The sequence below is a fragment of the Parahaemophilus parainfluenzae genome (genome assembly GCF_001055095.1).
GTDB classification, from domain to species: domain Bacteria; phylum Pseudomonadota; class Gammaproteobacteria; order Enterobacterales; family Pasteurellaceae; genus Haemophilus_D; species Haemophilus_D parainfluenzae_Z.
Genome location: NZ_JVHG01000025.1, coordinates 1 through 54651 on the forward strand (window position 1 = coordinate 1; position 54651 = coordinate 54651).

At 37.7% G+C, this 54651-nt stretch carries 68 protein-coding genes and 3 tRNA genes (1 of these 71 only partly in view); 21 read left to right on the forward strand and 50 right to left on the reverse strand.

The window, feature by feature from the left end:
- Window positions 1-294: 294 nt before the first annotated feature.
- From ADA56_RS07715 to ADA56_RS07725, 3 genes are all read right to left on the reverse strand, one after another.
- Window positions 295-1137, reverse strand: a complete 843-nt coding sequence (locus ADA56_RS07715) for a tyrosine-type recombinase/integrase (protein ID WP_011271867.1) — start codon at window positions 1135-1137, stop codon at window positions 295-297.
- A gap of 60 nt (window positions 1138-1197) precedes the next feature.
- On the reverse strand, window positions 1198-3099 hold the full coding sequence (gene mobH, locus ADA56_RS07720) for a MobH family relaxase (RefSeq protein ID WP_049370050.1): 1902 nt from the start codon (window positions 3097-3099) through the stop codon (window positions 1198-1200).
- Window positions 3100-3292: 193 nt separating this feature from the next.
- Window positions 3293-3592: a hypothetical protein gene (locus tag ADA56_RS07725; protein ID WP_049370051.1), complete on the reverse strand. Its 300-nt coding sequence runs from the start codon at window positions 3590-3592 to the stop codon at window positions 3293-3295.
- A 391-nt stretch (window positions 3593-3983) separates the two neighbouring features.
- Between ADA56_RS07725 and ADA56_RS07730 the strand changes: the two genes are divergently transcribed.
- From ADA56_RS07730 to ADA56_RS07755, 5 genes are all read left to right on the forward strand, one after another.
- Window positions 3984-4220: a hypothetical protein gene (locus ADA56_RS07730; protein ID WP_015701376.1), complete on the forward strand. Its 237-nt coding sequence runs from the start codon at window positions 3984-3986 to the stop codon at window positions 4218-4220.
- A 27-nt stretch (window positions 4221-4247) separates the two neighbouring features.
- Window positions 4248-4706, forward strand: coding sequence for a hypothetical protein (locus tag ADA56_RS07735; protein ID WP_049370052.1), 459 nt, complete (start codon window positions 4248-4250; stop codon window positions 4704-4706).
- 296 nt (window positions 4707-5002) lie between these two features.
- Window positions 5003-5206 carry a hypothetical protein gene (locus ADA56_RS07745; RefSeq protein WP_152671328.1) on the forward strand — a complete coding sequence of 68 codons (204 nt, stop codon included), beginning with the start codon at window positions 5003-5005 and terminating at the stop codon, window positions 5204-5206.
- 29 nt (window positions 5207-5235) lie between these two features.
- Complete coding sequence (locus tag ADA56_RS07750) at window positions 5236-5427, forward strand: hypothetical protein (RefSeq protein ID WP_005653495.1); 192 nt, start codon at window positions 5236-5238, stop codon at window positions 5425-5427.
- 14 nt (window positions 5428-5441) lie between these two features.
- On the forward strand, window positions 5442-6047 hold the full coding sequence (locus tag ADA56_RS07755) for a recombinase family protein (RefSeq protein ID WP_049370054.1): 606 nt from the start codon (window positions 5442-5444) through the stop codon (window positions 6045-6047).
- 30 nt (window positions 6048-6077) lie between these two features.
- On the opposite strand, the gene ADA56_RS07760 is transcribed toward ADA56_RS07755, so the two are convergent.
- Window positions 6078-6302 (reverse strand): hypothetical protein, encoded by a 225-nt coding sequence (locus tag ADA56_RS07760; RefSeq protein ID WP_049370055.1) that lies wholly within the window; start codon window positions 6300-6302, stop codon window positions 6078-6080.
- A gap of 199 nt (window positions 6303-6501) precedes the next feature.
- Between ADA56_RS07760 and ADA56_RS07765 the strand changes: the two genes are divergently transcribed.
- Together ADA56_RS07765 and ADA56_RS07770 are read left to right on the forward strand one after the other, a co-directional pair.
- Window positions 6502-6936, forward strand: a complete 435-nt coding sequence (locus ADA56_RS07765; RefSeq protein WP_049370056.1) for a hypothetical protein — start codon at window positions 6502-6504, stop codon at window positions 6934-6936.
- Window positions 6937-6971: 35 nt separating this feature from the next.
- A complete protein-coding gene (locus tag ADA56_RS07770; RefSeq protein ID WP_049370057.1) occupies window positions 6972-7409 on the forward strand; it encodes a hypothetical protein in 438 nt (145 codons plus the stop codon).
- A gap of 55 nt (window positions 7410-7464) precedes the next feature.
- On the opposite strand, the gene ADA56_RS07775 is transcribed toward ADA56_RS07770, so the two are convergent.
- From ADA56_RS07775 to ADA56_RS07795, 6 genes are all read right to left on the reverse strand, one after another.
- On the reverse strand, window positions 7465-8226 hold the full coding sequence (locus ADA56_RS07775) for an N-6 DNA methylase (protein ID WP_049370058.1): 762 nt from the start codon (window positions 8224-8226) through the stop codon (window positions 7465-7467).
- Window positions 8227-8329: 103 nt separating this feature from the next.
- Window positions 8330-9283 carry an ArdC family protein gene (locus tag ADA56_RS07780; protein ID WP_049370059.1) on the reverse strand — a complete coding sequence of 318 codons (954 nt, stop codon included), beginning with the start codon at window positions 9281-9283 and terminating at the stop codon, window positions 8330-8332.
- A 131-nt stretch (window positions 9284-9414) separates the two neighbouring features.
- Window positions 9415-9573 carry a hypothetical protein gene (locus tag ADA56_RS09870; protein ID WP_005667862.1) on the reverse strand — a complete coding sequence of 53 codons (159 nt, stop codon included), beginning with the start codon at window positions 9571-9573 and terminating at the stop codon, window positions 9415-9417.
- Between the two features lie 3 nt (window positions 9574-9576).
- Window positions 9577-9825, reverse strand: coding sequence for a hypothetical protein (locus ADA56_RS07785; RefSeq protein WP_005687602.1), 249 nt, complete (start codon window positions 9823-9825; stop codon window positions 9577-9579).
- 2 nt (window positions 9826-9827) lie between these two features.
- Complete coding sequence (locus ADA56_RS07790; protein ID WP_005653503.1) at window positions 9828-10061, reverse strand: hypothetical protein; 234 nt, start codon at window positions 10059-10061, stop codon at window positions 9828-9830.
- Between the two features lie 84 nt (window positions 10062-10145).
- Entirely contained in the window at window positions 10146-10502 is a 357-nt protein-coding gene (locus ADA56_RS07795) for a hypothetical protein (protein ID WP_005653504.1), read from the reverse strand.
- 380 nt (window positions 10503-10882) lie between these two features.
- Here ADA56_RS07795 and ADA56_RS07800 point away from each other — a divergent pair, with 380 nt between their 5' ends.
- From ADA56_RS07800 to ADA56_RS07815, 4 genes are read left to right on the forward strand one after another with little or no spacing between them, the layout of a single operon-like run.
- Window positions 10883-11320, forward strand: a complete 438-nt coding sequence (locus tag ADA56_RS07800; RefSeq protein WP_005687600.1) for a TIGR03757 family integrating conjugative element protein — start codon at window positions 10883-10885, stop codon at window positions 11318-11320.
- Entirely contained in the window at window positions 11317-12258 is a 942-nt protein-coding gene (locus ADA56_RS07805; RefSeq protein ID WP_049370060.1) for a TIGR03756 family integrating conjugative element protein, read from the forward strand. Before ADA56_RS07800 ends, ADA56_RS07805 begins: the two co-directional genes overlap by 4 nt.
- A 14-nt stretch (window positions 12259-12272) precedes the next feature.
- Window positions 12273-14273 (forward strand): integrating conjugative element protein, encoded by a 2001-nt coding sequence (locus ADA56_RS07810; RefSeq protein ID WP_005687597.1) that lies wholly within the window; start codon window positions 12273-12275, stop codon window positions 14271-14273.
- Between the two features lie 15 nt (window positions 14274-14288).
- Entirely contained in the window at window positions 14289-14696 is a 408-nt protein-coding gene (locus tag ADA56_RS07815) for a hypothetical protein (protein WP_005667853.1), read from the forward strand.
- A 53-nt stretch (window positions 14697-14749) separates the two neighbouring features.
- Here ADA56_RS07815 and ADA56_RS09875 read toward each other — a convergent pair whose 3' ends face one another.
- The gene (locus tag ADA56_RS09875) at window positions 14750-14920 is read right to left on the reverse strand and encodes a hypothetical protein (protein ID WP_176747774.1); all 171 of its coding nucleotides are present in this window, start codon (window positions 14918-14920) and stop codon (window positions 14750-14752) included.
- A 197-nt stretch (window positions 14921-15117) separates the two neighbouring features.
- Here ADA56_RS09875 and ADA56_RS07820 point away from each other — a divergent pair, with 197 nt between their 5' ends.
- Window positions 15118-15474, forward strand: coding sequence for a hypothetical protein (locus tag ADA56_RS07820; RefSeq protein ID WP_049370061.1), 357 nt, complete (start codon window positions 15118-15120; stop codon window positions 15472-15474).
- Window positions 15475-15499: 25 nt separating this feature from the next.
- Here ADA56_RS07820 and ADA56_RS07825 read toward each other — a convergent pair whose 3' ends face one another.
- The 26 genes from ADA56_RS07825 to ADA56_RS07950 form a co-directional block, all read right to left on the reverse strand.
- Entirely contained in the window at window positions 15500-16996 is a 1497-nt protein-coding gene (locus ADA56_RS07825; protein ID WP_005653512.1) for a conjugal transfer protein TraG N-terminal domain-containing protein, read from the reverse strand.
- 8 nt (window positions 16997-17004) lie between these two features.
- On the reverse strand, window positions 17005-17328 hold the full coding sequence (locus ADA56_RS07830) for a hypothetical protein (protein ID WP_049370062.1): 324 nt from the start codon (window positions 17326-17328) through the stop codon (window positions 17005-17007).
- 9 nt (window positions 17329-17337) lie between these two features.
- Window positions 17338-17781: a hypothetical protein gene (locus tag ADA56_RS07835; RefSeq protein ID WP_005687593.1), complete on the reverse strand. Its 444-nt coding sequence runs from the start codon at window positions 17779-17781 to the stop codon at window positions 17338-17340.
- On the reverse strand, window positions 17753-20623 hold the full coding sequence (locus tag ADA56_RS07840; protein ID WP_049370063.1) for a conjugative transfer ATPase: 2871 nt from the start codon (window positions 20621-20623) through the stop codon (window positions 17753-17755). The genes ADA56_RS07835 and ADA56_RS07840 overlap by 29 nt, the downstream gene beginning before the upstream one ends.
- Before the next feature lie 15 nt (window positions 20624-20638).
- The gene (locus ADA56_RS07845; RefSeq protein WP_005653518.1) at window positions 20639-21046 is read right to left on the reverse strand and encodes a TIGR03751 family conjugal transfer lipoprotein; all 408 of its coding nucleotides are present in this window, start codon (window positions 21044-21046) and stop codon (window positions 20639-20641) included.
- A gap of 9 nt (window positions 21047-21055) precedes the next feature.
- Window positions 21056-22456, reverse strand: coding sequence for a TIGR03752 family integrating conjugative element protein (locus tag ADA56_RS07850; protein ID WP_014064977.1), 1401 nt, complete (start codon window positions 22454-22456; stop codon window positions 21056-21058).
- A gap of 10 nt (window positions 22457-22466) precedes the next feature.
- Window positions 22467-23336 carry a TIGR03749 family integrating conjugative element protein gene (locus tag ADA56_RS07855; protein WP_049370064.1) on the reverse strand — a complete coding sequence of 290 codons (870 nt, stop codon included), beginning with the start codon at window positions 23334-23336 and terminating at the stop codon, window positions 22467-22469.
- Complete coding sequence (locus ADA56_RS07860; RefSeq protein WP_049370065.1) at window positions 23336-23980, reverse strand: PFL_4703 family integrating conjugative element protein; 645 nt, start codon at window positions 23978-23980, stop codon at window positions 23336-23338. The genes ADA56_RS07855 and ADA56_RS07860 overlap by 1 nt, the downstream gene beginning before the upstream one ends.
- Before the next feature lie 11 nt (window positions 23981-23991).
- A complete protein-coding gene (locus ADA56_RS07865) occupies window positions 23992-24363 on the reverse strand; it encodes a TIGR03750 family conjugal transfer protein (RefSeq protein WP_011271844.1) in 372 nt (123 codons plus the stop codon).
- Between the two features lie 19 nt (window positions 24364-24382).
- Window positions 24383-24784, reverse strand: coding sequence for a DUF2976 domain-containing protein (locus tag ADA56_RS07870; protein WP_005653541.1), 402 nt, complete (start codon window positions 24782-24784; stop codon window positions 24383-24385).
- Between the two features lie 19 nt (window positions 24785-24803).
- The gene (locus ADA56_RS07875; RefSeq protein WP_005750915.1) at window positions 24804-25049 is read right to left on the reverse strand and encodes a DUF3262 family protein; all 246 of its coding nucleotides are present in this window, start codon (window positions 25047-25049) and stop codon (window positions 24804-24806) included.
- 3 nt (window positions 25050-25052) lie between these two features.
- Window positions 25053-25373 carry an RAQPRD family integrative conjugative element protein gene (locus ADA56_RS07880; RefSeq protein ID WP_005687583.1) on the reverse strand — a complete coding sequence of 107 codons (321 nt, stop codon included), beginning with the start codon at window positions 25371-25373 and terminating at the stop codon, window positions 25053-25055.
- A gap of 160 nt (window positions 25374-25533) precedes the next feature.
- Complete coding sequence (locus ADA56_RS07885) at window positions 25534-26220, reverse strand: TIGR03747 family integrating conjugative element membrane protein (RefSeq protein ID WP_005687582.1); 687 nt, start codon at window positions 26218-26220, stop codon at window positions 25534-25536.
- On the reverse strand, window positions 26220-26555 hold the full coding sequence (locus ADA56_RS07890; RefSeq protein ID WP_049370066.1) for a hypothetical protein: 336 nt from the start codon (window positions 26553-26555) through the stop codon (window positions 26220-26222). Before ADA56_RS07890 ends, ADA56_RS07885 begins: the two co-directional genes overlap by 1 nt.
- Window positions 26539-28788, reverse strand: a complete 2250-nt coding sequence (traD, locus tag ADA56_RS07895; protein WP_047922048.1) for a type IV conjugative transfer system coupling protein TraD — start codon at window positions 28786-28788, stop codon at window positions 26539-26541. Before traD ends, ADA56_RS07890 begins: the two co-directional genes overlap by 17 nt.
- Window positions 28785-29291: an integrating conjugative element protein gene (locus ADA56_RS07900; protein ID WP_049370067.1), complete on the reverse strand. Its 507-nt coding sequence runs from the start codon at window positions 29289-29291 to the stop codon at window positions 28785-28787. The genes traD and ADA56_RS07900 overlap by 4 nt, the downstream gene beginning before the upstream one ends.
- A gap of 15 nt (window positions 29292-29306) precedes the next feature.
- Window positions 29307-30065 (reverse strand): transglycosylase SLT domain-containing protein, encoded by a 759-nt coding sequence (locus ADA56_RS07905; RefSeq protein WP_049370068.1) that lies wholly within the window; start codon window positions 30063-30065, stop codon window positions 29307-29309.
- Window positions 30044-30784, reverse strand: coding sequence for a TIGR03759 family integrating conjugative element protein (locus ADA56_RS07910; protein WP_049370069.1), 741 nt, complete (start codon window positions 30782-30784; stop codon window positions 30044-30046). Before ADA56_RS07910 ends, ADA56_RS07905 begins: the two co-directional genes overlap by 22 nt.
- 3 nt (window positions 30785-30787) lie before the next feature.
- A complete protein-coding gene (locus ADA56_RS07915) occupies window positions 30788-31414 on the reverse strand; it encodes a lipoprotein (protein ID WP_014064986.1) in 627 nt (208 codons plus the stop codon).
- Window positions 31415-31512: 98 nt separating this feature from the next.
- Window positions 31513-32277 (reverse strand): TraX family protein, encoded by a 765-nt coding sequence (locus ADA56_RS07920; RefSeq protein WP_275042122.1) that lies wholly within the window; start codon window positions 32275-32277, stop codon window positions 31513-31515.
- A gap of 57 nt (window positions 32278-32334) precedes the next feature.
- Window positions 32335-32931, reverse strand: a complete 597-nt coding sequence (locus ADA56_RS07925) for a hypothetical protein (RefSeq protein ID WP_049370071.1) — start codon at window positions 32929-32931, stop codon at window positions 32335-32337.
- A gap of 92 nt (window positions 32932-33023) precedes the next feature.
- Window positions 33024-33494 (reverse strand): RadC family protein, encoded by a 471-nt coding sequence (radC, locus tag ADA56_RS07930; RefSeq protein WP_049370072.1) that lies wholly within the window; start codon window positions 33492-33494, stop codon window positions 33024-33026.
- 84 nt (window positions 33495-33578) lie between these two features.
- Window positions 33579-33917 (reverse strand): hypothetical protein, encoded by a 339-nt coding sequence (locus tag ADA56_RS07935; RefSeq protein WP_049370073.1) that lies wholly within the window; start codon window positions 33915-33917, stop codon window positions 33579-33581.
- Window positions 33918-33919: 2 nt separating this feature from the next.
- Window positions 33920-34561 (reverse strand): DUF3560 domain-containing protein, encoded by a 642-nt coding sequence (locus ADA56_RS07940; protein ID WP_049370074.1) that lies wholly within the window; start codon window positions 34559-34561, stop codon window positions 33920-33922.
- 114 nt (window positions 34562-34675) lie between these two features.
- Window positions 34676-35104 carry an STY4534 family ICE replication protein gene (locus tag ADA56_RS07945; protein WP_011271832.1) on the reverse strand — a complete coding sequence of 143 codons (429 nt, stop codon included), beginning with the start codon at window positions 35102-35104 and terminating at the stop codon, window positions 34676-34678.
- Between the two features lie 884 nt (window positions 35105-35988).
- Window positions 35989-38034 carry a DNA topoisomerase III gene (locus ADA56_RS07950; protein ID WP_049370075.1) on the reverse strand — a complete coding sequence of 682 codons (2046 nt, stop codon included), beginning with the start codon at window positions 38032-38034 and terminating at the stop codon, window positions 35989-35991.
- Between the two features lie 90 nt (window positions 38035-38124).
- Between ADA56_RS07950 and ADA56_RS07955 the strand changes: the two genes are divergently transcribed.
- Window positions 38125-38682: a plasmid fertility inhibition factor family protein gene (locus tag ADA56_RS07955; protein ID WP_049370076.1), complete on the forward strand. Its 558-nt coding sequence runs from the start codon at window positions 38125-38127 to the stop codon at window positions 38680-38682.
- Window positions 38683-38897: 215 nt separating this feature from the next.
- On the opposite strand, the gene ADA56_RS07960 is transcribed toward ADA56_RS07955, so the two are convergent.
- The 12 genes from ADA56_RS07960 to ADA56_RS08015 form a co-directional block, all read right to left on the reverse strand.
- Window positions 38898-39416 (reverse strand): membrane lipoprotein lipid attachment site-containing protein, encoded by a 519-nt coding sequence (locus ADA56_RS07960; protein WP_005687559.1) that lies wholly within the window; start codon window positions 39414-39416, stop codon window positions 38898-38900.
- Between the two features lie 26 nt (window positions 39417-39442).
- Window positions 39443-39865 carry a single-stranded DNA-binding protein gene (locus ADA56_RS07965; RefSeq protein WP_005687556.1) on the reverse strand — a complete coding sequence of 141 codons (423 nt, stop codon included), beginning with the start codon at window positions 39863-39865 and terminating at the stop codon, window positions 39443-39445.
- Window positions 39866-40110: 245 nt separating this feature from the next.
- The gene (locus ADA56_RS07970) at window positions 40111-40584 is read right to left on the reverse strand and encodes a DUF3158 family protein (protein ID WP_049370199.1); all 474 of its coding nucleotides are present in this window, start codon (window positions 40582-40584) and stop codon (window positions 40111-40113) included.
- A gap of 14 nt (window positions 40585-40598) precedes the next feature.
- The gene (locus ADA56_RS07975) at window positions 40599-41354 is read right to left on the reverse strand and encodes a PFL_4669 family integrating conjugative element protein (protein ID WP_049370077.1); all 756 of its coding nucleotides are present in this window, start codon (window positions 41352-41354) and stop codon (window positions 40599-40601) included.
- A 260-nt stretch (window positions 41355-41614) separates the two neighbouring features.
- A complete protein-coding gene (locus ADA56_RS07980; protein ID WP_049370078.1) occupies window positions 41615-42838 on the reverse strand; it encodes an STY4528 family pathogenicity island replication protein in 1224 nt (407 codons plus the stop codon).
- Window positions 42839-42987: 149 nt separating this feature from the next.
- Entirely contained in the window at window positions 42988-43539 is a 552-nt protein-coding gene (locus ADA56_RS07985) for a DUF2857 domain-containing protein (protein ID WP_005653590.1), read from the reverse strand.
- Window positions 43539-45239 (reverse strand): ParB family protein, encoded by a 1701-nt coding sequence (locus ADA56_RS07990; protein WP_049370079.1) that lies wholly within the window; start codon window positions 45237-45239, stop codon window positions 43539-43541. The genes ADA56_RS07985 and ADA56_RS07990 overlap by 1 nt, the downstream gene beginning before the upstream one ends.
- Window positions 45232-46587: a replicative DNA helicase gene (gene dnaB, locus ADA56_RS07995; RefSeq protein ID WP_049370080.1), complete on the reverse strand. Its 1356-nt coding sequence runs from the start codon at window positions 46585-46587 to the stop codon at window positions 45232-45234. The genes ADA56_RS07990 and dnaB overlap by 8 nt, the downstream gene beginning before the upstream one ends.
- 1 nt (window position 46588) lies before the next feature.
- The gene (locus ADA56_RS08000) at window positions 46589-47425 is read right to left on the reverse strand and encodes a ParA family protein (RefSeq protein ID WP_005653598.1); all 837 of its coding nucleotides are present in this window, start codon (window positions 47423-47425) and stop codon (window positions 46589-46591) included.
- 75 nt (window positions 47426-47500) lie between these two features.
- Window positions 47501-47587: transfer RNA gene (locus ADA56_RS08005), tRNA-Leu, on the reverse strand.
- 28 nt (window positions 47588-47615) lie between these two features.
- A tRNA-Cys gene (locus ADA56_RS08010) sits at window positions 47616-47689 on the reverse strand.
- A gap of 7 nt (window positions 47690-47696) precedes the next feature.
- A tRNA-Gly gene (locus tag ADA56_RS08015) sits at window positions 47697-47772 on the reverse strand.
- Window positions 47773-48027: 255 nt separating this feature from the next.
- Between ADA56_RS08015 and ADA56_RS08020 the strand changes: the two genes are divergently transcribed.
- Together ADA56_RS08020 and trxA are read left to right on the forward strand one after the other, a co-directional pair.
- Window positions 48028-49137, forward strand: a complete 1110-nt coding sequence (locus tag ADA56_RS08020) for a methionine biosynthesis PLP-dependent protein (RefSeq protein WP_049370081.1) — start codon at window positions 48028-48030, stop codon at window positions 49135-49137.
- Between the two features lie 117 nt (window positions 49138-49254).
- On the forward strand, window positions 49255-49578 hold the full coding sequence (trxA, locus tag ADA56_RS08025) for a thioredoxin (protein ID WP_014065005.1): 324 nt from the start codon (window positions 49255-49257) through the stop codon (window positions 49576-49578).
- A gap of 53 nt (window positions 49579-49631) precedes the next feature.
- On the opposite strand, the gene ADA56_RS08030 is transcribed toward trxA, so the two are convergent.
- Window positions 49632-50441, reverse strand: a complete 810-nt coding sequence (locus tag ADA56_RS08030; RefSeq protein ID WP_049370082.1) for a DNA ligase — start codon at window positions 50439-50441, stop codon at window positions 49632-49634.
- 200 nt (window positions 50442-50641) lie between these two features.
- Between ADA56_RS08030 and lpcA the strand changes: the two genes are divergently transcribed.
- The 6 genes from lpcA to ADA56_RS08060 form a co-directional block, all read left to right on the forward strand.
- Window positions 50642-51226 (forward strand): D-sedoheptulose 7-phosphate isomerase, encoded by a 585-nt coding sequence (lpcA, locus tag ADA56_RS08035; RefSeq protein WP_014065007.1) that lies wholly within the window; start codon window positions 50642-50644, stop codon window positions 51224-51226.
- Window positions 51227-51375: 149 nt separating this feature from the next.
- Entirely contained in the window at window positions 51376-52113 is a 738-nt protein-coding gene (gene artP / locus ADA56_RS08040) for an arginine ABC transporter ATP-binding protein ArtP (protein ID WP_049370083.1), read from the forward strand.
- Between the two features lie 11 nt (window positions 52114-52124).
- Window positions 52125-52844 carry an arginine ABC transporter substrate-binding protein gene (locus ADA56_RS08045; protein WP_049370084.1) on the forward strand — a complete coding sequence of 240 codons (720 nt, stop codon included), beginning with the start codon at window positions 52125-52127 and terminating at the stop codon, window positions 52842-52844.
- A 3-nt stretch (window positions 52845-52847) separates the two neighbouring features.
- Entirely contained in the window at window positions 52848-53519 is a 672-nt protein-coding gene (gene artQ / locus ADA56_RS08050) for an arginine ABC transporter permease ArtQ (RefSeq protein WP_049370085.1), read from the forward strand.
- On the forward strand, window positions 53519-54202 hold the full coding sequence (gene artM, locus ADA56_RS08055) for an arginine ABC transporter permease ArtM (protein ID WP_049370086.1): 684 nt from the start codon (window positions 53519-53521) through the stop codon (window positions 54200-54202). Before artQ ends, artM begins: the two co-directional genes overlap by 1 nt.
- A gap of 89 nt (window positions 54203-54291) precedes the next feature.
- Window positions 54292-54651 carry the beginning of a helix-turn-helix transcriptional regulator gene (locus ADA56_RS08060; protein ID WP_192829123.1) on the forward strand. 597 nt of this gene lie beyond the right edge of the window, so the window shows 360 of its 957 coding nt (coding positions 1-360); the start codon lies at window positions 54292-54294; its stop codon lies off the right edge, out of view.

Here is a 54651-nt window from a genome sequence, read left to right on the forward strand (position 1 = left end):
CCCGAAGCCAGACTTGAACTGGCACGCCTCGAAAGGCGAGGGATTTTAAATCCCTTGTGTACATCATTTAAGTTTGAAAACTATTTGTTTAGACCAATTCCGTGTACCTAGCCAATACACCATGATCTACCCACTAACGCTCTGTGGATAGGTTAGATCTTACACAAAAATACTAGTTTGTAAAGCCTGAATGTACTAATTTTAAAAATATTTTTATAAGGATGAATAAGCTGAGAATGAGCGATTTAAACTTATTTTGCAAGGAACACCCTTAGATGCTCCTTGCATACCTATCTAAAGTAATTCTGTATATTCTCTTATTGAATCAATATTATCTTCAATATAACTCAATGTAACTTTGACATCTTTATGTCCTAGTAATTGTTTGGCTATATATAGGTTTTCAGGTTTTTTCATTAGATTTGTTGCTGCTGTATGCCTAAATCTGTGAGGGGAGCTAATAATTCCCGTATATTTTGAAATAACTTTGAAGATATAGCTCACCTGGTCATTGGTCATTTTTTCTCCCTTTCGTTTAACAGCATTTGAAAATAAATTAATGTTAAATAGTTGAGATTCTACAGGCTGATTCAATTTACTTAGTTCAGTTAATAATTTCTTTAGATAAGGATAAAGCGTAGTTGATATAGGAAGTATATGATACTCGTGATTTTTATTTATCTCAGATGGAATATGAATAACTTGATTCAGCAAATCTACATCTTTAATCCTTAATTTATTTAACTGAGAGCGTCGAATTGCCGTATAGCGGAAAGTCATAATTATGGTTTTAGTAAACCATAATGGGCGAAGAATAGAAGGAAGATGCTTTGATTCAGTGATTCCAAAGCTAAGTTTTTTTAAATCCGAAGAAGTATATACTTTCCTTTTCTTCTTTCCTTCTCTAATGAACAAACCATCGAAAGGGTTCTTTGTAAATGGGAGGAGTTGTTTTTCAATTCCAAATTTGAAAATAGTCTTTAGCTGACGAATATAGCTGTTCCAAGTCACTTCAATGATAGATTGTCCAACAACTCTCTTTCTCCATTGGAGTATTAATGAGTCTGATATTTCATCAGGATATTGAATACTACAATTTTTCTGTAATTGTCTAATTGCTTTTTCATAGCTTTTAATAGTATCTATACGTAAATGACGGTATAAAAAAAATTACTAAGTAACATATCAAATGTGGTTCTATTCACTTTCATTTTCCTCAATAAGTGATAAATGCAAATTATCAATTGGAATTCTATTACCGAAAAAATAATCGGTTTTATCAATCAAATACCCAATCAATTGAGAGGTTCTTCTTGGGCCAATAACCTTACAGCGCCAAAAATTAATACTATCATTGTTTGATTGACGGTATTTCTTGTGTAATTTAAGGTCTTGGAAACTATATTGCAAATTTTCGATATCTTTTTTAGTAAAGTTGGTAATGCCCTTACTATTGAAAAAGAGCTGAAAGATTCCAGGTGTTACAAGGAAAAGTTTGCCTTTGACTATATGTAATTTAGCATTTGAATTATTAATAGTTAGGGTATTCCCGATAATTCCGGATTTTAGCCATTCAACAAAAATCTCTCCTGAGACAGCCTCAGTTTCCTTTGTATCATCACCCACTGTTATAGATGGGGTAGAGGCGATTTTATTTATTTCGTTTTCTTGAGATGGTTTTTTATCAGTAGAGTCTTGAGATTCTTCTACAGGTGAAAATAAATTCATTACCAAATCAGTCATATCCGTCTCGGTTTCTGAGTTTTGGGTATTGATTTGAGTGTTTTGAGAGGATATATTTTCAGACAAATCCGGTTTATTCAGTGCGCCTGTTATTGCAGGAAGCAGCATTTCAGATTCCATAATCACTGAATTTTCTTCTTTAGTATCTTCAGCTGAATTTAATTGTTCTTCATTTTCAATATCGACTCGACCTAAAAATATACCTGGTCTGTCATTAAGATTTTCCCAAGCTACTTCCGGTTTAATTCTGAGTAAAGAAAATGCTTTAGGTGGGCACCAGCCTGAATCAGCTTTAATTCGACAATGCCAAATTGCTGTACCATCATTTGTACTTTCAATAATCCCCAGCGATTGCATTTCACTAAATAATTTAGGATTGTCAGCTGGAGCTGATATGCCTTGCTCCAATAAATAAGCTCGAATTTGGTCTGCAGTGGGTTTGCTCATTAACCATAGTGCATCCTCTGTAAGCCAGCCATCTGAAGGGCCTTTAGGTGTATTAATTTTAAATTTATGTTGCAGTAAATGACGTAAAGCCATTAGTAGTTGTTTTGCAAATGACGTTATAGGTTTCTGAGTCAGTTTTGATACGTCTCCACCTAGTGCAAGAGTTACACTATTTTGGTCTGCTTTTTGTACTATTTCAGATAATAAACCAGCTTTATCTTTATGATCAGCCATGGCATACATTAAAGCCGAAAAAGCTTCTGGGTATTCTGCTAACCATGCAAATGCTTCTTTAGGAATTAAATAGTTTGCAAGAAAACTACCCATAACCGGGTGAAGATCATAATCTCGTCCTTTAATATATTTGAATTTATAAGGTTGAGTTGGTATTCCTAACCAAGGAAACCAACGAGAACCATCTTTTAATTGTATATCTATATCAACAATAACTTTGCCAATGTCATGAACCAATGCAGCATAAATAACAGCTGCAGTCCAAGCATCACGTTGCTTAGATTGTTCTTCCGGAGCAGCATTTTGTGGCAATACATAACTTTGTCGTAATTTAGCTGAAAATGAAAGAACTTCTAGGCCATGATCAAGCATACCACCTAAATGTGAGTGATGATGTGATTCTGAGGCAGGTAATAATTGAACCATTTCAGCGTAGCGCTCGATAGGTTTTTTATAGAGCTCATTAAACATATCTTGCGTCATTGATACTTGTTGCCAAAGTAAATTTAAGTATTTTTGGCGTAATTCAGTTTCGAGTAATTCGGATGCTGGGAAGGGAGTAATCCAGCCATCATTATCTATTTTTGATACTGAAAAACTGAGATTTTGTAGGTTTGTTATATCAGGTTGGGAGTGTTTTTTCCCTCTGATTTTATGGAATATAGATGAAAGCATAACTTATAACCTTTTTTGTGAAAGAATATTTATTTATATATTGAACTCAATAAATAAATAATTCTAAATCGAAGATAGATATTAAAGCCATTTTGAAAGCCTTTTGGCCTTTTCAGGTAAGACCTTTCCTTTGGAAAGGTTACCTTTATTACATTACCCTTAATCCTTTTGAGACTCCTTTAACCTTTTTGATTTAGTTGCTATACATTTCATCCTGGCTATCATAATCGCTATATTCATCACCATATTCATTCTCTGATTCAGTTTCTCCCTCATTTAATTCTGATTCAAGTATTCTTCGTTCTTCATCACCTAAAAATTTCCAGTAGTTACAAATCAACTCCTTTTCGCCATATTTTTCCCATACTCCTGGATAAAAGTATTCTGCTTCAACGTGACAAATCCCTCCTTCGTGAGGGTCTCTTATATTAGCTATAGATTCAAGGCTTTGAGTTGCAATAATACACGTGATATAGAGTAGATGGCGTTTCATAGTTGGGTCAGTATTTTAAAAATGACTAATTCTAAACATCCTATCCAATACTAAGTAGCTTTATTTAGAAACTCTCCTGAAGATAAAAATAAATTATCAATGATGATACAGAGCTAAATCTATATTATTTGTCTAGAAACTTTGATTTTGGTTTTTAGACAGTCTAAAAACTAGAGAAGGGTAAGATTTTAGACTGGCAATATTAGGTAGTCTAAAAAGTATTAAGTTTTGATAAGGGAGGATACAAGTGTTTTATGTAATAACATTTTTAATCTTATGGTGCGGTTTTGGACTCTATTTACTAGATACCGAAAAGAACCCTAAGAGAGTGAATCTAGACGATGTAAAAGATAAATTAAGAAAGTTTTGAATTTTGAACAAAGGAGTATTTATGAAAGGCTATGAAATTGAACTTGAGGACAAAGGACAGGATTTCACAAAGTTAAGAACAGATGAACAAGGTATAGTGATAGCAGCCGAACCATATCAAACAGATGTATGGAAAGGGGCTTTAATTCCTATTTCTCAACAAAAAATAGGTGATTTATGTATGATTCATCATTTACCGCATATTGAATATGGTTATCTGAAATACAAAGTGTTAGCCATTAAAGAGATTAACTATTAAGTTTTGCACATATATAGGAGAAGATTTATGGATCAAGAAGAAGCTATCACAGGCATTAGAAAAATCAATATAAGTTTAGCTGAACGAGAGTTTAAAGCTAAACCAATCTATGCTTATGATGTATTTATAAGTGAAAAAGAATATGCGGAAATGTTGGCAAATGAGAAGAAAAGTTTGCGTAATTGGGCTTTGCAAATTTGGCACTATATTTTGTATTTTGCAAGACTTGCCTACAAATCAGTTAGTATTGCATTAAGCATTATTTTTGTAATGTTGTTTTTTTCATTTATAACAAATGACCCTGTAAAGGCAATAGATGTAGATCAGCTAATTCTTCTAATCAGAAACCTTACCCCTTTAATGTCTATATTTGCTTGCGTTATCTTGTTGTTATCCAATCCTAGCTTAAGACACCCTAAAAATATATTTATGATTGAGGTATTGAAGAAACTTTATGTAAAGGCTCAAGAAAACAATAATTTTTAACTTTTTGAATAGGAAAATCTAAAATGAGAAACCGAGTTTTTGTATGTTTTAATAGCTTCGATCTACTAACTGATTTTATAAATATTTCGGACGATATTATTTTTAGAGATGAAGAATCTCTAAGACGATACATTGAAAGTCGTACAAAAAATAATTATGTAATTCTGTCTGAAAATGATGTGGCTCACGAAATTTATGTTAAAAAAGAAATAGATAATAAGATTGGAACAAACTATATAGTTTATCCTGTCTATATTAGTTAAGTTTTAAGTTTTGACTATAAGGATAGAATGAAAATGATAGAACAACTAAAAAATGCAATCATAAATTTAGGAGCGATTATTACTTCTTGCTCTTTGGCGTATTCTTTAACATCAGAGAAATTAGGATATGCAATGATTCCAGTATTACTGATCCTATTTTTTGCATTCCTGCCTCTTTTATTGAGACTATTCACTTTTGGTTTTTATGGGACTTTTAAAGTAAACGATGATAAGTAAATTTTGAGTTTTTAATAAAGGAGTTAATTATGGACTATGATTATCAAAAAGGTTTTGAAGAAGGTTATAGAATGATTATGGGGGCATCCGCATTGCTACCTCTAGCCCCTATTCAACCATTGACACCGCTTGGAAGCACTCCATTTAGAGAGGGTTTAAAAGCTGGTATAAATTTAGCTAAAAGAAATAACCAACAGTCATTTAATAACATTTTTAAGTAATTTTTAGAGAAAAGATGGCATTAATAGGCTTCGCTAGAGTATCAACTCAACAGCAGGATTTGAGTGAACAGATTCAAGCATTAAAAGAATACGGCTGCAAAAAAATTTTCTCAGGGAAACATTCCGGTAAAGCTGAGAAAAATAAAGCACAATTGGATGAACTACTGGATTATATCCGAGAGGGTGATGTCGTTGCAGTAACTAAGCTTGATCGCTTAGGAAGGAGTCTTGCTCAGTGTTTGAATACGCTTGAACTATTTAAGAATAAAAATATTGGTTTTGTTGCAATACAACAAGGAATAGATACCCGAACCCAAAACAATCCCATGGGGATGGCACTAATTCAATTGTTAGGTATTTTTGCTGAATTGGAAAGGAGTTTTATTGTTGAGCGTACTCAGGAAGGGAAGCGAACAAAACTTGCTTCGGGTCATAAAAATGCTTTAGGCGGCCGTCCACCGAAAGTAACAGATAAAATACGCAAAAAGATTTATGCGGATTTTAAAGCTGGTGATTCTATTTCAACAGTAATGAAACGATATGATTTATCTAAATCAACGGTGGCAAGAATAAAAGGTATTTATAATAGGGAAATACTTAATTGTAGAGAAAAAGCCTAATAATTTTGAATTATTAGGCTTCTTATATAATTAATTCTTTATGTTATCGTAGTGTTCAATAGCTGCTTCAAGAACTCTAGCCAATCCTTGTCGTTCAGGGCCATTTCGGCCATCAATTCCTTCTCCACCTGGACGCTCAAATTTAGAGAAATCATAAAAAGTTCTTACAATTTCTTCTAATAAGTTAGCTCTATTAAGAGGGGTATCGTTTTCAGTATTTCTTAACCATTCTTCAATGATTTTCTTTATATCCATGATAATCTCCTTGCTAGTAATACTGCGCTAGGTATTTTACATGTATAAGTAGAATGGTCAATTTAAATAATTAGTTAAACTTAATTTAAGTGAGAATTTCATAAATATGTGTGAACTTCACTAATTGTTTTTTTGTCTAAGTATGTAATATGGTAATAAATACCATTTCTGATAATGTTAAATGCAATGTGAGGTTATCATGGCAAATTTTATAGAGCTTGAAGTTGTAAAGACTATTGAAAATGACTCAGGTGAGTTGGCAGGGATTAAGTGGGAATGTATTTATGTAAATATAGATAGTATATCTTATTATAAATCAGCTAATGAGGTACTGCGTCCATATAATAAAAGAGAATTACTATTTCATAACTATAAGAATACTGATGAAAGTGGGGCTATTAATTATTATTTATCTAGATCAAAACAACAAAATGCGTTTTTGAAAGGTGATTTTGAGGATTTCATGAAAAAACATGGATTACGTGCACCTTCAATCTTTGATGATGATGCTCATCTATCAGTTGATGCTGTTGAAATTTACTTCAAGCCAGGTACTAATCCGTTGGGTGTTAATGAAAGTGTCTTAGTTTCATCTTGTGGGCGTCAGGTTTTAACAAAACTCACCTTAAAGTAGGTATTTAGTTTACTGTCACTGGATGTATTTAGCGTATGAAAACTCTGTACCATAGAACAACAAAAAAAGCATTAAAACAAATAATAAGCAGTGGAGTAATTAAAGCTCAATATCCCCAACATATTGGACGTTGTAGTGTGAATAAGATCTCTAATAAAATTTTAAAAGCTTGCTGTAGTTGGTTATTAAAAAAAGTTGAAAGTAATAAAGAAGTTTTATGGCTACTAGATGAAAATGAAAAGTTTGCTGGCTCTCATGCTAATTGTGTTATAGAGATTCATATGGATGATTCTGATTATGAAGAATATGTTCATAAACCTCGTTCTCTCTCTGGGCTGATTTCTTGCATAAGAGGCAAATTATCTCAGACTGAGGTATTATGCATAAATAAAAATTTGATTATCAAGAGTCTCAAATACAAGGATAATAATCAAGAATACCTCATCGTTGAAGTTACTATACAAGATTCTTAAAATATAGGCTTTCTTAAATAAAATACACTTACTCTGAATGAGTAAGTGTATTTTTCTAATAAAACATAGGTTCATTTTCCCAATCAATGTCAAGCGGGGGATCTTCTACTGGTTCAGGTTCAATAACTTGATATTCTGCTTCAGTATAGGAATCTGCACTCTCCAATTTTTTGTTCCAATTTCCCATTATGTGAGCTGGTGTGTATAAATGGTAATTCACCTCATCTTTAAGGGTGTTACCGATAATGACTTCTCCCGGTATATGTAAGAGTGTCATTTGTATATAACACATTAATGCTGCAGTAAAATCCAAATCTCTTGCTTGAACCCACATTTGTTGCTGAGGGTTGAAGTCCTCTTCGCGCAAATAATTATAAGCCTCAATAATCATTACGCCGGAGCCACAAGTTGGCTCTTGCAATGTCAAAAACCCACGTTTTTTAATTAAACTATGACAATCTGATAGAGTTACGGCTGCCATAAAGTGGGCAATGTGACCAGGCGTGAAATATTGAGCTTTATATTGATCACCTAAATCCAACGACATGAACACTGATCCTAGGAAATCATAGGTTTTATGCTCCAAAGCCTCAACAATAATGTTGAAAAGGCGACTGAGAGCTTGTTTTTCATCTTCATTATAATGCCCGCCAGCTGTCTGATAACGTTGTCTCAACGATTCATCTGCTTGTGCACCATATATAATGAGATAGAATTCCAGGGCAAAGATTGTAATAAAGTCGTAAAACACTTCTGAGCGTCGATATTGTGGTGCTATCGATTTAAAAAGTGCGGTAAATTTTTTCTCGAAATCCATAGATTACTCCTAAAATAACGGGAGCAATCCCCTTTGAGGATTACTCCCCAAAGGGTGGTTTATGAGAACTCTAACAAAAAACGTTAGAATAGTTTAATAGAAGCTAAGCCGCTAATTTTGCTTCTTCATTCGATGTTAATTCGAGAGCATTTAACAAGAATTGTGTTGCTTCACGTGCTTGAGAAGATGCTCGGAAAATAGCTTTTTTATCGGCTTTTAATGCGTTAATCCAATGTTCAATATACGCTGCATTTTGTGAAATATTATTGCAAACATTCACGTGCGCACAGGTAAAGGCGCTTGTGAGTTCAGCTATTAATTCTTCAAATGCATATTGTTCAGAACCAAATTTATCAAATTTAGCTACACCGTCACGATTTAACCGGTCTTTATGCCCGGTGGCGTGACCGCATTCATGCAGTAGAGTTGCATAGTAGTCGTCAGCTGTATTGAATTTTTTGAAATCCGGCATCACAATGCAATCTTTTCTTGGCATATAACAAGCACGATCTTGTGCCTTGTTATACAGCTGCATACCCATTTTATTAGGTAATACATCTAAATCCGGACGAACTTGCATTTCTGAAGATTTTTCCGGTTCAGGAAATTCCTCATAGTATTTTTCTAAACCTTCACACTGTTCAATATTAAACACGTGATGGCCACGAATAAATACAGATGACTTCATTTTCGGATCACCGTTTTCATCAAGTACAACATTTCCGCTATCGTCTTTTTCTTCAAACATATTTTGTTTATAGAAAATAATAACCGTACTTTTTTCACCTGTGCGAACTTGACCACCTAGATGATTTGCCCCTTGAAAAGTTACCCACTTGCGTTGAGTAAAGTTTTTTCTAATGGCGCTCATCCAAAGCAGAAGTACATTGATCCCGGAGTATTGACGACCACTTTCACCGTTGCATGGAATAGCCATTTGTGGCCATCCACTATCCCAAGGTTTTTGCCATGGCATCACACCTTGTTCTAATGCTTCGAGAATTTGGTCTGTAATTTGTTGGTATAAATCTTTGGCAGGTTGAGTTCTTTTTTTCATGGTTGTTCTCCAATAAAAAAAGGGAACAACCCCCCCGAATGGGAAATTGCTCCCAGTCGGGTAAAAGAAAACCTTGAACACGCCAATGGCATGATCAAGGTTTGTTGTAAAGGTTGCAGGTATTAATTCAGTTATGAATTAACACCAAGGGAATGTGTTTTCTTGCTTTGTGCTTTTTGCTCTTGTTGGCGTTTTAATGATCGCACGCCAATAAAAGCAACTGTTCCCATAAAAAACAGTACAAAGACAATTGCAAAGAGGAACCCATTCCAGTTTAACGTAATATTCATACGTTACGCTCCGTCTGTCTCCATTAAGTTGTTGCAATATTTAGCTAACAACACTCCACAGAACCAAGCTATTCCGCCAAATATCATAATGATAATGGCAAGAAGTAGCGGAATATTGTCATTCTGAACAAACATTGCGACAAACGCAATACCTAAGATGTAAGTGCCGATTTTACGAAAATCTTCAGAAACCAGCAGCATTGTTTTTTTGTCCCAATTGGAACTAACAAGCTTGAGTAAACGCTTAATCATGTTTACCCCCTTACACTTAACAAATCTTTACGGTTTGCGTATGGCGAAACTGTAAAGAAGTGATATTTCTGTCCGTATTGACTAGGGATATTCACCATAATACGAGTAGAAGATACATCTTTTCCTCGATTTTCCCAGGCATTTAATGCTTGAGTGCGAACTTCCTCTATTAGAGATTCTGAGTCATTATGTTTGGCTAAATAAGCTAAACAACTGTTATGTAATGTCACTTTCATAAGTTTTCTCCTACAGCAAGGGAAACCTTTACCTCTAAGGGTAAAAATTCCCCTTAGGGTTGAAAATGAATAGCTTATGCAATGTTAATGCATAAGGTAGTAAAGAGTACCCACTGTACCAACAATACCGACAATCAAAAATAAAATGCTAAATAACGTTGTTCGTTTTAACCACGTTCTTTGCACATCATCAATAATTGCCTCATATTCTTCCGCTTGGCTATCTAGCATCATTTGTAATTCGCAAAGCCGACGAGCTTCTTCGTCTTCAATGCTTTGATTGATACCAGATGTCACTTGTTTGTATTTATCGGTTGCTTTGTTTTTAGCTGCAACGAAAAAACGGCCCAAGTGTTTTCCCACACGAAATGAAAATGTTGGAGTTTCAAGAGGGTTACTTGATGGAACATCATAGTGTTCCAATTGAGTGGATGAGGACATAGTCATTCTCCTAATGTGAAATAAAAAATTCCTTGGAAAAATGACATGCCCGAAGGGAATCATTTTCCCTCGGAAGGTCTTTAAGGTGGCATTCCTACGATTGCGTAGAGTATCCTTTCAGAATGCTGGATAACATTTTGGCTATGATTCTACTTGCACTAAGGCAAGGCGTTGCTTCTCAAGAATCGTGCAACTTATAAGAGCTGTTTGCACAGCGACTTATCAAGTCCAATCATACTTAATAAGGCTGTCGAATCTCTATTAAAAATTGTTTTTTGGAAATGGAGAATTTATCTCAAAATCAAAAAGAATTTTTTATATATTCCCCCCTGTCATTTCGTTAATGTTTCAACTATCCAATTTCATCGTAAGGGATGGTTATGTCTATAAAAAAATCACTGTTTCTTTTCGGTTTGTTACCACTATCAGTGTTCGCCCAGGGGCCTAATCCCATAATTACTGTTTATTCAACACAAGATTATCCAATTCTTCATGCAGAGCTTGCAAGCCAGGTGTATTTACTTGATCAAGTTGAGCAATGGGAAAATTTGATTAGTCAGCGATTGAGTGCGAATCCTAGTGTAGCAGCTCAGCAAGCATCTCAGATTTTTCAGTCTGCTGAATGGAAACAGTCTGAAGAGCAATTAAAGCGTTCTTATCAGGGCCTTATAAGTGGTTGGCAAAATGGAATCAAGAAGGTGCCTGCAGTTTTATTTCAATATCCGGGAAAAGAGGATAGTGTCATATATGGTGAAACCAATATTGCTCAGGCATTAAGTTTATGGCAACGAGAGATTACAAAAGAGGGGACAAGATGAAATTGAAAAAAATGACATTATCCGGGCTTTGTATTGCAATTGCGTTGACCAGTATTCCAGGGCAAGCTTCGGAGTCCGGTCAATCTTCTTTAAACACTGCATCGATTATGGCATCAAGCGCTTCCACAAGTTGTTTAGATTATAAGGTCGTTGGCACTTGTTTTTGGTTATTTTGTACAAAATTCGGCTGTAAAATCCGGACATCTACGAAAATAAAACACTATATTCCCGAGGTAGTGGTTTCAAGTTATAACCATCAGGCTCAAAATCCTTGGGTGGAAATGAATTTCCTTAGCAATGGGGTAAAAGGTGGAGATTATCAATCACCACACAAAGACTACACGCAAGCAACATTTAAAAATGTTGATGTAATCGGTCATCCGCAGGGGGCGATTAGTCAAATGCTTAATAGTACAGGGTATTACTGCAAAAGTCAGACAACGCCTTTTGTGCCTTATTACTTGAGTGGTTTGGACTTTTTAGCATGGCGATTTGGTGTTCCGGAAATGGTTTATCCTGAAGCGCTTATTCCAGGTATGAGAGAAATTAGAGCGAATGGCGATACTTGGGGGAATATTTATCCAAGAGCGGGTACGGTAACGCAGGTGCATGATTATAAAGCCTCAGCTGTAACAGCGCATCGAGTAGCAGATGTTGTGACAAATACTTTTCAACCACATGTATATATACCGATTGCGAAAAAAGATAATCAATCAAATGGTGAGTGGTTTCCTCCACCGGTGAAGGAAGGGGATGCTAAGACACATAAATGGCAACAGCTTCACCCGGTTACTTCACAGTCTTGTGCTATTTTCCCTGATAACCCGCCAAGCATGCTATCTGAAAATGGTAGTTATGCCTGGGCATTATGGCGTCCTTACAAGTGCTGTAAAAAACGCGGACAAACATTTTTGTATAGTATTGATTGGTCTAATTAATAAAGGAATTGAGTATGAAATTAAATCATGCACTGAAAGCATCTTATATTGCTATATCGTGCGCAATCTTATCCTCAACCATGCCAGTATCAGCTTCTAATAGTAATCCGTTTGGATTTAATAAAGCCGATTCTATTTTGTCTGATATGGTGTTTTATCAAATTGGGGGCGGTGTAGGTTATATGGCTCCCCCGAGTCGAGGTACGATTCCTGCAGCTGAATTTGGGATTGGTTGGAAAGCTAACTTGATGTGCGGTAATTTTGACATTAAGACGAGTATTAAAAATCAGTTAAATGGTTTAACTGAAGGATTTAAAGATCTTTATAGTAACGTTATCGAATCAGCCACAGGAGCTGTGGCGAGTTTACCTGCAATGGTTATTCAACGAGCAAATCCTCAGTTATACGATATTCTTACGAATGGTTTATATCAAGGTAAAATTGATTTTAATAGCTTAAAAACCAGCTGTGAAGAAATGTCTAAGAAGCTTGCAGACGCAACTTTAAATGGTCGTTGGTCTCAAAGTTCGGATATGGAATCCTTTAAAGACATTACTTCAACTGAACCAGATGCTACTCGAGCTAAAAAGAGACTTGAGGAATCTCAAGGTAAGGAAGGTAAAGAGTGGGTCGGGGGTAAAAAACGCGGTGGCCAAGGACAAGAACCAATCAAAATTGTTGAGGATGTTGCAAAAGCTGGCTACAACATGCAAAACAAGCGTAATGTATTAGAATCAGGTCGAATCTCCGGTAGTAGTTGTAGCGGATTACTTTGTCAAACTTGGGATAATCCTAAAGATATGACAGATTGGTTAACGAATGTGATCGGTGAGAAGCAATTAACTACTTGTAAAACAGATTGTGGTACTGCTAGTAGCTCTCGAGCTGGTGTTGGTTTAACACCTGAAATTGAAAAAGAAAATATTAAGACGGTAACTCAATTACAAAAAGCGCTTAACATGAGCACTCCTTCCGTTGAAGTACTTGCAGAATTAAGTTCTACAACAGTTCCTGTAACTCGTGGCTTAATTGAGTCTTTACGAGAAGATCCCGATGCTCAAGTATTAGGGCAGCGTTTAGCCAGTGAAATTGCTGTAGCTAAAACAATGGAGAAAATGCTTCTTGCACGTCGAGCTGTTTTAACGGGTATGCGTGAGCCAAATGTGGCCAACAATAAAGATGCTCAAGAAGAGTTAGAAAAGATCCTCACTTTAATTGACCGAGAAATAGGTCAAATTAGAATGGAGATTGATCTACAAAAATCACTTACCGGGAATTCCGCAGTTGCAATCCTACAAAATAAAGAGCTACGTGAATATAACACTGGAACCGGAAATGTTACACGTGACAGTGTAGATAAACGGATTAGCGATTTAGCTAATGGTACGAATAGCAATGCTGCTGAATTGGCAGATGCTGACAATATCAATATTCCTCGTAACAATGTCACTTTAGAAGTGCCTCAGATGTCAAACTCCCTGTCTTACACCGGGACTGGCGGTACATCCGGAAATAGTAGAGGTAACACTTCTTATTCATCAGTTCCAGCAATTAAAGGGACTGCACTTGATCAAGCTACAGGGTTGTTGAAAAAATTTGAAGGGTTTAGTGATAAAGCATATTGGGATGTCAATGCTTATCGCACCGGATATGGTTCAGATACTATCACAAAAGCGGATGGTACAATTGTCAAAGTAACGAAAGATACTGTAGTTAGTCGTGCTGACGCAGAGCGTGATTTAGCACGTCGCACACAAGAGTTTGCAAATAGAGCAAGAAATAACGTATCATCTTCAACATGGGATAAGTTACCACCAAATGCTCAAGCTGCATTAACATCTTATGCCTATAACTACGGGTCATTAACAAAAGATGTGATTGCCGCAGCCCAAGCTTCTGCGCAATCAGGCGATATGAACGCACTAGCAAATGCAGTAAGAAATCGTCAAAACAACAATAATGGTGTAAATGCTAAACGTCGTAATCAAGAAGCTGATTACATTTTAGGAAAATAAATAAAGGATATTTTTATGAAAAAATTACTCACTATTGGAGCGGTAGCTATGTTTGCAACGCCAGCTTTTGCAGCTAATAATATTTTTTCTTGTACAGCAGAGAACGGAAGCCCGGTATCTGTAACAAAAAATGGTTCAGATTATGAATTCACTTATGGTCAGGTTTCTTTTAAAAATCCGGTAAAACAAGTTTTTGCTAATCAGGATTCTTATGTAGCTACTGGTTCAGGATTTATTACTAGCTCATTAGAAATGAGAAATAATGGTACAAGTTATACGATTCAATTTGTGCAACCACACAATAGTAACAGTATTGAAGAGCCAATGCTTTATATCACCAATGGCAGTAAAATGGATACGGTGAGCTGTAAAGCGGGTAGTGCAACTCAAAACTTTGAACGTCGCAGTATGAAAGCTTCATAAGCGTAAATAGAGATAAAATAAGCGGGATTTTCCCGCTTATTTTTTTAGTTATATTAACTACTTTTAAAAACTTGTATTAAATCCTTTAAGATCTCCTGTTCACACGTATTTCCATTAATGATATTTAGTTCATCGTCCAGATGACTAAGCATTTCATCAATTCCTAATTCATTAATTGCTATTTCATTTAAACTAATAAGCCATTCTTTAAAACGAGCTTTCATATCCCCCCCTATTTGAGCTATTTATTTGCGTTGTGTTATCAAGATACATTGAGGAGATAGATAAATCAGTAAAATGAGTAAAATTTGCGACGTGGATCGCAAAAATTACATTTTTCCTGCTTAAAACGAGGTTTTAATAAAAGAATAATAAGAGTACAATGAGAGTAAGTCAGAGTATTTTTGATAGGAGAGAGAATATGGATGCTCAAAAATTTGGCCATTCTGTCGGACAATTTTTTAAGAAAATTGACCGCACTTTGTCATTTCTCCCAGGAAAGCCTCGTAAAGCTGTTGTGACAGCTGCGGCTCTTGCTGCGAGTCCAATTTTGGCTGGAGTTGTAATTTCTAAAGCTAAATCCTTTAAAGAGACTGATTATGACAGTGGTGCTGAGAATAAATCCATAATGAATACGCTGTTAGAATTTGAAGAACATGAGGATGGCTATCGAGATGGCCCTGAGGGGGTTGGTTTTTATTCTTTTGGAACAAGAATTGATGTTGAGGATGACGTAGATACATTTGAACACATGAATGAGTTTTATGAGATAAAATAAAGGGGGAATATAAATTCCCCTTTTATTATTTTAACTTGCTTTGAATTAACTCTCCGCCTTTTCCCCCTGCTGAACTAGCATGATTTGAACCTTGTTTTAACGCTTGAGACATCGCCCCGCCCATATTAATACCAGCCCAAGACATAGCGCCAAACCATAATGTTGGTAAGAATATAAACATACTTCCCATCACAAAATTAGAGATAATATCGTCTTGCGCATTCTCTAAAAAATTAATATTAAATGAGTTATGAGACGGTGAGCTGTACATAATCTCAATCATATATGAGTCTAACCATCGTGCCAATTCCCACCAAAATGTGGTTGTAATAAGTGCAAAATATACAAAGCTTAGTGTCACTACAGCTTTAATTGAAAAACCACTTAAAATCGTAATGACTGGAATTAAAACTATCAGAGCCATAATCATAAAGGATTGAACCATTGGTAAGGCTTGTCGCATTGCATCGAGACCAGGAAATATCGCTAAACTTCCTACTGCAGTTCCTACAGTTGAGGTGAGTCGAGTGATGGCATTCCAAAATCCAAATTCAACACTACCACCGTAACCTTGATACATTTTTCCTTTTGAAACATCTATGTTTTCAGAACGTAAAAGTGTTCTCAATAAAGCTTCATCTTGGTTGTCGATAGAATTAAAGAAATCACTCACCTGGGCAGATAAGTTTTGACGCATATCTGTAAGTAGGCGAGATTTTAATCCAGCTCCACCTTCATCCCACCATTGATCACAGCTTGGGAAACCGCCTTTCCCCGAATTAGGCAATGCCGCATCTCGATTTGCATCATAAGGGAACGTGCTAATAGGTTGTTGAGCTCTAAAACGAGGGTAGAGTTCGCTGTTATTAATAAGCAATTTACCACCTAACCAGGATGTTTCTCGGATTTGTGCCGGACTCAAGGCAATTTGGCTTGTTTGTAATTTTTGACGAGCCGGGATATAGCATTGTTGCACAAATTGCTGTACTTCAGTTAATAATGCTGGGTTAGTGATTTTTTGATGTTGCACTTCAAATCTAACTTGACGTAAATCACGCTGGCAAGGCAATACTGCAGTCATACCATAAGTTAGACCTTTATCCACTTTGTGCATCAACATCCACCAAATAGGAATTCGGGCTTGTCTGTCTCCAAATGTTGTCGTAAATGGCGCATAGCCTGATTTATCCGGGGAAGCAGGAACTTTATAGCCACATTGAATAGATGAACGTTCATTGTATTCAAGGTTATTCAATGATACCGGGATAAGAGGGGCTAATGTCAAAACAACGATAAGCATTGCTGGAAGGAGTTCGATTGTGAGCCAGCGGATTAATAAATCCCCTTTCTCACCTTCATCATCCCCTTGTTTAGCTACGTCACGCCAAATTTTAAAGATCATTCCGATAAGCGGAAGAAGCCATAACCCTGTTCCAACAAATAACGCAAAAACTCCGTTATTAAGCAACCAACCAAGTAGAGTCAGGAAATATTCAAGATAACTGTCAACTGAGAATGTCATATTTCCCCCTAAGCTAAAGTAATCTGTGTAATCGCTTCAGCAAAAATTAAAATCATCACAATTAACCATTTTGCTTTTGCTGGCATAGAAGATGGTTGGCGACGAGAAATGGAATAGACCATCAACATAATCGCACCATATAGTAATAATCGTATTGCAAACCATATCCACTGCGTTTTAATAAACCAAGCACGAATATCAACATTCTGAAGATATTGAGTTGCAAAGATGCCAATTGCAGTAAGGGCTAAAAATAAAAATAAAAGGATAGCAATAAAACGGAGTACATTTTTAAGCCATCCTCTTGATTGTGGCTTTTCACCTTGAGACATCAGCACTCCTTACTCATTACCCACAGTCTTATCCCCAAAAACTGGGGATAAGTCAGCAGGGGATTCCCAAATTGCAGCTAATTTCCAAAGCAAATATTGAATTAACCAATATGCATCAACGTGATCGGTTAATTCCACATTAAGTCTAGCTGGCCAGTTTTCGGAAGAAAACACAGGTAATTGGAAACGCCCGGAGATATTAAATAATAAATGCACTTCACCTTTATCTCCTTTAGCGTGTACTTTCCAACTTGATTGAGTAAATACACGCTGAGGAAATGCGCTTAATTGGCAGTTTGAACCAATTTTTGTCTTAATTTTTGCAATGAAATGCAGCACGTAGGCTTTCACCTCATCAGAGGTAAAAGCAAGTGATTGGATGCGAGGCCCAATGTCAAAAATACGATGAAAAGTCATATTAGGATTAGGCTGCGATTGAGTTAAGTTCGTCATTGACTGCAATCCCCCGTTTTTTGTCTAAGTCTTTAGCAACCATCAATGCCGCATCTAACTCAGTACAGTTATGTTCCATCATTAATTGTTTACGTTGTGCTTTCTCGTGTTTTTCAGTCATCCCTAGCGCTAAGTAAAGACTAGGTGGGACAACACGGAATAAGGCTTCCATATTGGTTGCGAGCACCACACCTTCAGTATATTTCTTATCTGCTTTTTTCGCAGATAACAACATCATTTTCTGAGCTTCGGATAAACGACGGAAACGGTTCACCTGTTCAACTTCATCATTAGAAAGGTTAAGCAATTCCCACCATTCAACCATACTGAGTAATTTATCAGACTCATCAGGGAAGTCAGCCATATTTTGTGTAGCCAACCATAACCAAATACCCAATTTACGCCACATTTTAGAACCTTTAACCAGGAACTTCGCTAGAAGTGGATTTACGGTAATGATATGCGACTCATCCGTAATGTTCACGATAGGGCGGAAACTGTGTTGATATTTTTCACCTAAGGAGTTGATATGGTTAATTAGGGAAATATACGAAATCGCTAATTCTGCTTCATAACCATCACGTGCAAACATCGCCAAATCGACAAGTGTAATATCAGCCTCTGGCCAAATTTCCCCTTCACGGTTAAAGAATCGACCATTTACCCCGGTACAGAAAATATCCATTGCTTCGGCCATATCAGCAAGGCGAGATGCGCGCTCAGGACGAATATCCGGGCGACGGCTTAATTCCTCAAGTGCGGCTTTTACATCCCCGGTTAAAACTTGACGAGGTGGGGTCTCTTGTGAAGTTTTCTCTGCAGCTAATAAAATAGCCTGGCGAATAGCCGAGCGGTCAGCACGGCTCATTTTCTCATCTTCCTTCGCTTCTCCCCCGGTGATCATTAAGCGAGCGGTTAATTCCATTTCCGCAAGTAAGTCTCGTTGTTCCTCGCCTTCATCTTCATTATCGTCATCATCTTGAACTTCAAGATCGATATCCATTTCCAATAAACGATGCGCTTCAGAGAAGAGCGGTAAAGCGATGTTACTACTTGGCTCAAGAGATACCCGGTTAACCGTTAAACCGTAACGCTCCGCATAATCTGAAAACAATCCAAAAGAGTTACCTGCTTCTACAATAAACAAGCGAGGACGGTGCACAGCCATCAGTTGCGCCATTTGTGCGGTTAATGTTGCCGATTTACCTGAACCTGTAGGGCCTAAAATGAGCTTATGCGCATTTTTAGTCCGGTCTTTAGGGTTTAGTGGGTCAAAATCTAATGGGCTTCCACCGCGGTTAAAATAGGTGATTCCTGGGTGTCCCGTTCCTGTCTCACGGCCAAATACAGGTAACATATTCGCAATGTGTTGCACCCAATAATATTTGGTATAAAAACGAGATTTTGCATCTAATTGAGGATTAAAATTCATCGGTAGCCAGCGTAAATAGCTATTAAGAGGCGCAACTTCGTTGCCTTCTTTTACCGGCACTAAATTATTACTGAGTAAAACCGTTCTTAATTCTCTTGAGCGAATGCGTAGCTCTTGATCGTCTTTCCCTCTTACATAGAAAACCATGCCAGCTTGATAAAGCTTGTGTCCGTCTTTTAAATATTCAGTTACTGTGAGGGCATCTTGTTTTAAATAGATAGACTCATAGTTATTACCGACAGCTCGACTACTTAATTTGTCTAAATGCGCCTGTAATTTATCTTGAGGATGAATGACTACAGTGATAGCCATAATGGTTGATTCCGGCAATAAATCAAATAGTGCATTAATATTACGACCTCGAGTGACTTCGCCTGTCATGTGGCCAACATCTGGCTGCTTACGAATATTATCAACTACAATGACTTCGTGAGGTTGCTCATTAAAATACCAATAGCCATTTTTACTTTCCGGTGGCGTAAAAAAGAGATTTTCACTAAAATCTTGGTCTTGTAATGGTAGAGCAGAGTCATCCTTAGAGAGTGATAAAAGATCATAGCAAGCTTTATCATCGAGTCCGTTAAAATAGCGTGATGGATTTGGATTAAACCATTCTAATAACCAACGATGAATTTGAGTTTCATTTTGGCGTTCCATGGTTAATCCTGCTGTGATAAAAGCACTTTGAACACGATCACAAGCTGTATTTAATTTCTCGATTGTATCTGTCTCATTATTTCCAGCATAACGATAAATAACCATGCGTGTTTTACGCACTTTTCCAGCCCATGCCGTATTTGTTACCCGGTCATCAACAAAAAGCCCACCTGGTTTACCTACTGCTTTTAAGTGACGCTCCATTTCACCAAGCCACTGTTCTGTAAACTCACTACCGCTCGCTTCAGGTGAAGTGGTTTTAATGTACTGTCTCAGATTCTCAACATAACCGCTTAAATCCTTGTCATCCTGGCAATAGAATTGTACAACGTAAGGATTGGTATCAAGTTCATCGAAACTATCCTGTAAGGCATCTTTAACCAATGTGCGAACGCGATTAAGATAGTCGCTGCTTCTTCCCTCAGTTCCTATAGGCTTAATATCAAATACCGCACCTGCACTTTTAGCATCATCAAAAAGCATTACGCCTTCTTCTTCCAAATATTCCGCATAAGGAAGATTGGAGATAAAAGAGGGATCGCGCCCATAAAGCATTTTAACATGTTGCTCTCTGGTCATTTTTCTATTACGCATAACAGGAGTGATTTCAATCGTCTCTTCTACGTTATTGGTATCATCCTGCTGTGCTTCTTCCGGTGCAATGGATGTTAGGATAGGTTCCTTTTTAGGTTGAGGCTTATCACCCTTTTTAGCAGGGAAGAAAGCCTCTAACACGTCTTGGAATAATGCCATCGTTTCTTACCTCATCTAGTACATTCTTGTACGCTCACCCGGTTGGGCATATTGCACACGTCCATAAAATGGAATTACTGAAGAATAACCTGGTACAGGCATTTGCTCTGAGGAATCAGTTAAGTGCGGATAAACATACATCACTAAATCAGGGTTTGGTAAACGAGGGAAAAGGTTTTTCACCTCGTTTTCTGCTGTACGGGTATAAGTTTGTTGTTCACGAGATGAAACGTAATTTGGTGCATCAATAAGACGGCCATTCGGTGTCCGATAAGATGTAATATTGCTATCATTACCACCTTTATTCCAAATATCTTTCATCGTTGCATCGCCTGTTGGCAATAAATCACCTTGAGAAGTTGAGCAGCCAGTCAAAACACTACTTGCGGCTAAAATCACGCCCATCATCATTAAAACTTTCATTATTGCTCCTTAATCCAAGTTAGATTGTCTTGAGGCTTGTCCGTATTTCACTTTTCTAGACATGCGGTCATAATCAATATCAATTTGTTTTTCGATGTGTACAGCCACTTCTTTACCCGGTGGAACATATACCGCATCAAACATTTGGCCATAACGCTGGCGGAACCAGTCTGCAGTTTCTCTCAAACCGCCACCTAACGCTTGACCAAGAATATACTTACCGTTATTACCCGTTACCGCACCAATTACTGCACCGCCATCAACCACTGTTGTTGATTGAGATGATGATAAGCCTTGTGCAGCTGCGGAAGCCCCCGTTAAGAAAAAGTTGGTTGTTAGATATTCCGGAGCATTCGTTCTGCGTTCTCCAGGAATGCAAGGCACACCGTGCGGATCAGATAACCAGCCAATTTTATTGTTAGAATCATCCGTTGAAACAATGCGCCCATCGCTAAACACAAAAGTTAAGCTTTTCACATCACCACGAACACAAGATAGCGTCCAGTCACCGCTTGCTGTTCCAGAGACAATTGCGCCTTCAATATCCGGCAGTTCAATACCATTTGCAATTAAGTTATCTCGACCAATAAGCAATTTAAACGGATAAGGCTCGGTCACATTATTATCAATCGGCACACGCCCAACAAGCGCAGTCATAGCAACAGAATTAGTTAAAGTAGAGTTAGCTGCAATTGTGAAAAATGGTGTAGCGGTATTAAATATTGCATTATTACCTGTACTAGATTGCAATCCATCATTAGATTTTCGGATGTCATTCACATTGTTATCGAAGGTTTTGGGAAAACCGATTCCTGCACCATTTACACCAATACCTTGTAGAGCATTCCCTTGGCTGTCTGTAGTTGGCATATCACTAGGGTTCACCCAATTAATTCCCCCTCGAGTTTCAACCTGAGGGCCAGTTGTTGCTCCGTTTATTGGTAGAGGAGCATTGGGATTTGCCTGGGCATTTCCATTCCCTACAACTTGATTACCAGCTTGTACAACCTGATCTTTTAACGCATTAATCTCATTAATTAACGCCCCTGTTTCTGCTTGTACCGCCTGTTGAATTTGATAATCCGTATTATTTGCTTGATTTTTTAACTGCTCATTCTCTTTTACCAAGCGGTCATTTTGTAAAATCACTTCATCAAAGCGTTTGTTATTTTCCTTCACTTTACCAATAAGTGTTCTCACCGTATCTTTAGATGTATCACCCTCAAGCCCCATTGAGCGTAGCTCTTCCGGTGATAAATCTTTGAGAGAGAGATCTAAAGCATCTTCTTTTTTGGTTTCTGCTGTAGTTGTTGAGCTACTACCGGAGAAAAGAAATCCAGCCATCAGCGTCACGACAAGCGCGGTAATCCCACCAATAACATAGAACGCTTTATTTGCTTTCATTTGCATTGTTCTCTCCTTATTTCGTTTGAGTTGTCACTGTTGTGGTGACTTTTTTCAATTTTTTCGGTTTATATGAATTTGACTGAGGGATAACAGAATGATTAGGTGAACCTTCTGTCACAAGATATAACGTTGTGGTATCTTCAGGTGTACCATGCCCCCCAAGCCAATTATGCTGAAATGTTGCTGCATAGAATCGACCTTGAAGCTCTCGAGGATCTAAATCAATGCGAGATTGCCCCTGGTTTTGCAAGCGAATCGCAGTGACAACATATCCATCAAGTTGCCAGCTGAGTAATGGAGTAGCTCGCACAGGCAATGCAGGTAAGAGCGTTTTAAGCGGTGTAGGAAGGCGATGTGAAACTTGGCGCACACCTTCCAAAGGCTCAACTGAACGTAAAGGCGCATAAAACATTTGTGCGGCATAACGTGTTAATGCAGCTGGAGCGGGGAGTGCCGGACGCGCATTTGGTATTGGTTCGTTATATGCATTTGCATCTTGGCCATAAGCAGTTGTTTGTTTTTCAACTTTATTTTCATAAACAAAACGAATTGGCTCACTTGCATTGGCAACAGAATGCTTCGCTTGCACATCAAGTAAGATTATTTCTCCGGTTGCAACATCCATAAGCTGTAAGCGTGTTTTTGGGAAATCTGCAGTTGCTTTTAAATAAACCGCACCGCCAGTTGATTGAATGCGAAGCTTGCTATCTAATTCAGGTGGATAACCTACTTTTACATTTTTATCTACGAATAGAATACGTTCTTTTTCGATTTGTAAGTCAATAGGTAACGGTTTGCGCGCCCATTTCATTAACACATCGGCAGATGCCGTCATTGGTGAAAAGATAAAAGCCGCGCTCAGTAACAAAGTGAGTTTTTTCATTATTGGTTATCCCCTTCTCTAAATTCTTTTGCTTCTAAACGTAATGGAATTGAGCTGTAGCAGTTAAATCCCAATCCCCAAGGATTGTTCTGTAAATCTGTTTCCATGCGCACGATATTGACCGGGAAGCGGGTTAAAACACGTTTTACTGGTTCATCTTTGAAATACTCATCTACACTTAAATCAAGATTAACCGTCCAGCTATCGGGGCTATGAACAATCACACTATTATCTTTAAATCCACGTCCCACAATTTCATAAACACCACGTGCACGTTCCCGTAATTCACCGTTAGATAAACGGTCATAGTAGTCTTTCTTCAAAAATTCTTGGCAACTTGGCGTAATAAAGGCTTTATTTCTTTCAATATTTAATTTGTATTCTTCCTCGCCATTCTCCATCCAGCGGTTTAACTGCTGGAAGGTTTGATAAGCAAAGGCATAAACAGTTGATTTTGGCACTTTCCACCAAGGGCGTTGACTTCCCGCACGTAAATCCGGTGGGTTATAAATCATTAACCGACTTGGCGCGGTAAAAATAATGGCACATAGCACCAAACAAATCACAAGCAATGCACCGATAGCAATTCGCCCGGTCATGATTTCGCGATTTTTTTGATGAACAATCCCTTTTAAGTTACTCATAATAAACTCTCTTATTTTTTAACTCGGCGAATAGACCAAGTGCCTTGACGGGAGATAAAGCGATTCCCCCCTAATATTCCATCTAATTTAACCTCAATCATTCGATTCAAGTAGGCTTCCGGCTTACCTCGTTTAAGGCGCGCAATAATCACTTTGCCAATCACCACAGAAAGAATGCAAAACAACATGGCGAGAGACGGAATTAACAACCAAAAATCAAAGCCTAAGGCAAAACAACAAAGGAGGCCAAGCACTGCACCTAAGATAAATCCCATTGCTGCAGCCAACATAAATTCACTTACAGATAACCCGCCATACACACTCGATTCACGATTTAATCGAGTAGGAAGAAAGGGGATCGTTTGCTCTTTATCACTTGACATCTTGACCTCACAGAGATAATTAAAACAGACCGATAGCCAATTTCACCAACCAGAGGCTGAAGAAAATTAAAATGAAACCAAGAATAAGAGCGATAATAAATGGGCCCCATCCTTTTTTGTCATTTTCGTCAGTCGCTGCGTTATAGGTTTTAATTAATGCTTTAACCACTGTCATGATTGACCATGCTGCAAATAAAATTGCAAACAGGGTTGCCAATGATTTAGCAACAAGATAGATAATTTCCATCGGGTCTTTGGTATTGCTATCTACGCCTGGGATTTTAAAATCAGGGATTTTAGAGGCATTGATACCATTACCACCGCCTGTAGCAAATGCATTTTCAACGGATAACCAAAGTAAAGTTACTACCGCAAGAAAACGACTTGAAACATTCTGAAAGAAGGATTTAATCAACTTCATGAGATGTCCTTATGGTTTATTAAATAAAAAAGCTGACAACACATATAATTAATGCTGCGCCCCATAGAATCAGTTTAAAGAATGACCAAATGTCACCATCATTCACCATGCCTTTGTAGCCATGATTAGTTGACCACATATACGCAAGTAGTAATACGGCAATCAAAATAATGGCCAACATGATTTTCAGTTTTAGCGGATCTAAACCACTTACAGCATAAAAGCTGTCTAACGGTGAAACAGAAGGGAAATTAGCGTTACTCATGTCCTATTGACTCCGAAGATTAAGATAATCTTCTTTTAAGTTACGAATAGCTTTAGGATTTCTAGGAATAGCCCGGGAAGGGTTAATATATTGTTTAATCCCTGCCTGTACCGTAGCAATATCTTGATGTGCTGAAGCGTAATCAAAATATTCTCGACTTTTCGCAGAAACCTTTGCACTTGCAGCTGCTCGCTGTAATGAGAGTTTTGCTGCATCCAACTGTTTAATTGCTTGCGCTAAATGCTCTTGCTCTGTTGCTTGAGCACTTATAGCGCCAAACAATAACCCTATTGCTAGAGATAAACTGAAAATATTTTTAGTCACGGAGAACTCCTTACTTGAAACAGATTCCAAGCAAAGAGTGCCAAAGAAGAGAGGGAAATTTAATGAGAAACTCTTTTTAAATTCAAAACAGTTTTTAGTGATAAAAAAGGGCGCTTATTCTTGGAAAAATAAGCACCCATAATGACAACATAGAGGAATATTAAAGGTATTTTTTAAAGCTCGCTGCCGTTACACAGATGGATAGTCCAAATAGAAATGCAGCTGGCACCAAAATTATATTCGGGTAAATAGAAATTGGGATAGAAAGATACAATACCCATGCCGACAACATAATCGGGCCAATTAATCGACGTGCATGATGATAAAGAAAACTAGATTCTCTGCCCGCACCAAATTTGCGACGGTCACGCATCATTAACCCTTCAGTAAAGCCCGCAAATGCGGCTAACAAAAAGAGTGGGGAAGTAAAAACAATCACTACAAGTCGAATAACAAAGGTGATAAAAACATAAATCACTGACTCAATATAAGCTCGCCCATAATGATACACCCACAAACCTACGCCACTATGCTCACGAGGGTTGGCTAACCAATCTTTTACACCTGTTTTCACAAAAAGCCATTCATGTAATGACAAAATAAGACCTTCAGCCAGCTCTTTTGGAGAATGATAGAAAAGACCTCTCGTTAGACTATCAGAAAGCCATCCAAGCTCAGTTAGCATCATTTTTTGACTGTGTAAATGACCTTCTTCAGGCCATAAAAATGCAATACCTAACCATTCAAGAATAATACTCAAAATCAGGGAACCCAATAAGGCGGCTAATACCGCATTAATGTAGTAAAAAAGACCCTTTTTCTTTTTTTTGACTTGTTGTTCTGCCATTACTGTAATGTTCCCGCTGGAGATAATTTACAGTGAAAGAAAAGATAACCTTTTACTTCACCGTCTAAAAAAATTTGAATTGCCTGGATGCCATTTTCAGATTTTTTTACATCATTAGCCGTCCAAAGTGAGATGCCTTTATTTGCATACTTTTTCGCAAATTCATGTGTGGTATAACGCTGATTATTCCAATCTTCCAAATAAGGTAAAAAGTAATCAAGTAATTCATCAGCGTTTTCCAGCCCACAAGAACAGCTAGTGACTGAATTGAAATCTACGCTCATATCCGGAATATCAAGCAAGTTCATATCCGGCTGATTAATTATCTGTGTCATCAAAATCATCCTCATCTGTATCATCATTCTGATCAATATCTTCATCTTCCATATCTTCAGCAACTGGAGCTTCAACATCCCCGAAAAGCATTTCTTCTCCTGCGTGTGAAGGCGCTCGATTTAATGACATTGACTGAAAAGCGGTTGCTATATCTTGACTTGGCGCATAATCAGAAAATGCAGATTGCCACCAATTTGGAGAAATATGGTAGTTTTTGCGCATATAAGCCGTCAATTCTTGAAGTGATTCCGGCATCACATCATCTTTATCAACCGCAGGTAAAGGCATTCTTAATTTATAAAGCGTACTTCCTTCAAGAAGAGCAAATGCCTGACCTTTTGGTAGATTTGTAATATGTGCTGGCGATAACATTGGCACCATTTTTTCAGAAATACGTTCACCAGTATTAGACGTAAACGCCTTGCCATCATCCGGATTGCTGTTATCTGTCGTACTTGATGTCACCATGCTTTGATAAATTGTGACATCGTTGAGCTGACGCGTTAAAAACTCTGCAGTGGCCGGCTCTTTTACCCGGAACATTAAAAGTGTATTGAAGTTACCTGTTGTTTGTCCCGTTTTCGCTTTACTTCCAATACGAGCTTCAATATCTGAAAGTGTTTGAGTATAGGCTGTTACCTGCATTCCCGCACCACGACCTTTATTGATCAGTGGAATGAATTCATCCCCCATTAATTCATTAAACTCATCGCAATGAAGGTTGATTTTAGGCGGTTTGCTTTTAGTTTTAAATGCATCCGGCAACCCCTCATCTACGCCAAATTTATAAATATGACCAGCCATTGATACCAAATCAGCAAACATACTATTACCCACAGCTGCAGCGACAGTCGCATCAGATAGCGCGTCTAAACCAACGTAAACAATCCCTCTTTTACGAATAATAGATTCCCAATCAAAGATAGGGCGCTCATCATGAATATCAGTGTAATCAGGCGAGAGAAGCTCTGCAGTTTTACCTGTAGTGAGTTTTTCAAGTAACGGTAAAAGCGATGCCACAATTTTATCAAAATAGGTTTTATCGTAACGTACCGCACTTGATAATCCTTCAAGCACTGGGTCAAAAATCTTATTTTCTAAAATGTATTGGTTAATAACAGCAATCAGCGGTCTATCTTTCATCGAGAACGGTAAATTTTTTACATCTAAGTTAGCCGCAACCGAAGCCAACGTTGGCCATATTTTCTTATCGACAGCATCGAAATGAAGTTTGGCGTAGTCTAAGAAAAGTGCATCAATATTTTGTACAAAACGCGAGATTTGCACATAGTCCGGGCGTTTTCCCATTTCAACCAATGCACGGGAGACAATATTCACAAAACGCCACGCAAACTCTTTAAATGCTGCACTATTTCCAGCTCCACTTAATTGCCCGGAAATACGTCCTGCCACCTCTGAAATTCGACCAAATCGACCAACCGGGTTATAACGAGCAGATATTTCAGGATGGCCTAGGTGAAATACATAAAATTCATTTTCACGCCCAGCACGTTTCGCTTCTGCATACATTCGCTTTAACATGTCTGGGTCGCCTTTCGGATCGAAAAAGACAACCACTTCACGCTCTTCAGGTGTTTTACCTCGATGTATATCTTGTGTGACAAGCACTTCAGCAAAACGCGTTTTCCCTACGCCAGTTGTACCAAATACTAAGGTATGACCGCCACGGTCGCCTAACGGAAGCATAATATCGCGTTCATTCGGCTCCACACCATGCATCACCGGAATGCCGCCAACTGGCGGTAGCGGTCTGACTGGATTTAATGGAGAGTCCATTGAAGTGAGTCTAGATAACCAATTATCATGCACTTTTTCATAATCACGAGCGGCTTTAAACCACTTCCCATTTTTCCAATAAATTTGCCCATTTGCAGAGAAACAGTCATAAAGACGTTGCGTATGCTTTGGCTCCCATTCAAAGCCTCGTCCTAAGAACAAGGCTTTTTTACTTACTGGAATTTGACGACTGGTCAAAGCATAGTGAGGGAGTCTGCGTAAATTTCGGTGATAGCGTACAATTTCCATGCCTTGACGAAAACGCATAACCCCCATACCTGCGAAAGCGGCCCCTAATCCATATCCAATAAGAGGATTTAATGCGAGCGACCAAGGCGCACCGCAACAAACAAAAGCACAAGTACCATGGACGGCAGCTGGAAAAAATTCAACAGGCGGTCTAAGTAAACCTTCTAATACATGTTTTTGACTCATTGCGACAATCCTTCTGAAGTCAATAAAGCAGGGTAGTGAGCAAGATTCAATCTTGAAGCTAAATCATCCCCTGGCGTTGGCATTAAGGTTAAATCCGGTGCTAATTGGCGTAACTCGCTTAATTCGTTTGTTGTTTTAACGCTTACTACAAGTCCCATTGCACCAATTTTTTTAAGGTAATTATAATTAGCGTGTAGCCAATTTTTAGATAAGTTATCTGCTCCAATAAGAAAAATAGGCAACATTCCAGGAAGATTCATTCTGACAGGTTGTATTTGGCCCGGTGTCATTCTATGTGAGATAACAGGCAAAATATCCGCTTCGGTTAATGTTGAAGGGACACTGTTAGGGTAGGCTTGAACCATTGATTCGTCCGGTTGTAATGCTTCATAAAAACGGACTGCGCTTTCCCCGCCAAAATCACCAATAACTTTTAATTCAGCTTGCGCCTGAGCTACTGCACCTAAGCAGACCAAAGAGAGGAAAAAGGATTTGTACTGCATAATTCTGTTCTCGTATTAATTGGTTGGATTTTGCCAACGAATAGCTTGTTGATTTGTTTGATTTGACGCTGGCTCAACCCAACGCATAGCGGTTTCTGTTGGAGAAACCCAATGTAAATTGGCTGGTAATGGTTTATTCTCAATTTGATAACGTGGTGATACTGAAGGGCGCTGGAAGTTAGCTATTTGTTTACTGACATTAAAACGCTCACTTTGATAAACAAGAAAGCCTTGTACCGACATTCCTTTTTTCATCCCGTTACGCTTCATATTTAGAATATCTTCACGTGTTGCTCTACCTTGTAGCGCTCGATGTAAACCATCTATACCGATATTATGAGCAAGATATAAATTTTCATGGGATGGTTTTATGCCTCGCTCAAAAAACTGATTAATATGCCATCTCGCATAAAGTGCGGTTGCTAAAGTGTTTATCCGATTATTTTTGCGCGGGTCAAAAGGCGTATCTCGATTATAACGGGTGATCAGCGTCATCCCTAAAGCACGTCCCTCATCTGTTGTGGCAAGCCAATTCCAGGTGCCCCGGGTAAATTGCCCCACACCGGTTGCCCCGGTTGGGGAAACATTTCCATACCACCCATCTTCAATTTTTACTAACCCACGTAGCATCGCTTCATCGACCTGGTAGCGATTAGATGCATCTTTAATATAGCCATCAATATCAGTTCCAAAGCCATTAAATGCAACGGAGTGAGTCGCAACGCCAAGACCGATTAAGCTAAATACGATTTTTAATAGACGATTTGTTGCCATTGCCCATCCTGTTGAATTTGGAATGCAGCAGGCATTTTGCCATCTGCATACTGTAACCAGGCTCCATTATCATGATTAAGGGTAATTAATTTTCTATTCACTTTATTTGGGTCGATGTTATGTTTTTTCGCCCAATTATAGATTTGCTCATTATTCTTCACGCCAACAAAATAAATATCTATAGGCGTTTTATCATTCACATATTGCAATACACGATCAGCATTCGCTTCACATTTGTCACAATTTTCTAGGCGAGTAAAATAAATCACCCGTCCAAACCGCTCTGAAATATGAGGTTCAACCTTAAATGGTTGCTCATTTGGATACATTTCAGCAAATACGCGATCATAAGTGCGTTGGAACTGCAGCTCTCGCTCCATGCGGTCGTGCATTTTTTTTGCCAGTAGTCGAGCATAACGCTCTCTTTCCTGCTCATTTCGAGACTCCACACCAAGCGAGGTTAAAGGGTCAAGACCTGGCGACCATATACCACGAGCACCTTGATTTAGCTCTTGGTAGCGTTGCCATTCTTGCTCAGTTAAACCCCACTCTTGAGACTTAGCTAATAACTCTTGTTGATTTAATTTATTTGTCACCAAGTTTTGTTGATTGAGGGATTGAGTAGCAAGTGTATTAGCCGCAGTGACTTCAGCAAATACAGCAGTAGAAAACATCCCTAATATCATCGCTACATAGGATATTTTTTTGACATGATTCATTGCTTATTCCTCGATGATTTCTGTTGTGGTTGTTGTCGTTGTTGTGGTTTCTACTTTCGGCTTTTCCCCTGTAGCACGTTCCGGTACAGCTGGGCGTAATTTAAAACAAACGGTACGAGAAACGTCATTGATAGTAATTTCATAAGCCGGCCCCGCTAACATTTGAAGGGCATCACGTAAAGCCATCGGGCCAAATTGATAATGTACTTTTGGTAATGGACGGGAATAAAGCGTAGAAAGTGTTGGTTCATTCTGACCAAAGCCATGACAAAGTGAAAGGCCTGTATCTTTTAATGTGGTACGTAATCCTTGTTCAACAGTTGCGGTCAAGGCACGTTTCTTTTTGCCTAACATATTGACGGAGACACTTTGGTCAAGAAGGTATTTTTGACCTTCTTCCGGAGAAAAATTAATTAAAGTATAACGACCTTCACGTAACACTTCTGTACGTTCAGGTTGATAGTCTGTGTAAATATCCGGACGGACTATGCGATCTTCCGGTTGTAAGACTTGATGTTGACCTTGTTGAATACTTGGATTTTCTAATGCTTGTTGTTCATCGGCTGTTTGTCTGTGCGCACAACCTGAAAGCACAACCAATGCAAACGTGGTTAATAGAATTTTTTTCATGATGAGGCTCCAATTAAGGTATTTAAATAATGTCTTAATATGGATAACTCTCAACTGAATTTGAATAATTTATTCTTCTTGAAGTAAAGATAGAAAAATTAGCTGATAAAAATATATTTTATTCCAACAATAATTGTTAAGTGCACTGGGTAAAAAAGATAAAAGAAAAGCTTAGGCATTCGAGAGATTGAGATATTACATTGACGAAGGCCTTTAGGGTGAAGAATAAATATCATTGTACCGACCACAACAGTTACAACACTGATTGTTTCAACAATAGTTTCCCCGAAATTATCAATAAAACTGTGATTGACGAAAAGTGCGAGCAATACACAGGTTAGCATCGTAATAAGACGAAATTGAGTATCTTTTGTTTGCAAAAATAGGTAACAACCAATGCAATATAAAAGCCCAGGTAAACCATAATCAGAGAGTGCGGAAAGAATAATAAAAAAGCCCAATCCAAAAAACATGACCCAGCTATTTAAGTCTTGACGGTTTTTATATACCCATATTACCCCGATTACAGACAAAAACTGAAATAGGACATTTAAACGGTCATAATTAGGCTCGAAAAGCGTAAAACTGATTTCAGATAAAAATGCGGTTGCTATCATCCAAGTGAAATAACTTTTAAAGTTCACGTTATCTCGAGATAAATTAAGCGCGATGATAAATCCAAACGCCACGTAGGAAAATCGACCAATCACCCGGCACCAGGATAGAGCAGGGTAAGCATTTGAAAAGGCTACACCAATATGATCGATAATCATTGTAATGAGTGCTAACCATTTTAGACATTCAGTTTGAGAAGAGGTTAAATAAGGCATCGTTATACTATTAAAAAGAGTTTTATTTATCATACCCTAAAAAGGAAAAGCCTATCTACTTTATGTAGATAGGCTTTCAAGGTAAATAGATTAATATTCATATCCGAGCATAATCGTTGTAGAACTACGATCTGCTTCAGTGATGATAAAAACACTTTCTCCATCAACAAAATGCTGGCTCACAATGCGTTTATCCTTCTCTACGGCATGATCGTTTTCAATCCAATCTTCAACGCTGGTAGCACCCCAATCATAACTTAATTGTTTTTCAATTAAGCGATGAATGGTTGGCATTCCCAATAACTGTTTAGCGCAGATAGTACACGAAACATCCCCTAACTTAAGTGGTGTTCTTTTTGATTGATATATATCCCAATCAAAGTGTCCTCTTTGCTCATCTTCACTTTCATCAGAAAAAGAAATCTTAGTTGTTCGATTCCCGTCATCATCTACTGAAGTAGAGAGTTGAATGGTGTCTTTACCATTATCTGCTTGATAGAAATTCATAACAATTTCTGCAAGCGGATGTGGCGGTTTTTCAATCCAATCTTTATTCCCCAGCATGATAATGCAGCCATTTTGATGCCACGAGATGACCTCATTGATCTTTTCGGTAGTTAATTCCGCTAAGATACGACGAGAGACGAAGATTTTTCCAAGTTCTAAAATACGATTTTCCTTACACATAAGTGTTTCTCCTAAATTTTTAAAATGTAAAAAGTAAAGGGGATAACACTGCCATTGAGGGTGTTATCCCCCAATGGGTGAAAGGTTGTTAGCTAAATAAGATGATTATCAGTAAAGCAAAAAGATGCTGAACCAGAAACGATAAAGTGATCAAGTAATTTAATATCCATTAATTCACAAGCTTCCTTTAATCTCTTGGTTATATATTTATCAGCATCACTAGGCTCAACATTTCCAGTTGGATGATTGTGCCCAATGATAATTGCTGATGCATTTAGCTTTAATGCCTGTCGAATAATCTCCCGAATCGACACAGAAATTTCTGAAACAGATCCTTGAAACATCACCTCAGATTTAATCAATCTGTGCATTCTATCCAAGAAAAGTACCACGAAATTTTCTCTTTCTTCATTCCCTATAATGGTTTGAAAATAGAGTTTAGCTATTGATGGCTCAGTAAATTCCTGTGCACCTTGGTAAAAGGGCTTTTCTTCCATCACTTTAGTTAAAATAACCTGTGCCTGTTCTAAAATAGCTTGTTGTTGCTCGTTTAATTTAAACATTCGATATTCCTTCTTAAATAGGGAATATCGCCCATAAGGGATATATCCCCTATGGGTGAAAGTGCGGTCAAATTAACACACACTTTAATGGTACATGGTTTTAATAGAGTCCACTTTATTTAAAAAGTCTGACTTGCTACAAATAAAATCACCTTCGATATAAAAATGAGTAGAAATGGCATTAATATCATAGTTGATATTAATATCTATCTCTCCTTCGTCTAACTCAACCAAACGCCAAAACAACTGTTTAAGCGCCTCAAGTATAAGTTTTTGATAGATATTGCCGAAATGAGGCACATCATTGTATTGACGTGCAACTTCCCAAACTTCATCTTCAGTGATATTACAATTAAAAGCATTCAAAATACTCTCCCAATCAGCGAGTGTAGGAGAAGTATCTTCAGTATAGTTAAAAGACATATTTACGCCCAAAGCACTTCGGCTAGTTTTACTTTTTTCTCAAGCTCATTGACTGCTTTTTTAGCATAAGTGAGAGAAAAAGCATGTGTTCGCAATTCAGGTTTATCTTTAAGCTCTTGGTGTTTTTCTTTGGCTTTTTCCAATTCAAACTTAAAGAACTCAAGACTTTCCGGCATGGATAAATCAATTTTCCCTGCCATCTGTTCCCAATAAGCGATTTTACCGTCATAACTTTCTGCTTTACGCATTTCTTCAACAGACTTATCCATGCGTCTTGCATTACGTTCAATCAAGGCTCTATGACGTTTTTCGCTATGATGACCGATTTTAATCGGTTCACCCAAGCGAAGAAATTCACGACCTTCATTAGCAGCTTCACAATATTGCTCACTGCGCTTTAATGCATTACTCGCCGCGTTTTGATAACGCTCAGCTTTTTTTTCTGCACGAACTTGACTGTTTACACCATCACAACGAGTGAAGGAATAAAAATACGCATCCTCAGATGTTTTTACGAGATTATGAATCTCTACCTCAGTCTCTTTACCATATTTACTGGTTAAGATGATAATGTCACCTTTTTGGTGAGCATCCGGACATTTAGCAACAAAAACATTAGGGCAAAATTTAGCGTAAGTATTCATAGGTTTCTCCTCAAATAGAAATAAAAAAGGAGAAACCACCCATAAGGGGAATTTCCCCTTCAGGGTAAAGAAAAAGCCAACAAATTTTGTTGTTGGCTTTCATCGGTTTATAGGTTAGTCATTTCCTTGCTCATCTTGGCGTTTTGCTTGATATTTCAACTCACCATCAACTTTAATAAAGTTAATACGGTAGAGTCGTCCTTTAATCGACACGCCAGTATCACCTTTTTTGTGATATTCACTGTCTTTTGAATAAGTGAATGTGTCATACCACAAATCACTCATTACAAAGGAAACTAAGACTTTTTTCTTAGCTTCAACAGCTTCTTGACAGCGTTTGATTAAATTTACAGTTTCTTCACCGGATACGTTCATATCAAAAAAACGATATTCCGGAGAATCGGAAGAACCTGTAAGAGCAGCAATTCGACAAGCCCAAAATGCATCTCCTTTTTTCGGCTTGATTTCGCGAATATCGCTTAAATAACCAATGCCAGAAGTATGAAGATTGAAATATTTTGGTTGTGCGTTTTGAGTAGACATAATGTTTCTCCTAAGTAGTAAAAAAGCGGAGAAACATCCTTACCCAACACGGGAAAAATGTTTCCCGCCAAGGGTTAAATTGTGATTAAACTAGAATAAGTAATCTTATTTTAGGTTAAGGGTAGTTTAAGGTGGCACACCTACGAATTATTCGTAGATTCTCCTTTCAGTGTGCTGGAAAAAATTTTGGCTATGATTCTACTTGCGCTAAGGCAAGGCGTTGCTTCTCAAGAATCGTGCAACTTCTTAAAGGCTGTTTTCACAGCACCTTAAAAACTGTTGTTATTAAAATCTAAAGCAAACTTTAAATGTATAAAAAATTAAAAATTCTATTTGGAGATATTTTAGCCAGAAGAAAAGGTCACCCAGTTTCCTGAATGACCTTATAGTTTTGACTATAGATTGATTAAATAAAAATTAAGTAGGCCAAACTAATTTGATTCATAAAAATACTGATACGTTCGTTACCATATACGGATTTTTACGGCTCGCCTTATCCGATTACTTTGTGGCCATCAATCGGTTATATCTGTGGCATCAAATTGACACAAAGGGCACCCATTGTTTCACCGGTGGGCTCCGGTAAGGAGAAAGTAGCAAGCCATTGCGAATTTTCAAAATGCACTTTGCAATACACTTTAAAAATCCGCAATGGCCAGCGATTTGAAAAGTCGAGAGTAAATTGGGGCGTTACTCCATCATTACTCTGATTAACTAGGTGGCACACCTCACAAGGAGCGTTAATCAATGTGAGAAATTCCTTTCAGCGTGCTGGAATCATTTTTGGCTAGTGTGAATTGATAACCGACAATTCACGAACGGTCTTACGAAGGCTTTAGTATAGCACTATTTTTGAGGACTCGCCATTCACAGGCGCTTAAATCCTAGTTCAATAAGCTTCGTAAAGATGAAATTTGCTCACTCACACTTTTACTCGATGTTTTCTTAGAACTTTTCGCGCCCTTAGTATTCTTTTTGCTATCAAAATTTTCAATATGTTGGCAATTGGGATAAGCAGAACACCCAAAAAAAGCCCCATTTTTACCATTTCTTTTAATCATTGGTGCACCGCACTTAGGACATTTACGAATTTCAATATTCCCCAAACTCATTCCCTTTTTAAGGCAATCAGCCATCAAATGCCGCACAAAGACTTCTTGTTTTTGCATAAACACTTCTAGCGAAAGCGTTCTTTCAGCAATTTGATTAAGCGCTTGCTCCCAAAGTGCGGTTAAACCAGGATCTTTTAACATCTGAGGTAAATTATCAATTAGCGTCATTGCTTCATCTGTCGCTAATAGTGATTTACCTTTCTTTTTCAAGAAACCTTTATCAATCAAACCTTGAATCGTTCCAGCCCGGGTAGCTTCTGTACCAAGCCCTTCTGTTTCTCGTAAGCGTTGTTTTAAACGCTCATCAGTTACAAAGCGAGCGGCATTTTTCATTGCGGTGAGCAATGTACCTTCCGTAAAGTGATTAGGTGGTGATGTTTGTAAGGTTTTTATTTCTGAATCAGAAATCTGACAGACTTGTCCTTGCTTTAACGTCGGCAAGGCTTGAGGTGCGTCATCATCTTCATCAAGTGATTTGCCAAATAGAATTTTCCAACCTGGAGCAATAAGCACATTCCCACGTGCACTTAATATATGTTGACCGCACTTCAAAATAATTTGTGTCTTATCTGTTTCAGAAACAGGTAAGAATTGAGCTAAATAACGACGACGTATGAGATCATAGAGCTTTAATTCTTCATCAGACATTTTGCTAATATCAGCTTTAATCATAGTCGGAATAATGCCATGGTGAGCAGTAATTTTTTTATCATTCCAAACTCGTGATTTTTGATTAAGGTTTAACATACCTGCAAGGGGTTGTAATCGATTATCGGATTGCAATAAACATTGGATAATTTTAGGGGCTTCAGCAAACTGAGACTCCGGTAAATAACCACAATCTGTTCTAGGATAGGTTGTCGCTTTGTGAGTCTCATAGAGTGATTGAGCTATATCCAATACCCTTTGCGCACCCAGTCCATAAAGGCGGTTAGCTTCTGATTGTAAGTCACTTAATGCAAAGCAAAGTGGAGCATTTTGTCTTTCACGTTTAGTTTCAACTGATTCCACTTTCGCTTGGCCCAATTGACGAATTTGCTGATTTGCTGCTTGTATAACTTGGGCAGACAAACAAAGTCCATCAGGATCACAATATTGCTCCGGAATAACATATTGCGTAGCAAAATGCTGATTTCCATCAGAAAGCATTACTCGCAAAGCAAAATGTTGCTTAGGAATGAAGTTTTTTATCTCACGGTCACGATTAACAACCAGGCTTAATGTTGGAGTTTGTACCCGCCCAACACTTAAAGGTTTCCCTTGATACCCTTGTTGTTGCGCTAATAAGGTATAGAGACGAGAGAAATTCATACCAATAAGCCAATCTGCTCGACTACGTGCAAGTCCTGCATAGTAAAGAGGGAGAGTCTCCTCATTATCTTTAAGCGCACCCAAGGCTTTACGAATACTGGCATCATCTAGTGCAGACAACCAAAGGCGTTTTATTTGCCCTCGAAATCCTGCTAAATCCAGCAATTCTCTTGCTATAGTTTCGCCCTCTCTATCAATATCGGTTGCAATGACAACAAGTTTAGCTTGTTTGATAAGTTTCATGACGACATTGAACTGTTTTTTTGTTTCTTTTTTAGGTGAAAGTCCCCATTTACCCGGGATAATTGGCAAGGTCTCAAATGCCCACTTTTTAAAGGCAGGATCATATTCTTCAGGATTAAACTGTTCTACTAGATGACCAATTCCCCAGGTAACTGTAAGCTGACCGTCAGGTGTTGATAAACAACCCTCACCACGCTTTGTCGCACCTAATACTTTTGCAATATCATTGCCTTGTGATGGTTTTTCGCATAAAAATAATTTCATGATGTTTTCTCTCATTGATATTTGAGAGATATTTTCGATGTAATAAGATAAACCACAATTAGGAATTCTTTTTAAATTGAGGAGTAAATCATGATAAAACTGACCCCTTCATCAATTGGAGTGATGGTTGATACGCTTAGATATTCAGGTCGAGATAAATATATTATTTTTAGAATGAAAACGAGAGAGCAAAAAGTCGTGTATATGCGTTATCCACAGCATATTGAATATATGGCTAATCAAGAGAACATGATTGTCATCGTAGATGCTCAAAAGTTTCTTCCTTTATGGCAGCGATCACCGTATGAGGTAGATAAAAATACATGTGCGGGCGATGAGTCAACATGGAGAAAAGATTATAAATTTCATCATGCTGAAAAGGGATTTGCTAACAGTATAGATTCTCCGGTTCCACTTGCAGATGTGAATGTTCATATTAAAGATGGAGAAATAAGCTGTAGTCTTAATGATGGTATGACAAGAACGCTTTGGTTGCTTGCAAATGGTGTAAAGGAGTTTCCTATTTTGGTTAGAAACCATAAAGAGAAAGCTAAAATTCTGTCAAAGTATGCAAGCCCATTATCTTCACTTCATTTTGAGCCACTTAATTTATATTTTGCTATTACAGGAGAAAAATACCCCTTGTAACCAAGGGGTAAACGCTTGAGATATTAAACAATATGAGGAAAAGGAAAAGTTTGGATGGTTCTCAAAAAACAAATTTGTTTCGTTATCTATCATACAAAATAATCATTATTATCGGTATCGAAATTTAAAAATAACTGAAATAAAAAAAGCCCCACTAAGGTTGGGGCAAAGGAGAATGAGGTATTGATTACCTACACTATGTTTATGTTGTCGTATTATTTAATTGCTTTTATCACTTCTGATTTAACAAATTGAGCAAAATCAGATTCATTTGAGGATGCAATCCAGGAAATTCTAACCTTGCCATCCTCTTTTGCAAGCGTTATGTCAATTTTTCGACCGCCAACATAGCTATTTGCCATGTGATAATAGACCCCAGGAGTCGCTTCATGAGCATGTCCTTCTTCATCTAAAAGCGATTCGTAACGTTGACGCTCATACCCGGATAATCCACTTAATGCTTCCTCCCGTGTTTTGAATTTTAAATTACGTTTAATTTTTACGTAAAGAGAGTCAATATTTTTAGATGATGTAATTGAATCCTCTACGTTATAGCGATGAGAACGAGAACTTTGAGTGTAAGCCACACCGGAAGAACTAGAGGAACTATTCCCCCCGCCAAGAACACTGCTGAGCTGACCTGCAACATTACCAACCGCATCATTCAATGAGTTTAATTCAGCACAACCACTTAAAGCAGCGACGGCAGATAAAACAAAAATTATTTTTTTCATCACGATTAACCTTAATTATATTGAGTTCAGAATGGTATTGAATCATCAAAAGCATTTGCCGACGCATCTTGTTGTGGCATTGGCTGAGAATTATTTGCACCATCTGCACTTTGAGGGCGAGTACCTAACATTTGCATTACATCACCTTGGATTTCCGTGGTATAACGATCTTGCCCGTTTTGATCTTGCCATTTACGAGTACGCAAGCGTCCTTCAATATAAACTTGCGCTCCTTTCTTGAGATATTGGCCGCAAATTTCAGCTAATTTGCGATAAAAAACGATTCGATGCCATTCAGTCACTTCACGACGTTCACCGGTGTTTTTATCCGTCCAAGCTTCGCTAGTTGCTACACTGATATTTGCAACTGCCTCACCATTCGGCATGCTTCGCATTTCAGGATCATTACCTAAATGTCCCACGATAATTACTTTATTAATTCCAGCCATATTGATTTCTCCTAAATCACAAAATTAACTGTCAAGATTGTGCATTTTTTACATCTAATCCTTAAGGGTAAATTCAGTAAAAAACACAGAGATTTTTTAACACAACCACGAAAGGCAAAGGCTTTTTTTCGTTAAGGTAAGGGGCTTGTCCCCTTACCTTTAAAAGGCCTTTTAGTGAGCCGATCACAAACTATATAAATTAGCCGATTACAAACTAGAAGATCCAACGTTCACAAATGTGAATGTTATAAATGATCTTCTATCTCTTTAATTTTATCTACCGCACTTGATACCTGTCTCATCATAAAATTTAGTACGGAGACCTGCAGATTAATCAAAATGCGTTCTTTCTCAGCTGAGACAAGTTTTTGTCGTAAGTCTGAAGATAACTGAGGATTATTAAATACCGGATTTAACACAGCATCACCAGTCTTAGAGGCTTGAAAACTGCGCCAGCGTAAAAACGTCCCACCGGATGATGAAGCTTTATCTCGGATCATGTGAATAGGTAATACACTAAGTTCACTTTTACGAACGTTCTGCAACATTTCATTCTGCTGCAACATTAAAACTTCACGGACTGTAGCAAGGGATTCAGCTAGTAATTCATACTGTTGCACTGAGTCTAACTCACTGAATAACTGTTTCAGTGAGTCATTAAGTGGGGTTGTGCGTCCTAATTGTTTATACATATCAGAAGGAATGAGCACGTTATCCATAATCCCAATCTCCATTATTCAGTTTTATTTGCTGTAATTTTGACTTCAACAGAGCCATTATCATCTGATTCAGTAAGTGATGATTTTTTAATTGTTGGAGCAAATGTTGCACGTGTTGTACCGGAAAGCACATCAGGCGTTAAGGTATATTTCATACGTTTTACAGCAGCTTGATAGCGAGCGTTATTTTCAAGCGCATCTTGGCGTGTAATACCGGAATTTCGGTAATTCTCAAGCACACCAAATGCACGACGAATTAATTTAGCACCGGATTCTAACCAATCATACGCATCATCTTTTGTAAGTAATGCAATATGTGAAGCGGTCATCACTGTACGAGCTAACGAATCAAAATCAGCCAAAAGATACAATAATTGATAACCCAGCTGAGTATTCACAAAAATAGGGTATTGAATCGGAGCAATATTGGCGCAACGCTCAATTTGAAAGTTTTCAGGGATTTTCTCACTGTAGAGATTAACCATTCTCCAGGTCATATCTTGCATTTCTTTACGAAACCCTAATACTTTTTGTTCAAAACGAAGAAGATAATCATCAGCATAAGGATCATCTTGTTCGGCAGCTTGCTGAATTTGACTCAATAGAGATAGAGCATTAGGAATACTGAGAATTGATGATGTAACGACTTCCCCGGCTTCATTTTTAACTAAGTCACGACCATTCCAAAGACGTGTTGCATACTGAGTATGAAGCGTAAATGTAATCTCACTGCGTAACGGCCCAAGTTGTTGGTTGTATGTTGTTGTCATGTTATGTCACCTTTTATCATTTGGTTAAAATTTGTACTTTGTAAAGTCCCTTTACACTGGTTAAATTTTGTTCACTGTGCAGTCCCCGCACACTGGTTAAATTTTGTTCACTGTGCGGTCCCCGCACACTGGTTAAATTTTGTTCACTGTGCAACCCTAGCACAGTGGTTGAATTTTGTACTTTGTCCAGCCCCTGGACAGTGATTAAATTTTGTACTTTGTAGAACCCTTCTACACTGTTCACTTTTTGTATAGCTAATTTAATTGCAAATTGAAGCCTTAAACTGTCGAATGCGATCAGCTCTCGCTTTTCTCTCTTCTTCAGATTGCACTCGCATTGGTTTTATTGCTTTATCTGCTTTCACATTATTAACTAAGCTAGTTTCATCATGTTGTGATAACCGATTTTTTGATGACAATGATTGTGCTTGTGTAGCCAAAAATTGTTCATACAAATACGGTTTAAATTCACCACGGTGTGCACGTTGGATTAATGTCACTACATAGCCTTGTGGTTTTTTCACTTCACCTTTTATCACACGCTGTTCAAGCTCAAATAAAATCGCTTTACAGATCCCTAAATCAAGTCCACGCATCGCTTGCATAATTGCTGTTTTTTCCAATGATGAAAACTGAATATTAGTCGGCCAGTCAATTTCATCCGCATTACCAGTACAGTACGTATTTATATAAATACTAGTACTTGTACTGTACTGTGAAAAACCTGAGTTCCCTTTTGGAACTAAGCCTGAAATCAATGACTTATCGTTGTTTTGGGTACTGAGTTCCCTTTTGGAACTCTGTTTGATTTTGCTGAGTTCCATTTTGGAACTAAGGTGATTTTTACTGAGTTCCCCTGTTTTTTCACAGAGTTCCTTATTGGAACTTAGTAGGTTTTCTTGAATAAATGTTGATTCTTCTTGCTCTGAAATATCCATTTTTGGACGTTTTTGATAGTCTTGAAGGCGAGCTCGCATCCAGTCAATGTGAGAAATATAATGCCACTGAGTATTATCTGAGAGCAGATTTTCTACAATATGGTTTGCTACACCTCGCACAAAGTTATCTCGATGCTGAATAGATTTTTCAAGAAGTGCGATGTAATCATGGTTTAATTGAATCGTATCAATGATTGGCATAGGTTCATCATGAAGGATGTAAAAATTACCCAATACTTGACCTTGTTCATTACGTACTGTTTCACAAAGTGTTAGCCAGCGAGTTAATCTAAGTAATAATAATGTTTGGCTAACAAGTTTGCGCGAGAGTTCTGCTTCATCATAAGGTTTATCTGAAAGTAATTTTGCAAGCACTTCGTATGATGGGAACATGCCTGATTGAAATTCTCTTGCTTTATATTTTATAAGTTGCCATGCCAATTTTGCTCTTGATGTTAAATAAGGATCAAATAGCAAACGGGTTGGAACTGTTTCATGCTGGTTGCCAAAAAAGAGCAACCCATGCTCTTGTAATTTTGTTTCCATAATTTAATTCTCTCTGAGAATATTTCATTTTTATTGTTGCAATGTGCTTAAACATCTTTACAATAGCCAATGAACTTTCTCAAGTTCCTTACTAACGATATGAATAACGCCCAACTTAACGTAACGCACTAGGTTGGGCGTTATGTTTTTTAAGCTGCATTCCAGCGGCTAACAAGTTTCCAGATTTCAGTTAAATTAATACCGGTTTCTTCAGCAATTAAAATTAACAGCTCTAGTCCTTCTGTTGATTCAATTGTTTGAACATCACCTTTATGCTCTTGCCATAAGTCCCAAATTAATTTTTCTTCCTCTTCGGTTGCTGCTGGCTTACGTCCCATTGGTTCTTGTTTTCCAAGTAGGCTACGACGAGCAGATACTTTTGAAGTGGTTAAGCCGAAGTAGGAATTGAGCATTTGGATGGATGCACCTAACATTAATGCGCGATCAATAAGGCGACGTTCTTGTGACGACATGCGTACTCGAGCCACTAATCGCCAAAATGCATCGTGATTAATTTCAACTTTGGCAAAGGGAGCTTTGGTGTTAGCCAGTTCATAAACTTCCTCTGTGCTGAGTTTTTCAATTTCTTGCAATTCTTGTTTTGAGAAACCATAGTTCCGGCAAACATTGATATTGCCTTCTTGTAAATTAACCAAAATCTCATTCAATACCACTTGGTTTAAATTGCTGAACATGCTCATTATGCATCTCCTTCTGAACGAATATAGCGAACGAGGCGAATTAAACGGAATAATTTAACTAGCGTGGTATCATCAATTTCTTGAGTATTGAGTAAATATTCCGGTAATAAGGTGAAAGATGTCTGTGGGTGCACATCTGTTTGTAATAAATTTAAGAAGTCATAACACATCTGTGCTACACCGCTCACATCTTTATCTAATGGTTTTACGCGGTAAGTGTAATCAACAGGCTCTTTTACGACGTGTTCAATGTAATCAGTTAATCCAACACTTTCCGCAATGTCGAGTGCTAGTGAATAAGCTTCTACTTTATGCTGACGACCAGGATAAATTTTCCAAATATCATCAACTGGTTGACGGCCTACGCAAGCAAAGCCTAATCCATTTTCTTCTGCACGTTGTTGGCGTTGCTCCTGAATGCTCATGCCAGGAGTAATGCCAAATTGTTGAGTTAAATTTTTAGCAAAATCAAAAGAAAGCCCTTCTGAATTAGCATTAGTTTCATCAAACTCTTCATCCTCTGTTTTATTATCTGCTTCATCCTCAAATGAAGGAGAAATTTCAACACTTGCTTGCTTTAATCCTGGCGCAGGTATTGATTTTTTTTCAGTAGTGGTCATTTGTGGAGTAGTGACTACACTAGGTTGAGATAATGTATCTAATGCGGTTTCTTGTGGATGTGGCGTATTAAACGTTTGAACATCTTGAATGCTTTCTTGTACGCTTTGTTGTATTTCGTGTTGTTTTTGCGCCATTTTCTTGAATTTTTGCTCATCGAGATCAATTTCAAGATAAAGCACTTCATAACTCACACGGTCACCTAACATAGATGACATTTCATCAATAAGGTGATCTTGGAAGGTTTTAATGTGGAATGGCTGATCATCGTTACAACGAGATAAGCTATTTCCCCAAATTTCATCAAAGGATACATCTAATTCAAATTGATAATTTTGCCAAATGGCTAAGGCGTTATTACGAATCGCAAGCAATTTATCAATTGGCGCATGTCCCAGCCCATTAAATAGCACATCAGGAATGTATGGATATAGGAAATTAATACAGCGTTCCATTTTTGCTACTGTTGTATTAGCAATAATGTATCCATCATTTTCTAACTCACTTGAAAGCTCGCGAGAAGAAAGGGATTTTCCTAACTTTTGCTCATAGTATTCTTTCGCTTGCTGAATTCCTAACGCCTTCTCAATAAAGGTTAAATCTGCACGTGTATCATTTTCAATTAAATGACCAATAAGCAAATCTAATTCCGCTTCTACGCTATCAGCACTTTCACCTTTCCAAGGTTTATATAAGCATTCAATAGACCAAAAACGTTGATCTTGAGTCTCTGTAAATAGTTCTTTTAATGCTTGAATACGAGTATTCCCACCGTCAGCAATGATATAGAAAGGTTCACCAGGTCGTTGAGTGATATTGGGTTTGTGATCAAGACCACGACGACGAATTGACTCTTTAATCATTTCAAAGTTAGGATTACGTGTCTTACGAGGGTTGTGTTCATAAGGGCGTAATTTATCTAACGTAACGGTAATGTATTTAGATTGCGCAGGATAATGTGTTGCTGTTGTTGTTTGATAAGCAGCAGACTGATTATTAATAGGTTGAACATTTAATCCTTTCGCAATCGCGTCTAATTGACTTTGTTGTTTTTTATTTTTAGCAATAAATGGATTATTCATAATATCTATCCTGTGTCGTTAAATTCTCAAAAATGCTGTATTGACCTTGAAACAGTGTTTTTACTGTGGCTAACGGGCCATTACGCTGTTTACCAATGATGATTTCCGCAATGCCTTTATCTTCTGTGTCAGGGTTATAGATTTCATCTCTATAAAGATGAATGATGACATCAGCATCTTGTTCAAGAGAGCCGGAGTCACGTAAGTCGGCATTGATTGGACGCTTATTAGCTCGATTTTCTAAACCTCGGTTTAGTTGAGATAATGCATAAATTGGGCATCCAGTTTCTTTGGCTAATTTCTTTAAATCATTGGATATTTCGGCAAGTTCTAAATTGCGATTTTCAGTTTTACTTCCGGTTCTCATTAGTTGGATGTAATCAATGAAAATCGCTTTAGGTTTGCCGTATAGACGAGTGTTTTTACGTACTTTGGCGCGTAAACGATGAGGTGTTAAAGAAGCTTCATCATCAATTAACAAACGACCTTTCCAGTCTTTTTTAATTGTCCCCATTGCATTAGCAAGTCGAGTCCATTCTTCCTCTTCAAGCTCAGTCGCTTGACGAATAGATTGCAAGCTGACGCGAGAGCGCATTGCCATAAAACGTTCTAATAGTTGATCAGCTGGCATTTCTTGACTGTAAAATTGGATAGGGCTGTCAGGAAATTTATCTAACGTACTTGCGGCAATCGTTTGTGCAAAGGTTGTTTTACCCATTGCTGGACGAGCTGCAATAATGATAAGTTCTCCTGGTTGACCGCCTGTTGTTGCTCTATCTAATTCAATAATGCCTGTTGGTGTTCCACTAACTGGATCGGCATTAATAGAGGACGTTTCCATGCGAGAAAGGATTCGCTCGAAACTGGCATTAAGATCAGCAACACCATCCGTCTCTTGTTCGATGACAATATTGGTATATTGCTTATCAACACTTTCCTCAAAAGAAGTTAATTCAATCTCATCTTTTGAAGATTGCATTTCAGTTACAATAAACTGGCCCAGAGTCAAAAAACGACGTTGTTTGCTATAACGAGAAATAATCTCAGCATACGCAGTGATATTAGATGCAGAAGGGGTATTGTGAATAATGTCAGCTAAGTATGCTAATCCCCCTATCTGATCAATCAGTTTTTTATCTTTGAAATACTGCTCCAAAGTTAAAATATCAGCGGGTTTTCCTTGTGTTAATAGATGGCTAACACCTTCAAACAATGCTTTATGAGCTGAGACATAAAAATCATCAGAGCGCAGTAAAGTTGCGATCTCATCAAATTTGTCATTATCAATAATGAGAGCACCAATGACCGCACTTTCCGCTTCAATAGAAGCAATAAGTTTATCAGTCATATTAGCCTTCCTTTTTCATTGGTTTATCAAAAAGTGTTTTAAATTGAGGGAGTAACAAGCAACACAGTTCTTTGATAACAGGATATTCAGCTTGGCTATGGCGATAAACTGGCAATGAATAAGTTGCAGCTTCTCTATATGCCACATGCGCAGGGATTGAAAAATCAAGGAAGGTTTTGCTTTCATCAAAATTGGTTTCAAATAGGACATGCAATTGATTGAGTACAAATTTCACGTCATTAGTATTATCAACGCAATTTGCGATAGCTTTGAGAGGTGGTAATTTGAAGCCAAATGATTCAAAGGTTTCTAAATCTTGATACATTCCGATAGTTCCACGGATAAATTCTTTCGCAGAAAGAATGTGTGGAAGAATAGGGCAGAATAGGATGTCAGCTGCTAAGACAGACATATCGACAGTAATGTCTCTAGTACCTCGAGTATCAACCACAATAACATCATAATTATCAATGTTTTTAATTAAGTGACTAAATCGAATTGCACCATCAGGGGCATTACGTAGAGTTTGACTTACATTGTTCGATGGGTCATTTGATTGAATTAAATCCAAATTTGGAATGGATGTTTTTGAAATGATATGGGAAGGTTCAATATCACGACGGGTTAAAAACTCATAAATACCACCGGGAGCTTCTTCAGTTAAAGCATAATAAGAGCTTAAGGTTGGTTGAGTATCAGTATCAATAAGAAGAGTTCTTAAACCGTGATCAGCGCAGAACGCCCCAATATTGGCAGCATTTGTACTTTTTGCAGAACCGCCTTTAGTACAAGCGACAGTAATAATATAAGGTTTTTTAGAAATAGAAGAGAAGTCCATAATTCCTCACCTAACGATAATTAAAAATTAAAGTTAAGTATTGGACTAGGTACTGATTATTGGTTTGGAATTAGATGGTGCCCGAAGCCAGACTTGAACTGGCACGCCTCGAAAGGCGAGGGATTTTAAATCCCTTGTGTCTACCGATTCCACCACTCGGGCATCGAGTGATTAACTAACTGCGTGGTTATGGAGGCGTGTCCCGGAGTCGAACCGAGCTACATGGATTTGCAATCCAGTGCATAACCGCTTTGCTAACACGCCGTTAGTTTGGAGCGGGAAACGAGGCTCGAACTCGCGACCCCGACCTTGGCAAGGTCGTGCTCTACCAACTGAGCTATTCCCGCATACGCTGTTAGTGCGGTGAATTTTACGGAAATTTTAAATTCTGTCAATCGAAGATCTGAAAAAAAAATTCAAATGTTGAAAAAATCTTCGTTTCGGTTGAAATTACAGCAAAATTTGACACAAGAATATAATTTTAGCTTAGTTTTCAATTTCTACTTTTATCGTGATTGGGTTTGTGACAAAATTGGAGCGTTTTGTTCGCCATTAAATCAAGAAAAGCGCGGTCAAATTTTTGCATGTTTTAGAGGTAAATTATGACACAACAATATTCTATCGATACATTATTAGCCCAAGCGGGAAATCGCAGTGATGAGCGCACTGGTGCAGTTTCTACGCCAATTTATCTTTCAACAGCTTATGGCCATCATGGGATTGGCGAAAGTACCGGATTTGATTATACGCGTACGAAAAACCCAACACGTAGTGTTTTGGAAGATACCGTAGCAAAATTAGAAAATGGTGATCGTGGTTTTGCTTTTGCTTCAGGTATGGCAGCAATTCAAGTGCTGATGAATTTATTTAAAGGCCCAGATGAATGGATTGTGTCAAGTGATGTATATGGTGGGACTTATCGTTTATTGGATTTTGCCTATAAAAATAACAACAGCGTAAAACCCGTTTATGTGAATACCGCTTCTTTAGCTGAAATTGAAGCCGCTATTACAGATAATACAAAAGCGATTTTTATTGAAACCCCATCAAATCCATTAATGGAAGAGTGTGATGTATCAGAAATTGCGAAATTAGCGAAAAAACACGATTTATTAATGATTGTGGATAATACCTTCTTAACTCCAGTGCTATCGCGTCCATTAGATTTAGGCGCGGATATTGTCATTCATAGCGGTACAAAATATATTGCGGGTCATAATGATAGTTTAGTGGGCTTAATTATTGCGAAAGGGCAGGAGCTTTGTGATCGTATCGCTTATATTCAAAATGGTGCGGGTGCCGTACTTTCGCCATTTGATTCTTGGTTAACCGTGCGTGGTATGAAAACCCTTTCATTACGAATGAAACGCCATCAAGATAATGCGAAGGCGATTGCAGAATTTTTACGCGAACAGCCACAAATTGATAGTGTGTTATATCCAAACAAAGGCGGTATGCTTTCTTTCCGTTTGAAAGATGAAAATTGGGTGAATACTTTCTTAAAATCAATCAAATTGATTACCTTTGCGGAAAGCTTAGGCGGTACAGAAAGCTTTATTACCTATCCCGCAACCCAAACCCATATGGATATTCCAGAAGCAGAACGTGTTGCTCGTGGTATTACAAACACATTATTGCGTTTTTCTGTTGGTTTAGAAGATGTGGAAGACATCAAAGCCGATTTATTACAGGCCTTTACACAACTTAAATAATTAGTTTTTACCAATCGGACTAATCTGTGCAATTCAATATGCCTTGTGCTATTATGCACAACATCAATTAACGTTAGGTGTTGATTCGTCAGCACCTTATTAAATAAGGAAACAAAAATGAGCGAAGTATTACATATTAATGATGCAGATTTTGAAACTGCCGTTGTGCAATCAGATATCCCTGTATTAGTGGATTTTTGGGCTCCTTGGTGTGGCCCTTGCAAAATGATTGCGCCAATTTTAGATGAAATCGCACCTGAATTCGCAGGTAAAGCAAAAATCGTTAAAATCAACGTAGATGACAACCAATTAGTTGCAGGTCAATTTGGTGTACGTAGTATCCCAACTTTACTACTTTTCAAAAATGGCCAACTTGTTGCAACACAAGTCGGTGCGTTACCAAAAAATCAATTAGCAGCGTTTATTAATCAACACCTATAATTGAGTTATCAAATATAAAGAGCGGTCAAAAATAGCGATGTTTTTGACCGCTCTTATTTTTTCTCTCGCCAATAAGTAGCAAAACGAGGTTTTCCAGAATTAGTTAATCCTCGATATTTGTAGGTAATCGTGCTACCAATAGGCGGTGGATTTTCGCGCTCACTCAGATTAAATCCTGAACCAATTTTGAATTTTCCACGATGGTTTTCACAGGTGAGCGATCCGAGTATATTCTCAAATTGTCCTTTCCCTTTGTGATGTGCTATCACGGTGCATTCTTCATCATAAGTATTTTTTAACTTTAAAATTTGTGTACTGCGTTTTCTTTCGTAAGGCGCATTAGGATTACGTAACACAACACCTTCACCTTTTTTCCTTTCAATTTCATGTAAATACTCGAATAAATGCGTTTTATCTCGTATTGGAATTTGCGGAATAATCTTGATATAAGATGTAGGGTGATCTTTCAAATAATCTTCTAAGTTTTTGAGACGTTCAAAGAGATTTCCTGAGGCATTCGGTACATCAAAAACATAAAGTGTTAATTTTGCCCAATTATCACCTTTAAAGGATTTTGTGATAGAAGCAATTTCTTCAAATTGATTACGTTCACTAAATATCTCACCATCAATGGCAAAAGGCGGAAATTGAGCGGTAAAATAGGTAGGCGCGGGCAAGGGGAGTCCTTGACGGCTTAATAATGTTTTGCCATCCCAATAACCTCGTACCCCATCCAATTTTTCAGACATCACCCAACCTTGAACATCTTGGTTTTCATAAGTGCCTAATAGCATTAAATCACGCTCGTTCGCCCAGGTTATTTGGTTGAATAGAAGGTAAAGTAATAAGTAAATCGCTCGCATAATCTCTCCTTTTTAAATTTATTGAGTTTAAAAAGTGCGGTCATTTTTTGAAGTGTTTTTAGCTGGATTTGCGATAGATATCGCAAAATAATGAGACGTAAGCTGAAAAAGGGCGTGATAAAAAAGAGCGCTAGATTATTTGAAATGAACGCTATACAATGCCAACGCTATTTCGAATTTTAATTTTTAAGGAGAATAAAATGTATTTTGATCAAATTAAAGCGGAGCTTGTGGAAGCACAAGACGTATTAAATAAGTTTGTTTCAGATGATAACAACATCAAACTCATTGAGAAAGCGGCTAAATTATTAGCGGAAAGCTTTAAAAATGGCGGTAAAGTATTATCTTGCGGTAATGGTGGTTCTCACTGTGACGCCATGCATTTTGCTGAAGAACTCACAGGTCGTTATCGTGAAAATCGTCCAGGTTATCCTGCAATTGCGATTTCTGATGTAAGTCATTTAAGCTGTGTAAGTAATGACTTTGGTTATGAATATGTATTCTCTCGCTTTGTTGAAGCCGTCGGTAAAGAAGGCGATGTTTTATTCGGATTATCAACATCAGGCAATTCTAAAAATATCTTAAATGCGATTGAAGCCGCGAAAGCAAAAGGCATGAAAGTGATTGCGATGACTGGTAAAGATGGCGGTAAAATGGCAGGCTTAGCGGATGTTGAAATTCGTGTGCCACACTTCGGTTATGCAGATCGTATTCAAGAAATCCACATCAAAGTGATTCATATTTTGATGATGCTAGTTGAATTTGAGATGGCGAAAGAGGCCTAATTCGCGATAAGTGCGGTTTAAAATTCAATGATTTAAAGGTCCCAAAAAGTTTTTTGGGATTTTTTATAAAAAATACTTGCATAAATAATCACTAAAAAGTAATATTTATTCATTCTTACAAGTCAATCAAGGACAGCAGTAAACTTAAAATGGCGATTAGTGTTAAAAATTTGAATTTCTTTTATGGTTCATCACAGGCATTGTTTGATATCAATCTTGATGCACAAGAAGGCGATACCGTGGTGTTACTCGGACCAAGTGGCGCAGGAAAAAGTACGTTAATACGTACATTAAATTTATTAGAAGTGCCGACCTCTGGCGAATTGCATATTGCGAATAATCATTTTGATTTGTCTCAAGCGAATAATAATCCGAAAGCCATTCGTCAACTTCGTCAAGATGTCGGCATGGTATTTCAACAATACAATCTTTGGCCGCATTTGACGGTAATTGAAAACCTGATTGAAGCGCCTCAAAAAGTATTAGGCATTAGCGAAGAAGAAGCGAAAAAAGATGCATTAGAACTTTTAAAACGTTTACGTTTGGAAGAGCATGCCGATCGTTTTCCTCTTCACTTATCAGGCGGTCAGCAACAACGTGTTGCTATTGCTCGAGCATTAATGATGAAACCACAAGTGTTGCTGTTTGATGAACCAACGGCAGCACTGGATCCTGAAATTACAGCTCAAGTTGTTGATATCATTAAAGAGCTTCAACAAACAGGTATTACTCAGGTGATTGTGACCCACGAAGTGAACGTGGCACAAAAAGTGGCGACCAAGGTCGTCTATATGGAACAAGGTAAGATTATTGAAATGGGCAGTGCAGATTGCTTTGATAATCCAAAAACCGAACAATTTAAACAATATCTTTCACACTCAGAATAAGGAAACACAACATGAAAAAATTACTTTTAAGCGCAATGTTAATGGGCTCAGCTTTTGCTGCAAATGCACAAGAAATCACTTTCGCGATGGAGCCGAGCTACCCGCCATTTGAAACAACAAATGAAAAAGGTGAAATTATCGGTTTTGATGTGGATGTAGCGAATGCAATTTGTAAAGAAATCCAAGCGACTTGTCATTTCAAAAGCCAATCTTTTGATGCATTAATTCCAAGCTTGAAAGCAAAACGTTTTGATGCAGCGATTTCTGCAATGGATATTACTGAAGCGCGTGCAAAACAAGTTTCATTTTCTAATGCGTATTATGACAGCACAGCAAGTTATGTCGCTTTAAAAGGCAAAGCAGATTTAGCTTCAGCAAAAACAATTGGTGTTCAAAACGGAACAACATTCCAACAATATACCGCAGCAGAAACCAAGCAATATAATGCAAAATCTTATGCAAGCTTACAAGATGCGATCTTAGACTTAAAAAATGGTCGTATTGATATCATCTTCGGTGATACAGCCGTATTGTCTGATATGATTTCTAAAGAGCCTGAAATTCAATTTGTTGGCGAGAAAGTGACTAACAAAAAATATTTCGGTAATGGTTTAGGTATCGCGGTGAATAAATCAAGCAAAGAATTGCTAGAAAGCTTAAATAAAGGTTTAGAAACCGTGAAAGCAAATGGTGAATACCAAAAAATCTATGACAAATGGATGACAAAATAATCTATGTTTTATGATTATCTTACATTAATTGGACATGCAGCCCTAATGACCTTAGGGCTTGCTATTTGCTCGTTAATTGTCGGTTTATTGCTCAGTATTATTTTTACGGCTTTAGAAGCGAATAAATATGTCTTTATTGCGAAACCAGTTTCTGTTGTGATCGCTTTATTGCGTGGTTTACCGGAAATCTTGGTGGTTCTACTGATTTATTTTGGTTCAACCCAAGTTGTGGAAATGCTGACGGGTGAGTATATCGAATTCAGCGCCTTTGGTTGTGGTGTATTTGCATTGTCTTTGATTTTTGCCTCTTATGCTTCACAAACCTTACGTGGTGCGATCCAAGCTATTCCAAAAGGACAGTGGGAATCAGGTGCAGCATTAGGATTAAGCCGACCTTATACTTTCATTCATTTGATTATGCCGCAAGTATGGCGACACGCTTTACCAGGCTTAAGCAATCAATGGCTCGTGTTATTAAAAGATACGGCATTGGTGTCATTAATTGGTGTTGATGATTTAATGCGCCAGGCAGGATACATTAATACAAATACTCATGAACCTTTTACTTGGTATGGTATTGCTGCGTTGATTTATTTAGTGATTACGTTGATCAGCCAAGCGGGTATTCGCAAATTAGAATTACGTTTCACTCGATTTGAACGGGGAGTCGAATAATGTTTCAAGAGTATTTAGCAGTGATTGCTCAAGGCATTCCGACTAGCCTGTTGCTTACAGTCGTATCTTTGTTTATTGCCTTTTTCTTAGCATTGGGACTAACCTTCTTGCTTTCTATCGGCAATAAATTGGTGAAAAGTGCGGTCAATTTGTTCCTTGTTTTATTTACAGGCACCCCACTTTTAGTGCAATTTTTCTTAATTTATGCAGGCCCAGGCCAATTCCAATGGTTGGTGAACAGCCCATTATGGGGATTATTCTCCAATGCATGGTTCTGTGCAGCATTAGCTTTAGCATTGAATAGTGCCGCTTATTCAACCCAATTATTCCACGGAGCAGTAAAAGCGATCTCTAAAGGTCAATGGGAAAGCTGTGCGGCATTAGGACTAAGTCGTATGCAGACGTTAAAAATTCTCATTCCTTATGCGTTAAAACGCGCACTCCCTTCTTATACCAATGAAATTATCTTGGTATTTAAAGGTACAGCATTAGCTTCTACCATTACGATCATGGATATCATGGGATATGCTCGCCAACTTTACGGCACCGAATATGATGCACTCACTATCTACGGTATTGCAGGCGGTATTTATCTCATCATTACTGGTATCGCTACTTTATTACTCCGTCAGTTAGAAAATAAAGTGTTGTCATTCGAACGTATTGATACCGTAAAAGCATAAAGTGCGGCCAAAAATAGAAACTAATCGGGCAGTTTAAAAATTGCCCGATTTTTTATATGATTAAAGAAAATATTTTTATTTATGAGGCAATTATGTCCGAATCATCTTCCCTAAAATTTCACCTCGAACTATTACGTTTAATTCCGAAAAACTATTCCATTAGCTCATTAGAATTGCGAGAGAAATTGCTCGCATTAGGTATTGAGCGTGATTTACGTAGTATTCAGCGTGCACTAAATACGTTATGTGAGCAGTTTGAAATTGATTGCAATACTAATGATAAACCGTATAGCTATCGTTGGAAACCCGATGCAAAAGGCTTAGATATGCCAATTTTAAACGAACAGCAATCGTTGGTTTTGATGTTGGCAAAGCAATATTTAACCGGTATTTTGCCAACCAATATTATGCAATCGATGGACGGTTTTTTTAAACAGGCTGAATATAAT

What these genes read in the sequence shown, in the direction of transcription:
- ADA56_RS07915 (WP_014064986.1), bottom strand. Translation starts at nt 31,414, where the DNA reads ATGAAAAAAATTCTATTAACCACGTTTGCATTGGTTGTGCTTTCAGGT.
- ADA56_RS07830 (WP_049370062.1), bottom strand. Translation starts at nt 17,328, where the DNA reads ATGTCTCAAGGTGAAAAGCCACAATCAAGAGGATGGCTTAAAAATGTA.
- ADA56_RS07950 (WP_049370075.1), bottom strand. Translation starts at nt 38,034, where the DNA reads ATGAAATTATTTTTATGCGAAAAACCATCACAAGGCAATGATATTGCA.
- ADA56_RS07905 (WP_049370068.1), bottom strand. Translation starts at nt 30,065, where the DNA reads ATGGCAACAAATCGTCTATTAAAAATCGTATTTAGCTTAATCGGTCTT.
- ADA56_RS07855 (WP_049370064.1), bottom strand. Translation starts at nt 23,336, where the DNA reads ATGAAAAAACTCACTTTGTTACTGAGCGCGGCTTTTATCTTTTCACCA.
- mobH (WP_049370050.1), bottom strand. Translation starts at nt 3,099, where the DNA reads ATGCTTTCATCTATATTCCATAAAATCAGAGGGAAAAAACACTCCCAA.
- artP (WP_049370083.1), top strand. Translation starts at nt 51,376, where the DNA reads ATGGCGATTAGTGTTAAAAATTTGAATTTCTTTTATGGTTCATCACAG.
- ADA56_RS07870 (WP_005653541.1), bottom strand. Translation starts at nt 24,784, where the DNA reads ATGAAGTTGATTAAATCCTTCTTTCAGAATGTTTCAAGTCGTTTTCTT.
- artQ (WP_049370085.1), top strand. Translation starts at nt 52,848, where the DNA reads ATGTTTTATGATTATCTTACATTAATTGGACATGCAGCCCTAATGACC.
- ADA56_RS07730 (WP_015701376.1), top strand. Translation starts at nt 3,984, where the DNA reads ATGAAAGGCTATGAAATTGAACTTGAGGACAAAGGACAGGATTTCACA.
- lpcA (WP_014065007.1), top strand. Translation starts at nt 50,642, where the DNA reads ATGTATTTTGATCAAATTAAAGCGGAGCTTGTGGAAGCACAAGACGTA.
- ADA56_RS07900 (WP_049370067.1), bottom strand. Translation starts at nt 29,291, where the DNA reads ATGCAGTACAAATCCTTTTTCCTCTCTTTGGTCTGCTTAGGTGCAGTA.
- artM (WP_049370086.1), top strand. Translation starts at nt 53,519, where the DNA reads ATGTTTCAAGAGTATTTAGCAGTGATTGCTCAAGGCATTCCGACTAGC.
- ADA56_RS07760 (WP_049370055.1), bottom strand. Translation starts at nt 6,302, where the DNA reads ATGGATATAAAGAAAATCATTGAAGAATGGTTAAGAAATACTGAAAAC.
- ADA56_RS07825 (WP_005653512.1), bottom strand. Translation starts at nt 16,996, where the DNA reads ATGACATTCTCAGTTGACAGTTATCTTGAATATTTCCTGACTCTACTT.
- dnaB (WP_049370080.1), bottom strand. Translation starts at nt 46,587, where the DNA reads ATGACTGATAAACTTATTGCTTCTATTGAAGCGGAAAGTGCGGTCATT.
- ADA56_RS07765 (WP_049370056.1), top strand. Translation starts at nt 6,502, where the DNA reads ATGGCAAATTTTATAGAGCTTGAAGTTGTAAAGACTATTGAAAATGAC.
- ADA56_RS08020 (WP_049370081.1), top strand. Translation starts at nt 48,028, where the DNA reads ATGACACAACAATATTCTATCGATACATTATTAGCCCAAGCGGGAAAT.
- ADA56_RS07970 (WP_049370199.1), bottom strand. Translation starts at nt 40,584, where the DNA reads ATGGATAACGTGCTCATTCCTTCTGATATGTATAAACAATTAGGACGC.
- ADA56_RS07805 (WP_049370060.1), top strand. Translation starts at nt 11,317, where the DNA reads ATGAAATTGAAAAAAATGACATTATCCGGGCTTTGTATTGCAATTGCG.
- ADA56_RS07835 (WP_005687593.1), bottom strand. Translation starts at nt 17,781, where the DNA reads ATGACGAACTTAACTCAATCGCAGCCTAATCCTAATATGACTTTTCAT.
- ADA56_RS09870 (WP_005667862.1), bottom strand. Translation starts at nt 9,573, where the DNA reads ATGAATATTACGTTAAACTGGAATGGGTTCCTCTTTGCAATTGTCTTT.
- ADA56_RS07745 (WP_152671328.1), top strand. Translation starts at nt 5,003, where the DNA reads ATGATAGAACAACTAAAAAATGCAATCATAAATTTAGGAGCGATTATT.
- ADA56_RS07875 (WP_005750915.1), bottom strand. Translation starts at nt 25,049, where the DNA reads ATGAGTAACGCTAATTTCCCTTCTGTTTCACCGTTAGACAGCTTTTAT.
- ADA56_RS07885 (WP_005687582.1), bottom strand. Translation starts at nt 26,220, where the DNA reads ATGGCAGAACAACAAGTCAAAAAAAAGAAAAAGGGTCTTTTTTACTAC.
- radC (WP_049370072.1), bottom strand. Translation starts at nt 33,494, where the DNA reads ATGTTTAAATTAAACGAGCAACAACAAGCTATTTTAGAACAGGCACAG.
- ADA56_RS07780 (WP_049370059.1), bottom strand. Translation starts at nt 9,283, where the DNA reads ATGAAAAAAAGAACTCAACCTGCCAAAGATTTATACCAACAAATTACA.
- ADA56_RS07755 (WP_049370054.1), top strand. Translation starts at nt 5,442, where the DNA reads ATGGCATTAATAGGCTTCGCTAGAGTATCAACTCAACAGCAGGATTTG.
- ADA56_RS07840 (WP_049370063.1), bottom strand. Translation starts at nt 20,623, where the DNA reads ATGGCATTATTCCAAGACGTGTTAGAGGCTTTCTTCCCTGCTAAAAAG.
- ADA56_RS07990 (WP_049370079.1), bottom strand. Translation starts at nt 45,239, where the DNA reads ATGAATAATCCATTTATTGCTAAAAATAAAAAACAACAAAGTCAATTA.
- ADA56_RS07795 (WP_005653504.1), bottom strand. Translation starts at nt 10,502, where the DNA reads ATGTCCTCATCCACTCAATTGGAACACTATGATGTTCCATCAAGTAAC.
- ADA56_RS07935 (WP_049370073.1), bottom strand. Translation starts at nt 33,917, where the DNA reads ATGTCTTTTAACTATACTGAAGATACTTCTCCTACACTCGCTGATTGG.
- ADA56_RS07955 (WP_049370076.1), top strand. Translation starts at nt 38,125, where the DNA reads ATGATAAAACTGACCCCTTCATCAATTGGAGTGATGGTTGATACGCTT.
- ADA56_RS07865 (WP_011271844.1), bottom strand. Translation starts at nt 24,363, where the DNA reads ATGTCAAGTGATAAAGAGCAAACGATCCCCTTTCTTCCTACTCGATTA.
- ADA56_RS07945 (WP_011271832.1), bottom strand. Translation starts at nt 35,104, where the DNA reads ATGTCTACTCAAAACGCACAACCAAAATATTTCAATCTTCATACTTCT.
- ADA56_RS07985 (WP_005653590.1), bottom strand. Translation starts at nt 43,539, where the DNA reads ATGAGCATGTTCAGCAATTTAAACCAAGTGGTATTGAATGAGATTTTG.
- trxA (WP_014065005.1), top strand. Translation starts at nt 49,255, where the DNA reads ATGAGCGAAGTATTACATATTAATGATGCAGATTTTGAAACTGCCGTT.
- ADA56_RS07910 (WP_049370069.1), bottom strand. Translation starts at nt 30,784, where the DNA reads ATGAATCATGTCAAAAAAATATCCTATGTAGCGATGATATTAGGGATG.
- ADA56_RS07820 (WP_049370061.1), top strand. Translation starts at nt 15,118, where the DNA reads ATGGATGCTCAAAAATTTGGCCATTCTGTCGGACAATTTTTTAAGAAA.
- ADA56_RS07890 (WP_049370066.1), bottom strand. Translation starts at nt 26,555, where the DNA reads ATGACACAGATAATTAATCAGCCGGATATGAACTTGCTTGATATTCCG.
- ADA56_RS07725 (WP_049370051.1), bottom strand. Translation starts at nt 3,592, where the DNA reads ATGAAACGCCATCTACTCTATATCACGTGTATTATTGCAACTCAAAGC.
- ADA56_RS07860 (WP_049370065.1), bottom strand. Translation starts at nt 23,980, where the DNA reads ATGAGTAACTTAAAAGGGATTGTTCATCAAAAAAATCGCGAAATCATG.
- traD (WP_047922048.1), bottom strand. Translation starts at nt 28,788, where the DNA reads ATGAGTCAAAAACATGTATTAGAAGGTTTACTTAGACCGCCTGTTGAA.
- ADA56_RS08045 (WP_049370084.1), top strand. Translation starts at nt 52,125, where the DNA reads ATGAAAAAATTACTTTTAAGCGCAATGTTAATGGGCTCAGCTTTTGCT.
- ADA56_RS07960 (WP_005687559.1), bottom strand. Translation starts at nt 39,416, where the DNA reads ATGAAAAAAATAATTTTTGTTTTATCTGCCGTCGCTGCTTTAAGTGGT.
- ADA56_RS07850 (WP_014064977.1), bottom strand. Translation starts at nt 22,456, where the DNA reads ATGCAAATGAAAGCAAATAAAGCGTTCTATGTTATTGGTGGGATTACC.
- ADA56_RS07810 (WP_005687597.1), top strand. Translation starts at nt 12,273, where the DNA reads ATGAAATTAAATCATGCACTGAAAGCATCTTATATTGCTATATCGTGC.
- ADA56_RS08000 (WP_005653598.1), bottom strand. Translation starts at nt 47,425, where the DNA reads ATGGACTTCTCTTCTATTTCTAAAAAACCTTATATTATTACTGTCGCT.
- ADA56_RS07775 (WP_049370058.1), bottom strand. Translation starts at nt 8,226, where the DNA reads ATGGATTTCGAGAAAAAATTTACCGCACTTTTTAAATCGATAGCACCA.
- ADA56_RS07845 (WP_005653518.1), bottom strand. Translation starts at nt 21,046, where the DNA reads ATGAAAGTTTTAATGATGATGGGCGTGATTTTAGCCGCAAGTAGTGTT.
- ADA56_RS08030 (WP_049370082.1), bottom strand. Translation starts at nt 50,441, where the DNA reads ATGCGAGCGATTTACTTATTACTTTACCTTCTATTCAACCAAATAACC.
- ADA56_RS07940 (WP_049370074.1), bottom strand. Translation starts at nt 34,561, where the DNA reads ATGAATACTTACGCTAAATTTTGCCCTAATGTTTTTGTTGCTAAATGT.
- ADA56_RS07925 (WP_049370071.1), bottom strand. Translation starts at nt 32,931, where the DNA reads ATGTGTAAGGAAAATCGTATTTTAGAACTTGGAAAAATCTTCGTCTCT.
- ADA56_RS07785 (WP_005687602.1), bottom strand. Translation starts at nt 9,825, where the DNA reads ATGATTAAGCGTTTACTCAAGCTTGTTAGTTCCAATTGGGACAAAAAA.
- ADA56_RS07750 (WP_005653495.1), top strand. Translation starts at nt 5,236, where the DNA reads ATGGACTATGATTATCAAAAAGGTTTTGAAGAAGGTTATAGAATGATT.
- ADA56_RS07735 (WP_049370052.1), top strand. Translation starts at nt 4,248, where the DNA reads ATGGATCAAGAAGAAGCTATCACAGGCATTAGAAAAATCAATATAAGT.
- ADA56_RS07975 (WP_049370077.1), bottom strand. Translation starts at nt 41,354, where the DNA reads ATGACAACAACATACAACCAACAACTTGGGCCGTTACGCAGTGAGATT.
- ADA56_RS07980 (WP_049370078.1), bottom strand. Translation starts at nt 42,838, where the DNA reads ATGGAAACAAAATTACAAGAGCATGGGTTGCTCTTTTTTGGCAACCAG.
- ADA56_RS07800 (WP_005687600.1), top strand. Translation starts at nt 10,883, where the DNA reads ATGTCTATAAAAAAATCACTGTTTCTTTTCGGTTTGTTACCACTATCA.
- ADA56_RS09875 (WP_176747774.1), bottom strand. Translation starts at nt 14,920, where the DNA reads ATGAAAGCTCGTTTTAAAGAATGGCTTATTAGTTTAAATGAAATAGCA.
- ADA56_RS07790 (WP_005653503.1), bottom strand. Translation starts at nt 10,061, where the DNA reads ATGAAAGTGACATTACATAACAGTTGTTTAGCTTATTTAGCCAAACAT.
- ADA56_RS07770 (WP_049370057.1), top strand. Translation starts at nt 6,972, where the DNA reads ATGAAAACTCTGTACCATAGAACAACAAAAAAAGCATTAAAACAAATA.
- ADA56_RS07815 (WP_005667853.1), top strand. Translation starts at nt 14,289, where the DNA reads ATGAAAAAATTACTCACTATTGGAGCGGTAGCTATGTTTGCAACGCCA.
- ADA56_RS07965 (WP_005687556.1), bottom strand. Translation starts at nt 39,865, where the DNA reads ATGGCTGGAATTAATAAAGTAATTATCGTGGGACATTTAGGTAATGAT.
- ADA56_RS07920 (WP_275042122.1), bottom strand. Translation starts at nt 32,277, where the DNA reads ATGATAAATAAAACTCTTTTTAATAGTATAACGATGCCTTATTTAACC.